Origin of the sequence: Halomonas sp. JS92-SW72 (assembly GCF_003547075.1) — a bacterium.
Classification (GTDB): Bacteria; Pseudomonadota; Gammaproteobacteria; order Pseudomonadales; family Halomonadaceae; genus Halomonas; species Halomonas alkalicola.
Genome location: NZ_CP032147.1, coordinates 616,011 through 672,512, shown reverse-complemented (window position 1 = coordinate 672,512; position 56,502 = coordinate 616,011). Strand labels below are relative to the sequence as shown.

Below are 56,502 nucleotides of genomic sequence, written 5' to 3'. Positions count from 1 at the left end.
TGATCGTCTCGAGGCCCACGCCGTCGTAGAGGTTGGTGAAGACGAAGGGGCGCTCGCCGCGCATCGTCTTCGAGTCGCGCTCCATCACCTCGAGGGACGCATGCACCTGCTCGGCGATATCGATCTTGTTGATGATCAACAGGTCCGACTTGGTGATGCCGGGGCCGCCCTTGCGGGGGATCTTGTCGCCAGCGGAGACGTCGATCACGTAGAGGGTGAGGTCGGAGAGTTCGGGGCTGAACGTGGCCGAGAGGTTGTCGCCGCCGGACTCCACCAGCACCAGCTCGAGGCCCGGGTGGCGCGCCTGGAGCTCCTCGATGGCGGCGAGGTTCATGGAGGCATCCTCGCGGATGGCGGTATGCGGACAGCCGCCGGTCTCCACGCCGAGGATGCGATCGGCGTCGAGGGCCTCGTGGCGCAGCAGGAAGTCGGCGTCCTCCCGGGTGTAGATGTCGTTGGTGACCACGGCGATATCGTAGTGGTCGCGCAGGGCCAGGCAGAGCTGCTTGAGCAGCGCCGTCTTGCCGGAGCCCACCGGGCCGCCGACACCAACGCGTAAACAATGGGTCATGGTCGTCTCTCCTGGTTGTGCTTCGTCAGCTTCTGGTCACATCAGCTTCTGAACAGTCGCGAATACTGGGTCTCGTGCAGGGCGCTGGCCAGGGCCAGGCCGGGCAGCGCCGGGCCGAGTTCGTCATCGGGCAGCGCCAGGGCCTCGTCGACCGCGGCGACCAGGGCCGGACGCAGCCGTTCCACGATTCGCTGGGCGGCGGTGTGGCCCAGGGGCAGCGCCTTGCAGGCCACCGCCAGCTGGTTCTCCAGCCAGGCCCAGGCGAAGCCGAGCAGCGCCTGGCGCACCGGTATGCCGCGCACCCGGGCCGCCCAGGCAAACAGCGTCACATAGCCCGCTCCTTCCGGGAGCTCTGCCTCTTCCGGCAGCAGCGCCAGGCTGCCCAGCAGCCGCTTGAGCGAGGCCCCGAGCCGCGCATCCTCGGCGGCGAGCTCCGCGGTCTCGCGGTTGGCGGCAAGCCACCGGTCCCACTCGGCCACCGCCTCGCCGTCGCCTTCCGACCAGGCGGCATGCAGACGCGAAAGCGCCGGCAGCTCGCAGCGGGTCAGGCCATCCTCGAGCACCCCTTCGAGCCAGTCGCCGAGGCTCGCCTCCTCGGTCACCCAGCCCAGCTCGAAGGCGCTCTCCAGCCCCTGGGAGAAGGCGAAGGCGCCGATGGGCAGCGCCGGGCTGACCCACTGCAGCAGCCCGAGCAGGGCCAGGTCGTCGGGTTCAGTGCTCATGGGCATGCGCATGGGAGTGGCCATGGTCGTGGTCGTGCCCGTGCCCGTGCCCGTGCGAGTGAGAGTGGCTGTGTGAATGGCCATGCCCGCCCAGCTGCTGATAGGCGCCGGGCTCCGGGTCGAAGGGAGCCCGGTGGTACTCGAGCGTGGCGCCGAGCAGCACTGCCAGCTCCTCCAGCACATGGTCCGGCGGAAAGCGCACGTAGCCACCCTGCTCGTCCTCGCCCAGCGCCAGCTGCACGTGGCGATTGCCCAGGTGGTAGGCGAGCCGCGCCAGGGGCAGACCGGGGGCGATGCGGGCGGTGACCACCGGCTCGTCGGCGGCGCGGATGCGCACGATCTCGCCGCCCTCGGCGCGCAGCCCTTCGCCGTCGCGCAGCACCGGCCCGCGGTCGAGGAAGAGGCCGAGGTCGCGGCCGGCGTCGCTTTCCGCCTTGAGGCGGCCGCGGATACGCAGCTCATAGGGCAGCGTCAGGGTATCGGTGGCCTGGTCCACCGCGATGGGGCCTAGGCGTTCGGTCAGTTTCAGCATCTTGGGCTCCTAGAACAGGTGGTAGCGCTGGGCCAGCGGCAGCTCGGTGGCGGGCTCGCAGGTCAGAAGCTCCCCGTCGCAGCGCACCTCGTAGGTCTGGGGGTCGACGCTGAGCTCGGGGCAGGCGTCGTTGAGCTTCATGTCCCCCTTGCGCACACCCCGCACGTTCTGGCACGCCACCAGCCGGCTGGTGAGGCCCAGCCGCTCGCGGATGCCCGTGTCCAGAGCCGCCTGGCTCACGAAGCTGACCCGGGTCAGGCTTGCCGCCCGTCCCAGGGCCCCGAACATTGGCCTGTAGTGGACCGGCTGGGGCGTGGGGATCGAGGCGTTGGGGTCGCCCATGGGGGCCATGGCGATCATGCCCCCCTTGAGGATCAGCGCCGGCTTGACGCCGAAGAAGGCCGGGCTCCAGAGCACCAGGTCGGCCAGCTTGCCCACCTCGATGGAGCCCACCTCGTGGCCGATGCCGTGGGTGATCGCCGGGTTGATGGTGTACTTGGCGATGTAGCGCCGGGCGCGGAAGTTGTCGGCGCCGAGCGCCTCGTCCTCGGGCAACAGGCCCCGCTGCACCTTCATCTTGTGGGCGGTCTGCCAGGTGCGGCACACCACCTCCCCCACCCGGCCCATGGCCTGGGAGTCGGAGGAGATCATCGAGATCACGCCGAGATCCTGGAGGATGTCCTCGGCGGCGATGGTCTCGCGGCGGATGCGCGAGTCGGCGAAGGCCACGTCCTCGGGGATGTTGGGGTCCAGGTGGTGGCACACCATCAGCATGTCGAGATGCTCGTCGATGGTGTTGACCGTATAGGGCCGGGTCGGGTTGGTGGAGGACGGCAGCACGTAGGGCTTGGCGCAGGCGGTGAGGATGTCCGGCGCGTGGCCGCCCCCGGCCCCCTCGGTGTGGTAGGTGTGGATGCCGCGCTCCTTGAACGCCGCCAGGGTGTCCTCCACGAAGCCCGACTCGTTGAGGGTGTCGGTGTGGATGGCGATCTGCACGTCATACCGCTCGGCCACGCTGAGGCAATTGTCGATGGAGGCCGGGGTGGTGCCCCAGTCCTCGTGGAGCTTGAGCCCCATGGCGCCGGCCTCGAGCTGGGCCGCCAGCCCCTCGGGCAGGCTGGCGTTGCCCTTGCCCAGCAGGCCGATATTCATGGGCAGCTCATCCACCGCCTGGAGCATCCGGGCGATATGCCACTCGCCCGGGGTGCAGGTGGTGGCCTTGGAGCCGGTCGCAGGCCCGGTGCCGCCGCCCAGCATGGTGGTGATGCCGCTGGCCAACGCCTCCTCCACCTGCTGCGGGCAGATGAAGTGGATATGGGCGTCGATGCCGCCGGCGGTGAGGATCATGCCTTCGCCGGCGATCACCTCGGTGCCGGGGCCGATCACGATCTCCACACCCGGCTGGGTATCGGGGTTGCCCGCCTTGCCGATGGCACTGATCCGCCCGGACTGGATCCCGACGTCCGCCTTGACGATGCCCCACCAGTCGAGGATCAGGGCGTTGGTGATCACGGTGTCCATCACCGTGGCATCGGCACGCTGGCTCTGGCCCATGCCGTCGCGGATCACCTTGCCGCCGCCGAACTTCACCTCCTCGCCGTAGTGGGTGGCGTCGCGCTCTACCTCGATCCACAGCTCGGTGTCGCCCAGGCGCACCCGGTCGCCCACCGTGGGGCCGTACATATCCGCGTAGGCCTGTCTCGAGATCTTCATGATTTGCCTCCATGGCCGCCGGAGGTGGAACCGGACGGAGCCCGCGCGGATTCGGGCGCGGTAGATAGCAGCGCACCCATGACGTCGCCGCGGAAGCCATAGATATGGCGCGTGCCGGCGAAGGGAATCAGGGTCACCTCCCGGGTCTGGCCCGGCTCGAAGCGGATCGCGGTGCCGGCGGCCACGTCGAGGCGATGGCCGCGGGTCTTGTTGCGGTCGAAGACCAGCGCCGGGTTGGCCTCGGCGAAGTGGTAGTGGGAGCCGATCTGGATCGGCCGGTCGCCGGTATTGGCCACCTCGACGGTGATCCGCTCGCGCCCCTCGCAGAGCGTGATCTCGCCGTCCTGCAATCGATATTCACCGGGAATCATGTCGTTGCTCCCTCCTGCAGCCAGTGTCAGACAATGGGGGTGTGGACGGTGACCAACTTGGTGCCATCCGGGAACGTGGCCTCCACCTGCACCTCGTGGACCATCTCGGCCACCCCCTCCATGACGTCGTCGCGGCCGAGAATCTCACGGCCGGCGCTCATCAGGTCGGCCACGCTGCGGCCATCCCGGGCGCCCTCCATGATCTCGAAGCTGATCAGCGCCACCGCCTCGGGGTAGTTGAGCTTCAGGCCGCGGGCGCGGCGGCGCTCGGCCAGCTGAGCGGCCAGAAAGAGCATCAGCTTGTCCTTGTCGCGGGGAGTCAGTTCCATGGCGTCGTCTCGTCGGTGAAGGGAATCAGGTCAGCCAGATGCGCGGGATCTGGGCCTCGAGGCCCAGCAGCCGCGGGCGCAGCACCCGCCAGGCGGCCTCGCAGAGCACCCAGGCCTCGCGGCGCTCATCGCCCAGGTAGCGCAGCAGCAGCACGCCGTGGCGTACGGTCACCGCCCAGCGGGGCGAGGCGGGAAGCGCGTCGCGCAGCGCCTCGATGGCCTCGGGTTCGTCGTCGAGGCCCACCGCCCAGAGGGTTGCCTGGACGCTGGCGCCCCCCTGCCCCCAGCGCCCCGTGAAGCGCGGGTGGGTGGGGTCCAGCGGCTGGCGCTCCAGCCACAGGGGCCGGCCGTCGCGGGTGAGGCGAAAGCGCTGCTCGAGGCGCCCCGACCGATAGGGCAGCGCACTTGCCGGGCGCCCCAGGGCCAGCACCTCCCAGCCCAGGCAGCGGGCGGCGCCCGAGAGCGCGATCTGGGTGCTCTGCTCCCCCCGGGAGCCGTCGAAGGCGATGGTCTCCTGGGGCAGCCACTCCAGGGTGCCGCCATCGTCGACCTCCAGGTGGGTGGCCTGGCGCCAGGCCACCCCGTGGCTGTCGGCGCGATAGAGCTTGTTGGCCGCCGGGGTGGTGAGCAGCGCCTGGGCGCCCGCCTCGACCCGGGCCGAGAGGGTCAGGGCATCGCCGCTGACCAGCCCCCCCGGCGGGTGCAGCAGGTAGAGGTGGCAGACGCCCGCAGGCCCCTCCGGGTAGAAGGGGCGCTGCACCCGCAGCGGCCCGCAGTGGCGCGCCCGGGTCAGCCGCGTCGCCCCGTCCCGCGCGGCGAAACGCAGCGCAAGCGTCGCCTCCCAGCGCCGCTCGGCATCGAAGCGGTGGCCGGATGCCGGCGGAGGGGTGGCAAGGGAGGGCTCGAAGGCGGTCATGGGCGGCTCTTGCGGTGGCGTCTCTGACCAGTCTTCAGCAAGGGGCGTACCAGAATGGGGAGAGCGATATATTTCCCTTATCATTCAGAAAGTTGAAATGATTGCCGGGACCAGGAAGACGGCCCCTCGCCCCCTCCCGGTGCATCAACGGAGGCCGCCGCGCACCTTGCGGGTGCACGCGCACAGGCGGGCAGGCCAGAAAGGTGCAAGACTCTCTCGATTTCGACAGTCGGGCTGCCGCAGTGACGCATAACGAGGGGCGCTGGGGGCAAGCCGAAGAGGAGGTCCTATGCCAGGGGTGAGGAGCACTGCTCCGAACGGGCTGGCCAAGGATGGCCAGCACCGGCCCTGCAAGCGGCGCAGGATGCGAGAGCGCCGCAGGGCATCGGTAGCGTACAGGCATGTATTCAGAGCGCCTCCGGAAGGCCGGCCCCGCTCGAAGGCTTGCCGACAGGTCAGCCCCGAGTGATGTAAGCCAGCTGTGACCGCCCGTCGTCGCTTCCGACCCTAGACGGTGAGGTGCTCCCTGATCAGCGCATCGGAGAGCTCGCCGATGGCCCCCTTGGCCACCGGCCGGCCGCGGTCCATGATCACAAAGCGGTCGGCGTACTTGCGGGCGAAGGGCAGCTTTTGCTCCACCAGCAGCACGGTGAGGCCGTCTTCCGCGATCAGCCGGCGGATCACCTCGCCGATAAGGGTGACGATATTGGGCTGGATGCCCTCCCCCGGCTCGTCGAGGATCAGCAGCCGCGGCTCGAGCACCAGCGCCCGGCCGATGGCCAGCTGCTGCTGCTGGCCCCCGGAGAGATCGCCGCCGCGGCGGTGCTTCATCTCCCGAAGCACCGGGAAGAGCTCGTAGATGCGCTCGGGAATCGTCCTGCGGCCGTCGCCCCGGGCGGCGAGCCCGGTGCGCAGGTTCTCCTCCACGCTGAGCAGCGGGAAGATCTGGCGGCCCTGGGGCACATAGCCGATGCCGAGGCGCGAGCGCTCCTCGACGCGCCGCTTGGTCAGCTCCACGTCGTCGGCGTAGCGGAGGCTGCCGGAGGCCACCCTCACCTCGCCCATGATCGCCTTCATCAGGGTGGTCTTGCCCACCCCGTTGCGGCCCATCACGCAGGTGCACTCCCCCGCCGGCACCGCGAGGTCGAGATCCCAGAGGGTGTGGCTCTCGCCGTAATACTGGTTGAGCTTGTCGATTTTCAGCATCACGCCATCTCCTCGTCGGCCTCGGCCCCCAGGTAGACCTCGATCACCCTGGGGTCGCTGGCCACCTGGTCCATGGTCCCCTCGGCCAGCACGCTGCCCTGGTGGAGCACCGTCACCTGGCGGGCGATGGAGCGCACGAAGCCCATATCGTGCTCCACCACCACCACCGACTGCTTGCCGGCAAGGCCGGTCAGCAGCTCCGCGGTGCGCTCCATCTCCTGCTCGGTCATGCCGGCCACCGGCTCGTCCACCAGCAGCAGGCGCGGCCGCTGCATCAGCAGCATGCCGATCTCCAGCCACTGCTTCTGGCCGTGGGAGAGGATGCCCGCCGGCCGGTCGCGCAGCGCGGTGAGACCGATGGTGGCGAGCCCCTCCTCGATGCGATCGCGCACCTCGCCGCTCATGCGGGCGGTCAGAGTCGGCAGGATGCGCTTGTCGGCGGCCATGGCAAGCTCCAGGTTCTCGAACACGCTGAGCGCCTCGAAGACCGTAGGCTTCTGGAACTTGCGGCCGATGCCGAGACTGGCGATCTCCGGCTCGTTCATCGTCAGCAGATCGTGGCGGCTGCCGAACCACACCGAGCCGGTGTCGGGACGGGTCTTGCCGGTGATGATGTCCATCATGGTGGTCTTGCCGGCGCCGTTGGGGCCGATGATGCAGCGCAGTTCACCATCGTCGATGGTCAGGTTGAGGTTGTCGATGGCCTTGAAGCCGTCGAAGCTCACCGTGACATCTTCCAGGTAGAGGATCGGGCCGTGGCGCACGTCCACGGGCGAGGCGGCGGGCACCAGGAAGTCGAAGACGCGATCGCGGTCGGCCAGGGATCTCAGGAAACTCATGGGGTCACCTCCGAGCCGGTGGCTCCGTCTTGATTGGCGGACGCGCCGGCGTCATCGTCCCGTCGGCGACGCTTCAGGCGATAGGCGAGGAGCCCCGCCACGCCCTTGGGCAGGAAGACCGTGACCAGCACGAAGAGCCCGCCGAGGGCGAAGAGCCAGGCGTCGGGCATGGCGCCGGTGAAATAGGTCTTGGCGTAGTTGACCAGTATCGCCCCGATCACCGCCCCGTAGAGGGTCGCCCGGCCGCCCAGCGCCACCCAGAGCACGATCTCGATGGAGAAGAGCGGCGAGAACTCGCTGGGGTTGATGATCCCCACCTGGGGCACGTAGAGGGCGCCGGCAAGCCCCGCCAGCATCGCCGAGACCACGAAGACGAAGAGCTGGAAGCGCTCCACCCGGTAGCCGAGAAAGCGCGTGCGCGCCTCGGCGTCACGGGTGGCCACGCAGACCCGGCCGAGCTTGCTTCCCACGATGGCCCGGCACACGACGTAGCCCAGGGCGAGGGCCACGCCGCTGGCCAGGAAGAGCCCCAGCCGCGTCTCGTTGCTTCTCAGGTTGAAGCCCAGAATCTCGCGGAAGTCGGTCAGGCCGTCGCTGCCGCCGAAGCCCATCTCGTTGCGGAAGAAGGCCAGCATCAGGGCGAAGGTGAGCGCCTGGGTGATGATGGAGAGATAGACCCCGGTGACCCGGGAGCGGAAGGCCAGGAAGCCGAACACCAGCGCCAGGGCGCCGGGCACCAGCAGCACCATCAGGAAGGCGAGCCAGGCCATGTCGAAGCCGAGCCAGTACCAGGGCAGGTTCTCCCAGCTCAGAAACACCATGAAGTCCGGCAGCACGGGATCACCATACACCCCGCGGTCGCCGATCTGGCGCATCAGGTACATGCCCATGGCGTAGCCGCCCAGCGCGAAGAAGGCGCCGTGGCCGAGGCTCAGGATGCCCAGATAGCCCCACACCAGGTCCACCGCCACCGCCAGCAGCGCATAGCTCAGGTACTTGCCGAAGAGGTTGACGGTATAGGCGTTGACGTAAAGCGGATGGCCCTGGGGCACGGCCAGGTGCAGCAGCGTCACCAGGGTCATGGCCGCCAGCAGCACGGCCAGGAAGAGCTGCGTCGAGCGCTCGCCGAAGGGGCGCGTCAGCCAGAAATGTGTGGAATGCATCGGTTAGCCCTCCGCCGCCCGGCCCTTCTGCGGGAAGAGTCCGCGGGGGCGCTTCTGAATGAACAGGATGATGAAGACGAGCACGATGATCTTGGCCAGCACGGCGCCCGCCCAGGGCTCCAGTACCTGGTTGATCACCCCCAGCGACAGGCCCGCCACCAGGGTGCCCCAGAGGTTCCCGACGCCGCCGAACACCACCACCATGAAGGAATCGATGATGTAGCTCTGGCCCAGGTTGGGCCCCACGTTGGTGAGCTGGGAGAGCGCCACCCCGGCGAGCCCCGCCACCCCGGAGCCCAGGGCGAAGGTGAGGATATCGACCCGGGTGGCGCGGATGCCCATGGAGCGCGCCATGGCGCGGTTCTGGGTCACCGCCCGCACCTCGAGCCCGAGCCGGGTGCGGCGCATGATCAGCACCAGGGCGGCGAACACCGCCAGAGCGAAGGCGATCACCACCATGCGGTTCAGGGTCAACGAGAGGGCGTCGTTGATGGCGATGGAGCCGCTCATCCACTCCGGGGAGACCACGGTGCGGTTCTGGGGCGAGATCAGGGTACGCACCAGCTGCTGCAGGATCAGGCTGATGCCGAAGGTGGCCAGCAGGGTCTCCAGGGGCCGCCCCTTGAGGAACTGGATCACCCCGCGCTCGATGGCGATGCCGGCCAGCGCCGCTACCAGGAAGCCGGCGGGAATCGACAGCACCAGCGCGAGCCCCGGCTGGCCGGGCAGCAGCTGCTGCATCATCCAGGTGGTGTAGGCGCCGAGCATGATCAACTCCCCGTGGGCCATGTTGATCACCCCCATCACCCCGAAAGTGATGGCGAGACCAATGGCCGCCAGCACCAGCACCGAGCCCAGGGAGAGTCCGAAGTAGAGGGTCTCGGCGGCGCGGTTGACCTTGAGCATCTGCTCGATCTGGTTCAAGGCGTTGCGGGCGGCATCGGCCAGCACCGGGTCGTCGCCATTGGCAGCGCCGTTGAGGGCGACGCGCACCCGGGAGTGCAGGCTGCCCTCGAGGTCGGCCACGGCGGCCACCTCGCCCTGCTCCAGGCGGTAGATGGCGAGCGCCTGGGTCAGGCGGCGGCGCACCCGGGCGTCCTCCTCGCCCTCGATCACCTCGGCAAGGGGGCCGGCCAGGTCGGCGTCCACCTCGCCGAGCAGCCGCTCGGCGGAGGCGCGGCGCAGCGCAAGGTCCGCCGAGTAGAGGTCCACCACGGCGATGGCGCTGCGCAGCTGGTTGCGCAGGGCGTTGTTGATGCCGATGCGGTCGAGATCGCGGCGGGACATCTCGCCCAGCGCCTCGCCGGTCAGGGCATCCTCCACCGGCCAGTCGCGGCCGCGGTTGTCCAGCACCACCACGAAGCGGCCGTCATCGGCGCGCTGCAGGCGGCCGTCGAGCAGGGCCTGGAGCCAGTGCCGGGCGCGCTCGTCGTCGCTTGCCACGATGGCCTCGATGGCGCGGCTCTTGGCGGGGAAGCTGTCGACGTCGAGGGCGTCGAGCAACTCGATGGCGGCGGCATCGTCGGCCGCGGGCTGGGCCTGGGCGCCCAGCGGCACGGCCAGCAGCACCAGCAGCCAGAGAAAAAGGAGACGCCTCATGGGTTCATCCTTTGGATTAGGGAGTCACTAAGGGGGTAAAGCGGGCGTGCGCCCCGCGAAATCACAGCAGGCAGCATCATTCAAGGCTGTTCCGGCGACAGGCCCCGGAGCGCAGGACCGTCGAGGGGGCGCTGTAAACCCATCCCTGGGCGCTACCGATGCCATCCCTGGCATAGGACCCCCTCTTCGACCTGTCCCCGGCGCCTTGCGCTTGATGCGACGCCGGAAGCGGGCATTACTCGGCGAGGGCGGCCTCGGCCTCCTCGGCGGCGGTGCTGCCGCCGCAGCGGCCGGTGGCCACGTTGAAGTTGCCGCAGCGCATGGGCGCCTGCCAGTCGGCCATCAGGTCACGGGAGCCGGGCAGGAAGTCGGACCAGGCGTCGCCGACCACGGTGGAGGGGGTCTGCCAGACAATATCGAACTGGCCGTTGTCCTGGACCTCGCCGATCAGCACTGGCTTGGTGATGTGGTGGTTAGGCATCATCGCCGCGTAGCTGCCGGAGAGGTTCGGCACCACCACGCCGATGATGGCGTCCTTGATGGCGTCGGGGTCGGTGGTGCCGGCCTTGCGCACCGCCTCGGCCCACATGTTGAAGCCGATATAGTGGGCCTCCATGGGGTCGTTGGTGACCGCCTCCTCGTCGCCGGTCCACTCGATCCAGGCGTCGATGAAGTCGTAGTTGGCGTCGGTGTCGACGCTCATGAAGTAGTTCCAGGCGGCCAGGTGGCCCACCAGGGGGGCGGTGTCGATGCCGGTGAGCTCCTGCTCGCCCACCGAGAAGGCGATGACCGGAATGTCGCCCGCGTCCACCCCCTGGTTGCCCAGCTCGCGGTAGAAGGGCACGTTGGCATCGCCATTGATGGTGGAGACCACCGCGGTGGGCTTGCCCTCGCTGCCGAAGCGGCGCACCTCGGCGACGATGTTCTGCCAGTCGCTGTGCCCGAAAGGGGTGTAGTTGACCATGACGTCCTCGTCGGCGATGCCGTGCTCCTCCTTGAGGAAGGCTTCGAGGATGCGGTTGGTGGTGCGCGGATAGACGTAGTCGGTGCCGAGCAGCGCGAAGCGCTCGATGCCCATCTCGTTGATCAGGTACTCCACCGCGGGGATCGCCTGCTGGTTGGGCGCGGCGCCGGTGTAGAAGACGTTCTCGGAGGACTCCTCCCCCTCGTACTGCACCGGATAGAAGAGCAGGCCGTTGAGCTCCTCGAACACCGGCAGCACCGCCTTGCGCGACACCGAGGTCCAGTTGCCGAAGACCACGTCCACCTCATGCTGGGCGAGCAGCTCCCGGGCGCGCTCGGCGAACAGCGGCCAGTTGGAGGCCGGGTCCACCACGACCGCCTCTAGCTGGCGGCCGAGGAGCCCCCCCTGCTCGTTCTGCTTGGCGATCAGCATCTCCACGGTGTCCTTGAGCACCGTCTCGCTGATCGCCATGGTGCCGGAGAGCGAATGCAGGATGCCCACCTTGATGGGATCGTCATCGGCCAGGGCCTGGCCGCCGGCCCCCAGCAGGGAGGCGGTCAGCAGCGCGGCGGTCAGGGGACGAAGCGGCAGCGACTTGCGATGGGAAGGGGTCACGAGAATCTCCTTGCTCCCCGAAGGGGGTCGTTGTTGTGGGACAAGGAGACAGTGCAAGGGGTGCGCCACAGCGGGCCATTCACGATAAAGACGTCCCAAGACAATCAGTTGGCACCAGTTGATGCGGCGCAGCAGCGTGCTTGACGCACCGCCTCGGTGCAACCGAGGACGCCGCCATGCACCGTTCGGTGCGTCGTGCCCGCCCCCTTGCGCCAGGTCAGTGCGCGGCGGACGTGCCGCGCGCCGAGAGCCCGGGTACAACGACGCGGGGGCGCCGGCATGGCCGGCACCCCCGCGAACGACGGCCGGGCGCGGGGGTCAGCGGGCCCTGAATTTGCGCAGCAGCGGCAGGGTCAGGGAGAGCGCGGCCACCACCAGCAGCGCCAGGGAGATCGGCTTGTCGATAAAGATCGACCAGTCGCCCCCGGAGATCTGCAGCGCCCGGCGCATGGACTCCTCCATGATGCTGCCGAGGATCAGCGCCAGGATCAGCGGCGCGGCCGGGAAGCCGAACAGGCGCATGCCCAGCCCCAGCAGGCCGAAGCCGAGCAGCAGCAACAGGTCGAAGATGCTGAAGCTCATGCCGTAGACCCCGACCATGCAGAAGATCAGGATCAGCGCCAGCAGCAGCGGCCGCGGCAGGTCGAGGATCTTGGCGATCAGCGGGATCAGCGGCAGGTTGAGCACCAGCAGCATGATGTTGCCGATGTACATGCTGGCCACCACGCCCCAGAAGACGTCGGGGCGGTCCACCAGCATCGCAGGCCCGGGGGAGACCCCCATCACCAGCAGGGCGCCGAGCAGCACCGCGGTGGAGCCGGAGCCGGGCACACCGAGGGTCAACAGCGGCACGAAGGAGCCGGTGCAGGCGGCGTTGTTGGCCGATTCCGGCGCCGCAACCCCCTTGATGTTGCCCTTGCCGAAGGTGTCGCCGTCCTTGGCCAGGCGCTTCTCCATGCTGTAGCCGAGGAAGGAGCCGATGGTGGCGCCTGCCCCGGGCAGCACCCCGGTGAAGAAGCCGAGCACGGAGCTGCGGCCGATGGGCGGGGCGATCTGCCTGACCTCCTGCTTCGAGAGCCTGAGCGAACCGATGGCGTTCCGCGGCTGCGCCTTGCCGCCGCCGCCCCTGAGCAGCATGTAGAAGACCTCGGCCAGGGCGAAGATCCCCAGCGCCACCACCAGAAAGTCGATGCCGTCGAGCAGGTGGGCGGTGCCGAAAGTGAAGCGCTCGGTGCCGGTCTGCAGGTCGATGCCCATGATGGAGATCATCACCCCCACCACGGCGGCGATCAGCCCCTTGACCAGCGACTTGTCGGAGAGCGAGACCACCGCAGTGAGACCCAGCACCATCAGCGAGAAGTACTCGGCAGGCCCGAAGCTGACCGCCACCCGGCCAAGCAGCGGCGCCACCATCATCAGGAAGATGATGGAGACGGTGCCGCCGATGAAGGAGGCGTAGGCGGCGATGGCCAGGGCCTTACCGGCCTGGCCCTGCTTGGCCATGGGGTAGCCGTCGAAGGAGGTGGCCACGGTGCCCGCCACGCCCGGGGCGTTGAGCAGGATAGAGGAGGTGGAGCCGCCGAAGATGGCGCCGTAGTAGACCCCGGCCATCAGGATCAGCCCCGAGGAGGGCTCCATGCCGAAGGTGAGCGGGATCATCAGCGCCAGCGCGCTGATCGGCCCGAGCCCTGGCAGCATGCCGATCACCGTGCCGGCGAAGACCCCGGCGAAGACGTAGAAGAGGTTGATCGGGTCCAGCGCGATGCTGAAGCCGTAGATCAGGTTATTGAAGGCGTCCATGGAATCACTCTCTCGCCGGTCAGAACGGCAGCAGGCCGGTGGGCAGGTAGACGCCCATCACCCGGGTCAGGGTCAGGTAGAGGGTCAGCACCACGCCCAGTGAGGTCGCCAGGTTGACGGCGTGTCGGCGATAGCCGTAGTAACCGCCGAGGCCGAAGCAGAGTGCCGTGGAGGCCAGCACGAAGCCCACCGGCACCAGCAGCAGCGCATAGGCGGCAAGGGCGATGGCGGTCACCACCACCCGCGACCAGGGGCGCAGCAGCAGCGGCTCCCTGGGCTCGTCCGTATCGCCGTCGGGCTGGGGCTCGCCGGCGGCGGGCGCCTCGAGGAAGAGCAGCACGGCCAGGCCCAGCAGGGTGAAGCCCAGCACCTTGGGAAAGAGGTCGGAGTCGATGGGGCGCGGCAGGGGGAAAGCCGGGATCTGCCAGGCCATGGCCAGGTAGCCCACCGAGAGCAGCGCCAGCAGCAGGGCGATGATCTGGTTGGAGTTGAGTCGTGTCATGGAAACCTGCCCGACGGCACCGCAGTGCCGACACATGGGGACGGGCCCGCCCGGGAGCCAGGCTCCCGGGCAAGCGGTGAGACAGAGGGATGGAGGGGTCAGCCGCCGAGCAGGCCGAGGTCACCGAGGATGGTACTGAATTGCTCCTTCTGCTCGTCCAGGAAGGCGCCGAACTCCTCGCTGTTCTGGTAGGCATCGATCCAGCCAAGCTGGTCGCGGGCCGCTTCCCAGCCGTCGGTCTCGAGCATCTCGGCGAACAATGCCTCGTAGTAGGCCACCGCCTCCTCGGGCATGTCCGGGGTGCCCATCACGCCGCGCCAGATGTCGAAGGTGTAGTCGATCCCCTGCTCCTGGTAGGTGGGGATGTCCGCCAGCACGCCGCCCAGCCGCTCGGGGGAAGAGACACCGAGGGGACGCAGGCCACTGCCCTCGCCCAGCTGACCGGAGGCCTCGCCCGCGCCGGTGATCACCGCCGCCACGTGACCGCCCATCAGGTTGGTCATCGCCTCGCCGCCGCCGGAGAAGGGAATGTAGTTGATGCTGGCGGCATCCAGGCCGGCCGCGGCGGCCACCCCGGCCATGGAGATATGGTCCATGGAGCCCGGTGCGCTGCCGCCGCCGATGCTCAGGCTGGGGTTCTCGGCGATCGCCTCGAAGAGCTCGTTGAGGTCCTCGTAGGGCGAGTCGGCCTTGACCAGGATGATGGAGTAGTCGGTGATCAGCCGCGCGACGGGAGTGAAGTCGGTGTGGTCATAGCGCGAGGTGCCGGCCAGGGGCACCAGGATGATCGGCGGGCTGGTGGCAAAGAGCTTGTGGGGGTTGCCGGTGTCGCGGGCGATCTGCGCCCAGGCCACGGCGCCGCCGCCGCCCGGCACGTTGATGGCGCCGAAGCTGCGCTCGGCCAGGCCCTCCTCCTGGATCACCCGCGAGACGGTGCGCACCAGGGTGTCCCAGCCGCCGCCAGGGTTGGCCGGGGCGATGAACTCGATGTTGCGGGTCGGGGTCCAGTCGTCGGCCTGGGCGGCCGCGCTCAGGCCGGTCAGGGCGGCCAGCGGCAGGACGATGGCGGTGAGCTTCCTAGCGGTGAACTTGGCAGTCATGGCGATTTCCTCAAGGCGGGTTCGTTGTTATGAAACTACGCAGCGAACGTTAGAGGAGCAGCGCCAGGGATCACAACCTTGTGAACATAATGAAGAAAAAGTGCGTTGTGCGCATTGTGTCCATTCTGCTCACGGCGGCGAGCCCCTCACCCCTCCTCGCACCAGGGCGCGGCATCCCCCACCAGGCGATAGCGACGCTCCGGCCTGCCCACATCACCATAGCCCAGCTCGGCCTCCATCACCTGCACCGAGACCAGGAACTCCAGGTAGCGCCTCGCCGTGGAGCGGCTCGCGCCCATCGCCCTGGCCACCTGCATGGCCGCCAGCGGCGCACTCGCCTCCTCCAGGGCGGCCACCACCGCGCGCAGGGTCAGCCGGTCGATGCCCTTGGGCAGCTGCCGCCGCGACCCGCCCGCCTCGGGCTGCACCCGCGCCAGCACCCGGTCGAGCTCCTCCTGGCTCATCTCGCCACGGGCCGCCAGGGCCGCCCGCTCACGGCGAAAACGCGCCAGCATCTGGGCCATGCGCGAGGCCTCGGCGGGCTTGATCAGGTAGTCGAAGACGCCGCCGCGCAGCGCCTCGCCGATGGTCTCCACCTCCCGGGCGGCGGTGACCATCACCACGTCGACATGGCGGTGGTCGCGGCGCAGCAGCCACAGCAGCTCGAGCCCCTCGACATCGGGCAGGTAGGCGTCGAGCAGCACCAGATCGACCGCCTCCCCGACGTCGGTGAGCAGGGTGCGGGCCTCCGCCCCGGAGCGCGCCATGCCCACCACCCGGAAGCCCTCGCTCTGCTCGATGAAGGCGCGGTGGATCTCGGCGATGCGAAAGTCGTCCTCGATGATCAGGACGCCATGGCCCTGATGATCGAGGTCCTGGCCCTGGACCGACTGGGGGTCGTTCGACATCTCTCCTCCTCTGACGGTGGTGGCGGTTGGGAGCCGGGGCTCGCTCAGGCCGTGGCCGGGTCGCGGCACAGCGAACGGTCCAGCACCACCGTGAAGCAGGCGCCGCCCAGCTCGCTCTCCTCCAGGGTGATGGCACCGCCGTGCTCGGCGCACAGGCGAGCGACCAGCGCCAGGCCGATGCCGCGGTGGCGGCCGGGCTTGGTGGAGTAGCCCTCCTCGAAGATACGCGCCACCTGCTCCGAAGGCACACCGGGACCGTTGTCCTCCACCTCGATCAGCAGCTGCTCGCCCAGGTCGGTGAAGAAGAGCCTGACCCGCGGGAGCTCGTCACGGGCCCCATCGCCATCCGGGCCCGCGCCCTGCCGGGCGGCATCGCAGGCGTTGTCGATGAGATTGCCCAGCACCGTCATCAGCACCTCCTGGCCGGCGGCGGTCATCGGCAGCGAGAAGGAGCTCTGGTCGTCGATCTCCAGCACCACGCCGATCTCGCGGGCCCGGGTCAGCTTGCCGAGCAGGGTACCGCTGATTACCGGGTCGGCCACATGGCCCATCAGGAAGCTCATCTGCGCCTGGGCCCGCTCGCTCTCCTGGTGGATCAGCGCCAGGGCCTCCTGAATGCGATCGAGCTGCAGCAGCCCGGAGAGGGTATAGAGCTTGTTGGAGAACTCGTGGGCCTGGGCGCGCAGCATGTCCACGTCGCGGCTGGCGGCGGTCAGCGCCTCGGAGAGCTCGACGATTTCACGGCGGCTGCGGAAGGTGGCCACGGCCCCCTCGATCTCGCCGGCGTGGCGCACCGGCACGCGGTTGACCACCACCGGGTGGTCGCCGAGCCACATCTGCTGGTCGAACTGCCGCTCGCCGCGCTCGAGCACCTCCAGCAGCCGCGAGTTGGGCACCAGCTCCTGGATCGGCCGCCCCAGCACCTCCCGGGCCTCGGGCAGCCCCAGGAAGCGCCGCGCCTGCTGGTTGACCAGGGTGATCTCGCCCTCTCGGTTGACGGCCAGGATCCCCTCGTGGATCGACTGCAGGATCGCCTCCTTCTCCATGGCGAGGCGGGCGATCTCGTGGGGCTCGAGGCCCAGGATCACCCGCTTGAGATGGTGGGAGAGTCCGTAGGCGCCGGCGAAGCCCAGGGCAATCATGGCCGCCACCAGCCACCAGCCGAGGCTGGTATGTCGCCCCACGTCCAGGGCCACCCGATCGAGCATGAAGCCCACCGAGACGATGCCGATGATGTCGCCCTCGGCGTCGAACACCGGCGTCTTGCCGCGCATCGCCTCGCCCAGGGAGCCCTCGGCCTCGGAGACATAGGACTCGCCGCCGATCAGCGCCCGGTCGTTGTCGCCGCCGACCATGGGCAGGCCGATGCGGTCCGGCAGCGGGTGGGAGTAGCGGATGCCCTCGGCGTTGCCCACCACCACATAGCGCGCCCCGGTGTCGCGGCGGATACGCTCGGCGATGGGCTGGATGGTGACACTGGGGTCGGGCTCGTCGAAGGCCGCGACCAGCTCGGGAATGGTGGCCACGCTCCGGGCCACCGCCAGGGCACGCTGGCCCATCTGGTCGCTGATGATCTCGGCCTTGCGGTGGTTCAGGTAGGCGCCCTGGGCCAGCAGCATGGCGGCCAGCAGCACCCCCACCAGCAGCATCACCTGCAGGCGGAAGCTGCGCATCAGACGGTGGCGACGCGGGCGCTGGTGGCGCAGCCGTCTCACCTCGGTGAGGGCATCCTTGGAATGAGCCGTCATGATGGGCTCCCGACGATCGTGGGGCGCTCATTGTCGCACGCGATGACCAAGCCGTCGCCGGCAGCGCCCGGCCTCAGCCGCGGCTGCCGGTCTCCCAGCCGCCGGCCGCGGCATGGGCGGGATCGAACCAGGCCAGGGTGCCATGCAGCCCGACCACCCCACCGACGATGATCAAGGTGGGCGGCCGGGGCGACACCTGGGCCAGCTGCGCCGGCAGGTCGGCGAGGGTCGCGCGATGCACCCGCTGGCGCGCCGTGGTGCCCTGCTCGATCAGGGCCGCCGGGGTGGTCTCGGGGAGGCCATGGGCCACCAGCTGCCGGCAGATCTCGGGCAGACCATGCAGGCCCATGTAGAAGACCAGGGTCTGGCCGGGGCTGGCCAGGGCCGGCCAGTCCAGCTCGGCGCTGCCATTCTTCAGGTGGCCGGTGATGAAGCGCACCGACTGGGCATGGTCGCGGTGGGTCAGCGGGATGCCGGCATAGGCCGCACACCCCGAGGCAGCGGTGATGCCGGGGACGACCTCCACCGGGATGCCTGCCGCCGCCAGGGTCTCGAGCTCCTCGCCGCCGCGCCCGAAGATGAAGGGATCGCCGCCCTTCAATCGCAGGACACGTTTCCCCGCCCTCGCCCACTCCACCAGCGCCTGGTTGATGCCCTCCTGGGGGACGCTGTGGTTCGAGCGCGCCTTGCCCACGTAGAGGCGCTCGGCCTCCGGGTTGGCCAGGGCCAGGATCTCCCCCCCGACCAGCCGATCGTGCAGGATCACCTCGGCCTGCTGGAGGCGGCGCAGCGCCTTCAGCGTCAGCAGCTGCGGGTCGCCGGGGCCTGCCCCCACCAGGCAGACGCTGCCCGGCGCGAAGGCAGTGCCTGGGGGCTCGTGGGGAGACGGGCTCTGCTGCATATTCCATTACCTCGGACAATCTATTTGTTGATATTCCGGAAGGTAATGATTTTGCCGCGCGCCTGCCACTCTCCATCCGCACCGAGCTTATAACCTTTCCACCGCCCGAAACGGCATCGCCCCCGACGAGGCGGGGGCAATGGGCGGGTGGCGAGAGGGGCTCAGCCCTGGAAGGTGCGACGCAGTCTGGGGCAGGCCAGCTCACCGATCAGGGTGATCACGACCAGCGTCGCCAGCAGCCAGGGCCAGTGCAGGCCGAACTCGATGCGGGCCACGCCCAGGGCGTCGGCGAAGATCACCAGGATGCCCAGCGGGGCCAGGTAGCGCACGGCGAAGAGCCACAGCGCATGGGACCGCGGCGAGAGCCCGAGCTCGTCGCGCAGGATCTCACTCTTGAGCACGAAGCCGGCCAGCAGCACCAGGCCGAGCCCGCCCAGCGGCATCATCCAGCGCGCGGTCAGGTAGTCGAGCCAATCGAAGACGTTGCGCCCGGCCAGGGTCCAGTCGGCCCCCAGGTTGAAGGAGAGCATCGCCAGGGTGCTCACCACCCACAGCACGATGCCGGTGCCCCAGGCCGCGGCGCGGCGCGAGATCCCCTTGTTGTCGGTCAGCCAGGAGACGGTGGCCTCGACCATAGAGATCGACGAGGTAAGCGCCGCCATGGAGAGCATCACGAAGAAGAGGATGCCGAACAGGGTGCCCAGCGGCATCGCCTGGAAGGCCAGCGGCAGGCTCATGAAGATCAGCCCCGGCCCTTCTGCCGGGCTCATGCCGTTGGCGAAGATGATCGGGAAGATCGCCAGCCCGGCCATCAGCGCCACCAGGGTATCGGCGGCGGCCACGGTCAGGGTGGTGCGGGCGATGGAGGCCCGGGCCGGCAGGTAGCTGCCGTAGGTGAGGATGGCACCGGAGGCCAGCGACAGGGTGAAGAAGGCATGGCCCAGGGCCGCCAGCATCCCCTCGCTCGACAGGCTGCCGGCGTTGAAGGCGAACAGGAAGCGCCACGCCTCGCCGAAGCCCCCGGAGAACACGCCGTAGCCGATCAGGATCGCCAGCATCACCACCATGCCGGGCATCATCCAGCTGACGCTGCGCTCGATGCCGGCCTGCACCCCCTTGCCGACGATCAGCATGGTGGCCACCACCACCAGGGTGCTCCAGAAGCCGAGGTTCAGCGGGTTCTCGTTGTTGGCGACGAAGATGCCCACCATGTCGTCGGCGCCGGCCCCGGCGAAGACACCGGTCAGCATCTTCCAGAGGTAGGCGAAGGACCAGCCCGCCACCACCGCATAGAAGGAGAGGATCATGAAGCCGCAGAGCATCGCCATCCAGCCCAGCAGCGACCAGGCGGAGGTGCGACCGGACTCGTTGACGACCCGCCGCACGGCATCGATGGGGCTGCCGCGGCCACGACGCCCGAAGGCGATCTCGGTCATCATCACCGGGATGCCCACCGCCAGGATGCAGGCCAGGTAGACCAGCACGAAGGCGCCGCCGCCGTACTCGCCGGTGATGTAGGGGAATTTCCAGATGTTGCCGAGCCCCACCGCGGAACCGGTGGCCGCCAGCACGAAGCCCCAGCGGCCGAGCCACTGGGCACGAGGTTGTGCGTTCGTTGTCATGTTACACCAGGGGAATCACGTTGCTTTTATGGTTGGACACCACAATACCAGGCCGTTCTGGCCCGGCATTGTGATGGATATTGCCGTGATTTGGCAGCCTGCCATGGCGTTATTCTTCTTCGCGGGCAGGAGACGCCGCGACTCACTCGGCCTTGAGCACGCCGCGACGGATCTGGTCTTCCTCGATGGATTCGAAGAGCGCCTTGAAGTTGCCCTCGCCGAAGCCGTCGTTGCCCTTGCGCTGGATGATCTCGAAGAAGATCGGGCCGATCACCGTGTCGGTGAAGATCTGCAGCAGCACGCCCTCGTCCGGGCCGCCGTCCACCAGCAGGCTGAGCTCGCGCAGGGCCGCCAGGTCCTCCTGGTGGTTGGGCACCCGGGCGTCGAGCTTCTCGTAGTAGGTGTCCGGCGTGGTCAGGAAGGTCACCCCGTTGGCCTTGAGCGCACGCACCGTGGCGTAGATGTCATCGGTGGCCATGGCCAGGTGCTGGATGCCCTCGCCGTTGTACTCGCGCAGGAATTCGGCGATCTGGGAAGTGTCGTCCGCGGACTCGTTGATCGGGATGTGCATCTTGCCGCAGGGGGCGGTCATGGCCCGGGAGTGCAGCCCGGTCATCTTGCCCTCGATGTCGAAGTAGCGGATCTCGCGGAAGTTGGCGATGCGAGTATAGAAGTCGGCCCAGACGTCCATCTGGCCACGCGCGACGTTATGGGTCAGGTGGTCGAGCACCTTGAGGCCCACGCTGCGGTCGGAGGCGCTGCGCCCGGGGATCGGCTCGAAGTCGATGTCATAGATGGTGCGCCCCGCCTCGTCGACGCGGTGGTCGACGAAATAGAGCAGCGAGCCTCCGATGCCTCTGACGGCCGGGATGCCGACCTCACCCGGGCCAACCGGGTTCTCCACCGCCTCGGCGCCGTTGGCCAGGGCATGCTCGAAGGCCTGGCGGGCATCGGCGACCCGCCAGGCCATGGCGCAGGCGCTGGGGCCGTGTAGGCGCGCGAACTCGGCGGCATGGCTCGTAGGCTCGGCGTTGAGCACGAAGTTGACGCCCTCCTGCTGGAACAGGAAGACCTGCTTGGAACGGTGGCGACGGGTCTCGGTGAAGCCCAGCTGGCCGAAGAGCTGGCGCAGCGCCTCAATGCCGGAAGCGTCGGGGGCCGTGAATTCGACGAACTCGAAGCCGTCGGTGCCGATGGGGTTGCCCTTGGCGGTGGGCGTCAGGGGCTCTCGGGCGGGTGCGTTCATGGCGGGTCTCCAGGGGTGTTGTTGTCAGACGCCCGGCCGTGCCGGGTCGCCTCGGTTGTCGAGACCCAGCCTAGAGGGGGCCGAGGCGCCGCGACATGCCCCCGCCGGGCTCGATCGGCCCCCTGTCACCCGTCTCGCGGCCCCCGTCCGTAAGGATTTCGTTACAGCCGCACCTGCCAGCACCGTTCGGCCCCTCGGGCGGCAGAAATTCCTGACAGGGCGTCACGGAATCTTGACACCCACGACGGAACCCACCGGGTCACGGCGACTGGGCTATGCTCATTTTCAAGAGTTTGCGCCGCTCCGCACCTGGGTGCGCCAGCCCGGGAACAACCACTCGGCTGGACCAGGAGGACTCCATGACCAGTGATTCCCCGATCGGCCCCATCGCCCTCCCCGAGACCCGTGCCAGGCGGGTCATCGAGCAGCTGTTGGAGGGCTCCGGGGTGGCCCTCAACGGCCAGGCCCCCCAGGACCTGCGGGTCCATCACCCCGACTTCTTCTCGCGGGTGCTGCGCCAGGGCACCCTGGGGCTCGGCGAGGCATACATGGACGGCTGGTGGGACTGCGACCGCATCGACGAGATGGCCTGCCGGCTGCTGCGTCACGGCCTGGGCGAGCGCGCCCACACCCCCTCCGAACGGCTGATGTACCGGCTGCAGTCGGGCCTGTTCAATCTGCAGAGCAAGGCCCGCGCCTATATTGTGGGCGAGGCCCACTACGACCTCGGCAACGACCTCTTCGAGCGCATGCTCGACCCGACGATGTGCTACTCCTGCGGCTACTGGAAGGAGGCACGCACCCTCCACGAGGCGCAGCTGGCCAAGCTGGAACTGGCATGCCGCAAGCTCGAGCTCGCACCCGGCATGCGCGTGCTGGACATCGGCTGCGGCTGGGGCAGCTTCGCCGAACACGCCGCCCGTCACCACGGCGTGGAGGTCACCGGCATCACCATCTCGCGGGAACAGGCCGAGCTGGCCCGCGAACGCTGTCGGGGCCTGCCGGTGTCCATCGAGCTCATGGACTATCGGGACCTGAGCGGCCGCTATGACCGCATCGTCTCCATCGGCATGTTCGAACACGTTGGCCACCGCAACTACCCGACCTACTTCCGCACCGTGTCGGAGCACCTGACCCCGGAGGGCCTCTTCCTGCTGCACACCATCGGCTCGAACAGCTCGGAGATCACCGCCGACCCCTGGGTCAACAAGTACATCTTCCCCAACGGGGTGCTGCCGTCGGCCATGCATATCGCCAGGGCTAGCGAACCCCACCTGCTGCTGGAGGACTGGCAGAACTTCGGGCCCGACTACGACCCGACCCTGATGGCCTGGCTGGCCAACTTCGACGCCCGCTGGCACGAGGTAGCGGCACGTTACAACGAACGCACCCGGCGCATGTTCCGGTATTACCTCTCCGTCTGCGCCGGCGCCTTCCGCGCCCGCGACCTGCAGCTCTGGCAGATGGTCTTCTCCCGCCAGCGCCGCGGTCGCTACGACGCCCCGCGCTGAATCCCCCCTCCCGACGGCCATCGCCTACCCACTCGGGTGGATAGGAGCCGGTGGCGATTGCGCGTATCATGACGCGGCCGCGCGGGGGGCCTGCCCTCTCCGCCCCGGGGCTTGCGCCCCGGCCGGCAGACAACCACAACAGCCGCTGTACTCAGCTGGAAACACGAGGAGACCCGCATGACATCGACGACTGTCATGCCGGGCGGGGAAAGCCCCATGGCCGACCCGGGCATGACCGAGCGGCTGCCCGGCGTCATCTTCCGGTTGCACCGGGCCCGGGACGGCAGGCTGCATTTTCCCTATCTGGCGGGCAGCGGACTGCGCCTCATCGGTGCCTCCGTCGAACAGCTCGCCCGGGATGCACGCCCCGCCCTGGAACACCTCGGCGAGGAGGAGTACCCGCGCCTGATGACGGCCATCGAGCGCTCGGTCAGCGACATGACCCCCATCGCCACTAAGTTTCGACTCCCGCTCAAGGGACGCGGCGTGCGCTGGATCGCCCTGCGCGCCCAGCCATCGGCCGAGCAGGACGGGACCCTCTGGCACGGCATGATGATCGACATCACCGAGCAGGTGGCCGAGGAGGCTCGGCTGCGCCGGCTCTCGGACACCGACGACCTCACCGGCTGCGCCAACCGGCGCCGCCTGATGCACCGCCTGGACGAGGAGATCTCGCGCAGCAACCGCCATGCCACCCCGCTCTCTCTGATGATTCTCGATATCGATCACTTCAAGCAGGTCAACGACGGCTGGGGCCACCTGCAGGGTGACAGGGTCCTGAGGGCGCTGGCGGCGCTGTGTCGCGACAGCCTGCGCGAGGAGGATCTGGTGGCGCGCCTGGGCGGCGAGGAGTTCGCCCTGCTGCTGCCGCTGACGCCCGAGAGCCGCGGCCAGCACCTGGCCGAGCGGCTGGTCGAGCGCATCGCCGCACACGACTTCGGCCTCCCCGGACGCACGGTGACCGTCAGCATCGGCATCGCGGAGCATCGCATCGGCGAGGACCGTGACAGCCTGCTGAACCGCGCCGACCGCCGCCTCTATGCCGCCAAGCATGCCGGACGCAACCGGGTGGTCACCAGCCCCTGACGCCCGCCGATGGACTACACTGTATGCCCATACATACGAAGGCTGACAAGGGAATGGCGACATGATCGAGCAGACACTCCGACAGGTATTCGGCCATGACGACTTTCGCCCAGGGCAGCGCCCGGTGGTCGAGGCCGTGGTGGCCGGCCGCTCGGCGGCGGCGATCTTCCCCACCGGCTCCGGCAAGTCGCTCTGCTACCAGCTGCCCGCCCTCCACCTGCCGCACCTGACGCTTGTGATCTCGCCGCTGCTGGCGCTGATGCAGGACCAGCTCGCCTTCCTGCGGCGCCACGGCATCGCCGCCGCCAGCATCGACTCCGGCCAGAGCCGCGACGAGGCCGCCGCGGTGATGGGCGGGGTCGAGCGTGGCGAAATCCGCATCCTGATGATCTCGGTGGAGCGCCTGAAGAACGAGCGCTTCCGCGCCTTCATCCGCCGCGTGCCGATCTCGCTGATGGTGGTGGACGAGGCCCACTGCATCTCCGAATGGGGCCACAATTTCCGCCCCGACTACCTGAAGCTCCCCGACTACCAGCGCGAGTTCGCGATTCCCCAGGTGCTGCTGCTCACCGCGACCGCCACCCCGCGGGTCATCGAGGACATGCGCCGGCGCTTCGGCATCGCCGAGGCCGACGTCACCCTCACCGGCTTCTACCGGCCCAACCTGGACCTGACGGTGGCGCCGGTGGCCGCCGACTCCCGCCCGCGTGCCCTAGCGACCTGGCTCAAGGCACACCAGGGCGGTGACGTGGGCTTCCCCACCATCGTCTACGTGACCCTGCAGCAGACCGCCGAACGCCTGGCCGCCTATCTGGACAAGGCTGGCGTCAAGGCCATCGCCTATCACGCCGGACTGGAGAGCGAGCGGCGCGAGGCGATCCAGCGCGACTTCATGGCCGGGAAGACCTCCTGCATCGTCGCCACCATCGCCTTCGGCATGGGCATCGACAAGGCCGACATCCGCGCCGTGGTCCACTTCGACCTGCCCAAGTCCATCGAGAACTACAGCCAGGAGATCGGCCGCGCGGGCCGTGATGGCCAGCCATCGGAGTGCCTGATGCTGGCGGGGCGCGACACCCTCGGCGTGCTGGAGACCTTCGTCTACGGCGATACCCCGGAGCGCCAGGGCATCGACCGGGTGATCGATGCCCTGGTCGACGCCGCCGAGCACCACGGCGGCGACTGGGAGCTCACCCTGAACGCCCTCTCCCGGGACAGCGATATCCGTCCATTGCCGCTCAAGACGCTGCTGGTGCAGCTGGAGCTGCGCGGCATCATCGCCCCTCGCCACAGCTACTTCGCCGACTACCGCTTCCGCCTGCAGGAGGAGCCCGAAGCCCTGGTCGAGCGCTTTGCGGGCGAGCGCCGCGCCTTCGTCCAGGCCCTCCTCGATGCCGCCCCCCGGGCGCGCACCTGGCACGCCCTGGACTTCGCGGCCCTGGAGCGGCTGGGCGCGGAGCGCGGGCTGGAGGTCCCGCGCGGCCGGGTGCTCACCGCTCTGGAGTATTTCGTCGAGAAGGGGTGGATGGTGCTCGAGAGCAAGCAGCTCACCGAGGTCTACCGGGTGCTCGCGCCCCCCCGGGACCCCGGCGCCCTCGGCGCCGAGCTCCACGCCTACTTCCGCGACAGGGAACAGGCCGAGATCGCCCGCCTGCACGCCATGCTGGCGCTGTTCGAGTCCGATGACTGCCTCAGTCGACGGCTCGCCGAGTGGTTCGGCGACACCCAGGCCCCGGTGCACTGCGGCCACTGCTCCGCCTGCCGGGGCCAGCCCGCGCGGCTGCCGGCCCCGCCGCCCCTGGCCCCGCTGGAGGAGCGGGAGCTCGCCGCATACCTCGTGGCGCTGGGCCCTCGGCTCGCCGAGGATGCCGCCGGCGGGCCCGCCACGGCAGACCTGCTGGCGCGCTTCCTGTGCGGCATCACCACGCCCCGCCTCACCCGGCTCAAGGCGCGCGGCCTGCCCGGCTTCGGGGCGCTCGAGGCCTACCCCTACGCCGAGGTGCGCGAGGCAGTGCACAGGAGCACCGCGGCCCCGACAGGGGCCTGAACGGCGCCGCTTCAGCCCGCGCCGGGGAGGCGACCACGCCGCTGCAGCCAGCGCGTCGCCAGGTGTACCGGCAGGTAGATCAGCAGCGGCCACAGCGCCATCAGCCCCGCCAGGTAGACCAGCGGCGGCAGCCACTCCTGATGGGTGCCGAAGGGGCCGTGCACCCAGTTGATGTTGCGCTCGGCCTCGGTGAGCAGGTAGCTCGCCGGCACCACCAGCCAGGTCAGCACGGACTGCCAGGCCAGCGCCCGCGGCGCATAGCCGAGCCGCCAGATGGCCAGCCCCGCCACCACCGGCAGCACCAGGTGGTAGAGCGACATCAGCCGGGTCAGCAGCGGCTGGTCGTCATCGAACATGTACTCGGTGCCACCGATGGGATGCACCCCAGTCAGCCAGGCCGTGCCCACGTCCAGTGCCCACAGGGTGCCCACCAGGGCCACTGCCAGCCACTGCATGGAGAGCAGGAGCCGGCTCTCCCGCCACAGGCCGACCAGGATCAGGAAGCTCGCCAGGTTGCACAGCCAGAAGTAGTTCTGCGGCCCGAGCAGCACCCAGTAGGTGGGCGCCCAGCCGATGATCCAGGCGGTGAAGGCGAGCTTCAGCCACAGCGGCAGCTGACCCGGTGCAGCGTTGTTCGACATGACGCCCTCCTGTTCGGCCGGCTCCATCAGGCATCGCCCTCCTCCCCGCCGATGCCGTGGCGCCGGAGCTTGTTGGCGATGGTAGTGTGGGAGACCCCGAGCCGCCTGGCCAGCTGCCGGCTGGAGGGAAAGCGGGGATAGAGGGCGGCCAGCACCCGCTGCTCCACCGCGCCCATGATCTCGGCCAGGCTTCCCGACAAATCCAGGCCGGCCAGCAGGGGGCCCTCCCCCACCTCGGGCAGGCGCAGGTGAAGGGGATCGATGCGGGCCCCGTCACACAGCGAGACCGCCTGGAAAAGCACGTTCTCCAGCTGGCGCACGTTGCCGGGCCAGGGGTAGGCCGCAAGGCGAGCCAGGGCCGCGGCCGAGAGCGCCGGCAGCGGGCAGCCGATCTGGCGGGCGGCACGGTCGATGAAATGCTCCGCCAGGGCGGGGATGCCGTCGCGACAGTCGCGCAGCGGCGGCACCGAAAGCGACAGCACGTTGAGGCGATGGAAGAGGTCGTGGCGGAAGCGCCCCTCGGCGCACAGCCGCGGCAGGTCCTGCTGGGTAGCACAGATCACCCGGACGTCGAGCCAGGTCTCCTCGTCGCTGCCCACCCGCCGGAAGCCGCCGTCCTGGAGGAACCGCAGCAGCTTGGCCTGCAGGCGCGGGCTCATCTCCCCCACCTCGTCCAGGAAGATGGTGCCGCCGGCGGTGAGCTCGAGCAGGCCGAGCTTGCCCTCCGGCCGGGCCCCCTCGAAGGCGCCGGGGGCATAGCCGAAGAGCTCGGTCTCGGCCATGGACTCCGGCAGACCCGCGCAGTTGAGCGCCATGAAGGGGGCCTGGCCGCGGGGACTCGCCAGGTGGCAGGCCCGCGCCAGCAGCTCCTTGCCGGTGCCGGTCTCGCCCTGGATCAGCAGCGGCGCATCCAGCGGTGCCATGCGCCGGGCCTCCCGGGTCAGCGCCTCCAGACGCGGGCTGGCCTGGAAGATCGCCTCGAAGCCCCGCAGCTCCTGGCGCTGCACCTGATAGATGCGCTCGCCGATGCGCTCGGCACGGTGCAGGGTCACCACGGCGCCGGCCAGTGACGCCACGTCATCGAGATGCTCCCGGTGCAGCGGCGCGATGTCGGCCAGGAAGGTGGTATCACGCAGGGTGACGCGCAGGCCGTTGACCCGGGCGTTGTTGCGCCGGACCAGCTCGGGCAGGTCCAGGTCGGGCAGGTAGCGGTCCAGGGAGAGGCCCGGCACCTCGTCGATGCGCACGCCGAGCAGCTGGCCGGCGGCGCGATTGGCGGCCACCACCTGCCCCTCCATGTCGATGGACATCACCGGGTCGGTGAGCGAGGAGAGCAGCGCATCGAGCTCCAGGTGGCGCCGCTCGCTGGGCATCAGGCCAACCCGGCGCACCGCGAAGACCCCGGGCACCGCCTCCAGCTCGGGCTTGAGGGTCACCAACTGGGCATTGAGCAGGTGGGGCACATGCAGGTAGATGGCATTGCCCTGCTCGCCCCCCACCTCGCCACGGGCCACGTTGAGGCCATAGTCGGCAAAGTGGGCCACGATATCGCGCAGGATGCCCACCCGATTCTGGCAGTGAAACCTCAGACGCATGGTGGCAACGCTCCTCAGGGGGATCAGAGAGGCCAGGCCGGCAACGGGGTGTCACGCCGGCATGACGGAGTGTCAAGATAACGTGACACCCCCGGCGGCTCAATCCCGCCGCCACCGCCGCGGGTGCTTGACGCCCGGGGCCGGCTGCACGACCTTGACAGGGTCATGCCATCACCCCGGGAGCCACACCATGAGCCAGCTGTCCCAGCAGCCCTGCGAGGCCTGCCGCAAGGGCGCCCCCACCGTCAGCGAAGCCGAGATCGCGCTGTTCAAGCCGGAGATCCCCCAGTGGAAGATCGTCGAGCGCGATGGCATCATGCAGCTGGAGCGGGCCTTCACCTTCCCCGACTTTAAGCAGGCGCTGGCCTTCACCAACCGCGTCGGCGAGATCGCCGAGGCGGCGGGTCACCACCCGGCCCTGCTGACCGAATGGGGCAAGGTCACCGTGACCTGGTGGTCACACAAGATACGGGGCCTGCACAGGAACGACTTCATTCTTGCCGCCAGAACCGACGAGGTAGCGAATTAAATGTTCGAACACATTGAGCGGGTTCCCGGGGACGCCATCCTCGGTCTCATCGAGGCCTTCAAGAAGGACACCAACCCCCAGAAGGTCGACCTCGGCGTCGGCGTCTACAAGGATGCCCAGGGCAACACCCCGGTGATGCGCGCGGTCAAGGAAGCCGAGGCCCTGCTGCTCAAGAACGAGACCACCAAGACCTACATCGGCTCCCACGGGGCGCCCGCGTACGGTGAGGTGGTGCTGCCGATGGTGCTGGGCGAGGGCTCTCCGGTCCTCGCGGCGAACCGCGCCAGCGCCACCCAGTCACCCGGCGGCACCGGCGCCCTGCGCCTGGCGGCCGACTTCATCGCCAAGGAGCTGCCCGGCAAGGGGATCTGGGTCTCCGACCCCACCTGGCCGAACCACCACGGCATCTTCACCGCCGCCGGCATCGCGCTGCACAAGTACCCCTATGTGGACGCCGACAACCGCCTCGACTTCGACGGCATGCTCGCCGCCCTGAAGCAGATTCCCGAGGGCGACGTGGTGGTGCTGCACGCCTGCTGCCACAACCCCACCGGCTTCGACCTCTCCCGGGAGCAGTGGCAGACCGTGCTCGAGGTGCTGCGCGAGCGTAACCTGCTGCCGCTGGTCGACTTCGCCTACCAGGGCTTCGGCGAGGGCCTGGAGGAGGACGCCTTCGCCGTGCGCCTGCTGGCCGAGCACCTCGACGAGGTGATCATCACCAGCTCCTGCTCCAAGAACTTCGGCATCTACTGCGAGCGTACCGGCGCCTTGATCATGGTGGCGAAGAACGCCGAGCAGATGGAGAACGTCCGCTCGCAGATCGCCATCGTGGCCCGTGAGAACTACTCCAACCCGCCGGCCCACGGCGGCGCCATCGTCAGCGAGATCCTGCACTCCGCGGAGCTCGCCGCCATCTGGCGCGAGGAGCTCACCGAGATGCGCGACCGCATCAACACCCTGCGTCGCGACTTCGTCGAGGCCCTGAAGCCCTACGGCCTGGACCAGAAGTATGCCCACATCGCCGAGCAGCGCGGCATGTTCAGCTACACCGGCCTGACGCCTGAGCAGGTCGATCGCCTGCGCGACGAGTTCGGCATCTACATGGTGCGCTCCGGCCGCGCCAACGTGGCGGGCTTCTCCCACGAGAACCTGCCCTACCTGGCCAAGGCCGTCGCCGCGGTCAACTGATCGCCGCACCGCCAGCCATGCCGACGCCCGGGCCCTGCCCGGGCGTTTTCGTTTCGGGTAGACTCCCCCCTGTTTTTCGCTGCGCCGGGGACCAGGGCGGCCTCGGGGCGCCCAGGGCAGCACCAGTCTTGACCAATCAGTCAGGTCGCATACAGACTGACGCCTGCCTTGTACACAACCACCCCAACAGCAAGAGGCTCCCCATGGCGGCTACCCCCGGCAGCTCCCCCGTGCACTATCCCTGGTACAAGAAGGAGGACACCGACGCCTTCTTCGCCCTGTTCCAGAACAACATCGCCAACTTCGTGATCATCGCCATCACCATGCTCGGCATGGGCTTCCCGGCGTCGATCGTCTTCGGCCAAGTGCTGCCCGGCGCCGCGGTGGCCGTGATGGTGGGCAACTTCTACTACGCCTGGAGCGCCGCGCGCCTGGCCAGGAAGGAGAACCGCACCGACGTCACCGCCCTCTCCTACGGCATCTCCACCCCGGTGATGTTCGTCTTCCTGTTCGGGGTGCTGCTGCCCGCCAAGCAGCTCACCGGCGATGTCGAACTGGCCTGGAAGGTCGCGGTGGCCGCCTGCTTCATCAGCGGCGCCATCGAGGCACTGATCAGCCTGATCGGCCGCTGGGTCCAGTATCACCTGCCCCGGGCGGCGATGCTCGGCGCCGTGGCCGGGGTGGCGCTGACCTTCATCGCCGGCGAGATGCTGTTCAAGACCCTGGAGATGCCGGTGATCGGCCTGCTGGTGCTGGCGATCATCATCGTCGGCCTGGTGGCCCGGGTCGCCATGCCCTTCCGGCTGCCCACCTCGCTCTTCGCCATTGTGGTGGGGACCGCCATGGCCTACCTGATCGGGGATGCCGGCGGCGAGCGCTTCAGCGATGCCTTCACCCACCTGGGCTTCTACCCGCTGCTGCCCAACCTGGCCTGGCTCGAGGGGCTGGGACTGCTCTTCACCGGCATGCTGGCGGTGCTCACCGTGGTGCTGCCGATCACCCTCTACAACGCCATCGAGACCATGAACAACGTCGAGGCCATGGAGGCCGCCGGTGACAGGTACGACGTGCGCGAGTGCCAGGCCGTGGACGGCGCCGGTACCATGATCGGCGCCCTGTTCGGCGGGGTCTTCCCCACCACCGTCTACATCGCCACCGTGGGCGCCAAGTGGATGGGCGCCGGGCGCGGCTACAGCCTGCTCAACGGTGCGGTCTACGGTCTGGCCACCATGTTCGGCCTGATCGCGGCACTGGCTGCCATCATTCCGGTCTCGGTGGTGGCGCCGATCCTGGTCTTCGTGGGCATGTCGATGATCGCCACCGCCTTCCAGAGCAACGACACCCGCTACTACCCCGCGGTGGCACTGGCCATGCTGCCCTACTTCGCCAACTACGTGATGACCCGTTTCGGGCGTGCCGCCGAGGAGACGGTGACCGGCATCTCCACCGGGATCGTGCCCCTGGGCCAGGGCGCCATGTTCATGGCGATCCTGATCGGCGCCATGACGGTCTCGGTGATCGACCATCAGTTCCGCCGTGCCGCCGCCTTCGCCGCGGTCGCCGCGGGCTTCTCCTTCCTGGGCCTGATGCATGCCCCGGCCCTCGCCCTCAACGCCGCCCCGGACTATGTGGTGGGCTACCTGGTGATGGGGGGCCTGTTCCTCTACTTCGCCTGGCAGCAGCAGCGCCTGGCTGCGGGCCGGGGCTGACCACACGCAGGCGCCGGGGCATCCTGCCCCGGCGCGCTTGAAGTTGAGTCTCCGGGCCTCCTGCCCGGCGATGGGTGCATCAGGCCTCAGTTGACCTCGTCGGTGTCGTCGTCACCGCCGACCATCCCCCGCAGCCGATCCCTCACGGCCTCAAGGCGACCCTTGGCCGGGGGAGCGGCGTTCTCCACGGCACGGTCCAGGCCCGGGGCCTTGGTCCTGGCATCCGCCTCGACGTCGGCTTCGACATCCACGTCTGCCTCGGTGTCAACTTCGGTGTCGCCCTCAAGGCCGGTCTCGGTATCGGCTTCGGTGTCGCCCTCGACGTCCAGGCCGGTCTCGGTGTCGGCGTCCAGACCGGTCTCGGTGTCGGTATCGGCGTCCAGGCCGGTCTCGGTGCCGCCCTCTACGCCGCCGTCGATACCAGCGTCGGCATCGCCCTCGACGCCACCGTCGAGGCCACCGTCGGCATCACTGCCATCGGCATCACCGTCGGCACCACCATCGGCACCGCCGTCGGCACCACCGTCGGCACCGCCGTCGGCGGCCGCCAGCAGGAGGGTGTCACTGGAGTGGGTCATGGTGGCCGTTGAAGAAAACTCTGTGGACAGCATCTCATCCTCCAGGCTCATGGCGTGAGCCTGGACGGTCATACCGGAAAAGATCAGCGCCATACTGGCGGCTAGGGTCTTGAGTTTCATGATGCGCCTCCTTGTGCCCCGCCAGGGGCGGGCTTCCATCTTCAAGGGTGACTCGTCCGTGAGTCGCACGACCACTCGGGCCGGGTTCCTGCCAAGACACTGCGAACCTCATGCCAGAAAGAAACTAAACTCAATATATTCAATGCATTAATAAATCAACCACTCTCGGAGCCATCGCCATCATCGCGCCATCGGCCGTAGAACTGTCGTCTCGGGCCGACAGAATTCGACCTCCCGGCGTCCCTGCCCCTGTTCATAGACATCCGTCGAGTCTCCACCGGACGACAGAAGCCCGTCCCCACTGTCGGTGCCGACACGCCACGACGGGCCAGACCCCAGACACAGTGCGCCCCGCCATGGGGCGGGGCGCAACCTGACTACAGCGACGGACGTCGCCGACGGCTACTTCCAGAAATCGCGGATCGAGGCGATGCCCTGGGCACCCACGGCGCGGGCATGGTTGGCATCGAAGCGGGTCATGCCACCCAGGGCGAAGACCGGCATGGCGGCACGCTCCACCAGCTGCTGGAAGTCATGCCAGCCCATGGGGGGCACCTCGGGGTGGGAGGGGGTAGTGCGCAGCGGCGAGAGGGTCACGAAGTCGCAGCCCAGCTTGCCGGCCTGTACCAGCTGCTCGCGATCGTGGGTAGAGGCCGCCAGCCACTTCCCCTCGGCGATGGGGCGACGCTCGAGGCGCATCAGCCGTTCGCTGGTGAGGTGGATACCGTCGGCATCGACCCGCTCGAGGAGCTCGGGCTCGGCGTTGAGCAGCAGGCGAGCCCCATGCTGGCGACACAGCGCCAGGGTGACCTCGGCGCGGGCCAGGTAGGCGGTCTCGTCGAGCTGCTTGGCGCGCAGCTGCACCAGGCGGGCGCGATCCTCCACCAGGGCACGCTCGAGGCGCTGCAGGTAGAGAGCCTCGTCCTCCTCCTCGGCGGTGATGAGGTACTCGGTCGGCAGCGCGACGGCACGCAGGATCGGCAGGTTGGCCGCCGGGAAGGGGTAGTTGACCAGCTCCTCCATGGGCACCCAGCGCACCGCCTGCCCCTCGCGGCCGAAGGGCTCGCCGGAGAACTCGTGCACCTGCCAGACGTCGAGCAGGATGTGCTTGTCGGGATACTCGTGGTGGATGCGGATCAGCGGCTGCGCGCGCTGGATCTCCACCCCGAGCTCCTCATGGAGTTCGCGCTTGAGCCCGCCGAGGCCCGTCTCGTACGGCGCCAGCTTGCCTCCCGGAAACTCCCACAGCCCGCCATGGTCGACGTTGCTGGGCCGGCGGGCGATCAGGACCTGCCCGCCGTCGGCACTGATGATGGCGGCGGCCGCCACATGCACCCTTCTCTTCACCATTGCGTTCATTCACCTTTCCAACTGGCCCGCCCTCGGGGGCGGGATGCTCTGTCCGGCGGCTGACCGATCGCTCAGCTGCGATAGTCGGCGTTGATGGTTACATACTCATGGGAGAGGTCGGTGGTCCATACCGTGGCGCTCTCCTCCCCGCGTCCCAGGTCGATGCGAATGGGGATCTCCTCCCTGGCCATCACCGCACTGCCGGCCTCTTCCGTGTAGCAGGGCGCCCGGCCACCGGCCTCCACCAAGCGAACCTCGCCCAGGTCGATGGCCACCCGGGAGACATCGAAGTCCTCGACCGGCGCACGGCCGACCGCCGCCAGTATCCGACCCCAGTTGGCATCCGAGGCAAAGAGCGCGGTCTTGACCAGCGGCGAGTTGGCCACGGTGAAGGCCACGTCGAGAGCCTCCTGACGGCTCGCGGCCCCGTTCACCTGCAGGGTCACGAACTTGGTGGCTCCCTCGCCGTCGCGGATGATCGCCTGGGCCAGCTCAGTCATGACCCGCTGCAGACCGTTGCGGAAGATGGCGATGGCCTCCTCCCCCTCGACCCGCGGTCCCTGCTGAGTACTGATCAGCATGCAGGCGTCGTTGGTGGAGGTGTCGCCGTCCACGGTGATGCAGTTGAAGGAGCGATCCACCGTCTCGCGCAGCATCTCCTCGAGCAGCGCCTGGTCGAGGGTGGCGTCGGTGGCCACGAAGGCCAGCATGGTCGCCATGTTGGGCTGGATCATGCCCGAGCCCTTGGCGATGCCGTTGATGGTGACCGTGGCCTCCCCCAGCGCCAGGGTCACGCTGGCACCCTTGGCGCGGGTGTCGGTGGTGAGGATGCCCTCGGCGGCCTGGTGCCAGGAGTCCCCCTCCTCCGCCAGGTTCGCCAGCGCCACGGGCAGGCCCGCCAGCACCCGCTCCATGGGCAGCGGCTCGCCGATCACCCCGGTGGAGAACGGCAGCACGGCTTCGCCGGGCACCCCGGCCAGGCGCCCCAGCTCGGCGCAGGTGGCGCGGGCATCGGCAAGCCCTACCTCACCGGTACCGGCATTGGCGTTGCCGGTATTGATCACCAGGTAGCGGGCCGGCTGGCCGGAGGCCAGGTGCTCGCGGGCCACGGTGACCGGCGCCGCGCAGAAGGCGTTGCGGGTAAAGGTCCCCGCCACGCGGGCACCGGCGGGCGCCTCGATCACCACCAGGTCACGGCGGTTGGCCTTCTTGATGCCCGCCATGGCGGTGCCCAGGCGCACGCCGGGGATCGCCGGCATCTCGGGAAAGCTTGCATTACCCACTGCCATCGTCTCGTCTCCTGTCTGGTGGGCGGCGGCTCAGTCCAGCTTGCCGCAGCACTGCTTGTACTTCTTGCCCGACCCGCAGGGGCAGGGATCGTTGCGGCCCACCTTGGGCCCCTCGCGGCGCACCGGGCGTCCATCCGCTCCCGGCAGCGGCGCCCCCGACTCCTCGGGGCGGTCGAGCGCATCGGGATCCTCGTGACGGCTGTCCGCCATGGCCTTCTCGCGCTCCAGCGCCTCGCGACGCTTCTGCTCGAGCTCCTCGACCTCCTCCGGACGCCGCACCTGCACATGGCTGAGGATGCGCGTCACATCGGCCTTGATATTGGCCAGCAGGTTCTGGAACAGCTCGAAGGATTCGCGCTTGTACTCCTGCTTGGGGTTCTTCTGGGCGTAGCCGCGCAGGTGGATGCCCCGGCGCAGATGGTCCATGGACTGCAGGTGCTCCTTCCAGCGGGTGTCGAGCACCTGCAGCATCACCTGCTTCTCGAAGCGGCGCATCAGGGCCTCGCCGGCCTCGGCCACCTTGGCCTCGTAGGTCTCGCGATGCAGGGTCTGCAGCCGCTCGCGCAGCTGCTCCTCGTGGAAGCGGTCGTCCTCCTCGGCCCACTGCACCACCGGGACGTCCAGGTTGAACTCGGCCTTGAGGTGGTCCTGAAGCCCGGGGAGATCCCACTGCTCGGCGAGGCTCTGGGGCGGCACATAGTCGCTGATGGCCAGGTCCAGCACCTCCTGGCGAATGCCCGCCACGGCCTCGGAGACCTGTTCGGCGGCCAGGATCTCGTTGCGCTGCTCGTAGATCACACGGCGCTGGTCGTTGGCCACGTCATCATACTCGAGCAGCTGCTTGCGGATATCGAAGTTGCGGCTCTCGACCTTCTTCTGGGCGCGCTCCACGGCGTTGGAGACCATCTTGTGTTCGATCGCCTCGCCGCGCTCCAGGCCCAGGGCCTTCATCATGCGCTGCACCCGGTCGGAGCCGAACAGCCGCATCAGGCTGTCCTCCAGCGACAGGAAGAAACGGGTCGAGCCCGGGTCCCCCTGGCGACCGGCACGGCCACGAAGCTGGTTGTCGATGCGCCGCGATTCGTGGCGCTCGGAGCCGATCACGTGCAGGCCGCCGGCGGCCAGCACCGCATCGTGGCGCTCCTGCCAGGCGGCCTTGAGCGCCTCGAGCTGCTCGGGACTCGGGTTGTCGAGCTTGGCCGCCTCGGCTTCCCAGTTGCCGCCCAGCATGATGTCGGTGCCGCGGCCGGCCATGTTGGTGGCGATGGTGATGGCGCCGGCGCGGCCCGCCTGGGCGATGATCTCCGCCTCGCTCTGGTGCTGCTTGGCGTTGAGCACGCTGAAGGCGAGGCCGGCCTGCTTCATCAGCCCGGCCAGGTACTCCGAGGTCTCGATGGAGGCGGTCCCCACCAGCACCGGGCGTCCGGCCTCGGTCTCGGCCTGGACGTCCTTGATGATCGCCTCGAACTTCTCCTCGGCGGTCAGGTAGACCAGGTCGTTGAGGTCGCGGCGCACCAGCGGTTTGTTGGTGGGAATCACCACCACGTCGAGGCCGTAGATCTGGCGGAACTCGAAGGCCTCGGTGTCGGCGGTACCGGTCATGCCGGCCAGCTTGTCGTAGAGGCGGAAGTAGTTCTGGAAGGTGGTCGAGGCGAGCGTCTGGCTCTCGCGCTGCACTGCCACGCCCTCCTTGGCCTCGACCGCCTGATGCAGGCCCTCGGACCAGCGGCGGCCCGGCATGGTGCGCCCGGTGTGCTCGTCGACGATCACCACCTGGCCTTCGGCGACGATATAGTCCACGTCACGATGGTAGAGGTGACGGGCGCGCAGCGCCGAATGCATGTGGTGCAGCAGGTTGAGGTTCTGGGCCGCGTAGAGGGAGTCCTCCTCGCCCAGCAGCCCCTCCGCCCGCATCAGCTCCTCGACCTTGTTGTGGCCGGTCTCGGTGATCTCCACCTGCTTGTGCTTCTCGTCGAGCAGGAAGTCGCCGCTGGCCGGCTCCTCGGGATCCTCGCAGGCCACTAGGTGGGTCGCCAGGCGGTCCACAACCTTGTAGAGCTCGGTATTCTCGTCCACGGCGCCGGAGATGATCAGCGGCGTCCTCGCCTCGTCGATCAGGATCGAGTCCACCTCGTCGACGATGGCGAAGTTGAGCCCGCGCTGGACCTTGTCCTCCAGCGAGAAGGCCATGTTGTCGCGCAGATAGTCGAAGCCGAACTCGTTGTTGGTGCCGTAGGTGATGTCGCAGGCGTAGGCCGCGCGCTTCTCCTCGCTGGTCTGACCGGCATGGATGATGCCGACGGTGAGGCCGAGGAACTCATAGAGCGGACGCATCCACTCGGCGTCACGGCGCGCCAGGTAGTCGTTCACCGTGACCACGTGCACGCCCTTGCCGGGCAGGGCATTGAGGTAGACGGCCAGGGTCGCCACCAGGGTCTTGCCCTCACCGGTCTTCATCTCGGCGATGCGGCCGCTGTTGAGGGTCATGCCGCCGATCATCTGAACATCGAAGTGGCGCATGCCCATCACCCGCTTGCCCGCCTCGCGCACGGTGGCGAAGGCCTCGACGAGCAGGTCATCGAGTGCCTCGCCGGCGTCGAGACGGCCACGGAAGGCTTCGGTGCGCGCCTGCAGAGAGGCGTCGTCCAGCGCCTGCAGCTCCGGCTCGAGGAGGGTGATGCGGTCGGTCTGGCGGCTCATGCGCTTCACTTCACGATCGTTCTTGGAGCCGACGACCTTGCGTAACAGGGAATTGATCATTGGGGGGTCCAGTCTTTGCGTGTGGCAACGTGCCAGCCGCCCGAGGCAGCCGGCCAGGATCAGGGGTTCAGCGTGCCAACGCAGGGCGGACCCCGACGGGTCAGGACATCATGGGCCGCGGTCGCCGGACGGCGGCAGGGGGATGGCGGCAGGGGACGTCGCCCGCGGGCGCCGAGGCGGCCGAGGACGCGCAGCGGCCAGGCACGCCGCGCGCGGCGGCGGGCCTGCAGCCGGGAGCTGGCCCGGATCAGCGCCGGTGCCAGGATGCACACCTGCACCAGGCGCTCGGCCTGCCGCAGCGGCTCCCCCTGGGCCAGACCGGCCGGCAGCAGGCACCCCACCAGCAGCCCGGCCAGCCACCAGCGCGCCGGGCGCCGCCGGCTCATGGCGGCAGGCGCCTTGGCATCGTCATGCTGGGTGCGGGCGGGCATGCTGTCGATGGACTCCCGAGCGTGCTAGGCTGGCGGGCATCAGCGCCCGGCACAGTGAAGAGTGAGTGTGGCTTTCCTGTCCGGCGACCGGAACAAGGCCCCGAGAAACAAGCCCATGAGTATAAAGGCTAAGCGCTTCCGCGCCCAGCCCATGACCCGCCTGCTCGATGGCCACGGCGAACTCGGCTCGCTGATGCGCATGGCGCGACTGATCGAGCGCGCTCAACAGCACCTGCGTGACCAGCTCCCCCCGGAAGTGGCCGAGCACCTGCACGTGGGCGGCTTTCGCGACGGTCGCCTGACGCTGATCACCGACCGTGCCGCCTGGCTCACCCGGCTGCGCTATGAGCAGCCGCGACTGCTCGAACGGCTTCACCAGCTGCCCGGCTTCGAGGCGGTGACCGGCTTCACCCTTAAGGTCCGACCGATACGACCGGTGAAGGCGCCGCTGCGCCAGGTGCGCCACCTGCCGGCCCGAGCCGCCGACGAGCTCGCGAGCTGCGCCGAGGACGTGGTCGACCCGCGGCTAAAGGCGGCGCTCCAGCGACTGGCCGCCCATGCTGCGCGCAAGCCATGAAAGCAGCGCCCTGCCCCCTATAGCGAGAAAGGCCCGCCAGATGCTGGCGGGCCTTCTCGATGTCACGGGCGGGGGATGGGATGTCGTCAGGCCATGGCCGGGGCCGCGTAGGAGATGGGCGCGGCGGCGGCCTCCTCCTCGAAGGTGACGATCTCGTAGGAGTCGGGCTGGGCCAGCAGGGCGCGGCAAAGCTGGTTGTTGAGCGCATGGCCCGACTTCACCCCGCGGAACTCGCCGATCAGGCTGTGGCCGAGCTGGTAGAGGTCGCCGATGGCATCCAGCACCTTGTGCTTGACGAACTCGTCGTCATAGCGAAGGCCGCCCTCGTTCACGATGCGGTAGTCGTCCACCACGATGGCGTTGTCGAGGCTGCCACCGAGCGCCAGGTTGTTGGAACGCAGGTACTCCAGGTCACGCATGAAGCCGAAGGTGCGGGCCCGCGACACCTCCTTGACGAAGGAGGTGGTAGAGAAGTCCACCATAGCCGTCTGGGTCTGCTCTTCGAACACCGGATGGTCGAAGTCGATGGAGAAGGCGACCTTGAAGCCCTGATGAGGGCGAAAGGTGGCTTCCTTGTCGCCTTCGGTCACCGTGATCTCGCGCCTGATACGGATGAACTTCTTGGGCGCATTCTGCTCGCTGATGCCGGCGGACTGGATCAGGAACACGAAGGGGCCAGCACTGCCGTCCATGATCGGCACCTCGGGGGCGCTGAGGTCGACATAGGCGTTATCGATGCCGAGTCCGGCCAGGGCCGACATCAGGTGCTCCACCGTGGCCACCTTGGCGCCGCCCGAGGAGAGCGCGGTGCACAGGGTGGTGTCGGTGACGTTGTGGGCCTTCGCCGGAATCTGCACCTCGGGATCCAGATCGGTGCGCACGAAGACGATGCCGGTATCCACGGGCGCCGGGCGAAGGGTCATGTAGACCTTCTTTCCGGAGTGCAGGCCGACGCCTGTGGCGCGGATGACGTTCTTCAGGGTGCGTTGTCTGATCATGAGAGGTGGCCAGGCTGTTGTCGGGTTATCAAACACTGTTCACTATAACACCGAACGGGCGTTTCGACAAAGAAACCTCGCCCGGCACGCTCTATGGACTCGATAGCGCCCCTCAATCCGCCTGGCGGCGCAGGAAGGCCGGGATATCGAGATAGTCATCGAGCTCCTGGGAGCGTCGCTTCTCGGCACGCGGCTTGGCGGCTTCCTCCGGCTCGGCGGCGGCGCGGGCGGCCTGCTGGCGCATGGCTGGCTGCGCCTGACGCTGACGATAGTCGCTGCCTGCCTCGACACGCTTGGCCGGCTCGCGGGTCGCGGCCTTGGCCTGCTGACGGCCGTCGAGCCCGGCGGCCACCACGGTGACACGCAGCTCGTCGGACATCTCCATGTCGATGGAGGTGCCCACCACGATGGTGGCGTCCTGGGAGGCGAACTCCTGAACGGTGGCGCCCACGTCGTTGAACTCGCCGATGGAGAGATCCGGGCCGGCGGTGATGTTGACCAGGATGCCACGGGCACCGTGGAGGTCGACGTCCTCGAGCAGCGGGCTGCGAATGGCCTTCTCGGCGGCTTCCCGGGCGCGGTTCTCGCCGATGGCGCTGCCGGAACCCATCATCGCCATGCCCATCTCGGACATCACGGTGCGCACGTCGGCGAAGTCGACGTTGATGATGCCCGGGCTTGTGATCAGCTCGGCGATGCCCTGAACGGCGCCCAGCAGCACATCGTTGGCGGCGCTGAAGGCAGTCAGCAGGCTGGCGCTCTTGCCCAGCACCGAGAGCAGCTTCTCGTTGGGAATGGTGATCAGCGAGTCGACGTGCTCGGAGAGCTCACGCATCCCCTCCTCGGCGGCGCGCATGCGCTTGGGACCCTCGAAGGGGAAGGGACGCGTCACCACCGCCACGGTGAGGATACCCAGCTCCTTGGCCACCTGAGCCACCACCGGGGCACCGCCGGTGCCGGTACCACCGCCCATCCCGGCAGTGATGAAGACCATGTCGGCACCGTTGAGCAGCTCGGCGATCCGCTCGCGGTCTTCCATGGCCGCCTGGCGCCCCACCTCGGGGTTGGCGCCGGCGCCGAGCCCCTTGGTGATCTCGGTACCCAGCTGGAGTACGGTCTTGGCGGAGACCCGCTTGAGCGCCTGGGCATCGGTGTTGGCGCAGATGAACTCCACGCCCTCGATGTTGCTCTCGACCATGTGATTGACGGCGTTGCCGCCGCCGCCGCCGACACCGATCACCTTGATGACCGCGCTGCTTGAGGGTGCGCTATCTACCAGTTCAAACATTAGCCCCGTCTCCTGGGTCGCCATGGCGACCCTGTCAGAAATTTCCTTTCAACCAGCCCTTGAACCTTGCCAGCGCCGGTATGCTTTCCCTGAAGCCGCGACGGCCGGCGTCCTCACGCCGCGCCTGAACCGGCACCAAGCTGCCCTGTGTCTGTCGACCATGCCCCTGCCGATTTTCCTGCAGAGCGTAATGTAGCAAACCGACTCCGGTCGAATAAATCGGGTTGCGGACCACATCGGCCAGGCCGCGCACGTTCTGCGGGCAGGCGATGCGCACCGGCATGTGGAAGATCTCCTCGGCGAGCTCCACCACCCCTTCCATGCGCGCGGTGCCACCGGTCAGCACCACCCCGGCGGCCACCAGATCCTCGTAGCCGCTGCGGCGCAGCTCGTCGCGCACCAGGGTGAAGAGCTCCTCGTAGCGCGGCTCCACCACCTCGGCCAGCGCCTGGCGGGAGAGGTCCCTGGCCGGGCGGTCGCCGACGCTGGGCACCTTGATCAGCTCGTCGCTGGCGGCCAGCTGGGTCAGCGCGCAGGCGTACTTGACCTTGATCTCCTCGGCGTGCTGGGTCGGGGTGCGCAGGGCCATGGCGATGTCGTTGGTGACCTGGTCCCCGGCGATGGGGATCACCGCGGTATGGCGAATCGCCCCCTCGGTGAACACGGCGATATCGGTAGTGCCGCCGCCGATGTCCACCATGCAGACGCCCAGTTCCCGCTCGTCCTCGGTGAGCACCGCCATGCTCGAGGCGAGCTGCTCGAGGATGATGGCATCGACCTCGAGGCCGCAGCGGCGCACGCACTTCTCGATGTTCTGCACGGCGTTCAGCGCCGCCGTGACCAGGTGTACCCGGGCTTCCAGGCGCACCCCGGACATGCCCAGTGGCTCGCGGATGCCGCCCTGGGTGTCGATGGAGAACTCCTGGGGCAACACATGGAGGACCCGCTGGCCCTCGGAGATGGCCCGGGCCCGGGCGGAGTCGATGACGCGATCGATATCGGAGGGGGTGACCTCGCGCTCCTTGATCGCCACCACGCCGTCGGAATTCATGGAGCTGATATGGCTGCCGGCGACGCCGACATAGACCGAGTGGATATCACAGCCGGCCATCAGCTCGGCCTCCTCCACGGCGCGTTGGATGGAGAGCACCGTGGATTCGATGTTGATCACCACCCCTTTCTTCATGCCGCGGGAGGGGTGCGAGCCGATACCGGCGATCTCGATGCCGCCATCGTCTGTGGGCTGACCCACGATCGCCACGACCTTGGACGTTCCGATATCCAGCCCGACTACCATATTGGACGCATTGGAAGGACCTGCCATGAGTCGGGAACTCTCCTAGAACCTGGCCCGCTTCGGAGCCTGCAACACGGAAAATGAACCTGGGGGCAATTATAGGAACAACTCGGGTTGATCCTCCACCCCACAGAAAAATTCATCTTTCACGATACGGTGATTTTGCCCCAAAAGAAACAGGCGCAGTCCCTCGAACATGCGCCTTTGCGGAGAAAATGGTCTCAGCCCTCGACCGACTCATCATCCTCGGCGGGGTCGGATTCGCCGTGCCAGGCAACGGCCACGCCGTTGGGGTATCGAAGGTCGATGTAGCGGATATGCGACGCCTGGGAGCCGAGCTGCCGCTGCCAGGCCGCGGAGAGCCTGCCCAGCCGCGCCTCGCGGTCGTTGCGACCGAGCATCACCCAGACCCCATCGTCCAGTTGGAAGCGCCAGGCGCCACGGGGCTCCAGGCGTAGCTGGGAGAGCTCGAGGCCCATGGCGCCGAAGCGAGTGGCCAGCCGTTCGTGGTAGGCCAGCACCTCCGCCCCGCTGCCGGCGGGGCCGGCGAGATCCGGCAGGTCGCCGGGCGGCGACACCGGACCGAAGGCGAAGGGCTCGCCCTCGGGATTGAGCAGGTAGTCGTCGTTCCAGCGCGCCACCGGAATCTGCTCGACCAGCTCGAAGGTCAGCGCATTGGGCCACTCACGGGTGACCCGCACCTCGACAAGCCAGTCGATGGCCAGCGCCTCCTCGCGCAGCTCGGCCACGTTGACCGACAGCCAGGTGCGGCCGCGGATCAGCGGTGCCAGCTGGTCGCGCAGGTAATCGGCGCTGACGTGGGTGAACTCGCCGGCGATGGAGACCCGCTCGATGGGCCGGTCGAGCCACAGCCACAGTGCCCGACCGCCGGCGCCGAACAGCACCAGCAGCAGCACCACCCCGAGCAGGCCACCGCGACGCGTCATGCCCGCTTCGCCTCCAGGGTGGTGGCCAGGATGCGCAGCACCAGGGCCTCGAAATCGATGCCGGCGTGGGCCGCGGCCTGGGGCACCAGGCTGTGGTCGGTCATGCCCGGCGAGGTGTTGATCTCGATCAGCCAGAAGCGCCCCTCGGCATCGCGCATCACATCCACCCGCCCCCAGCCCTCGGCGCCGACCGCCTCGAAGGCGCGACGGCAGAGCTCGCCGAGCTCGGCCTCCTCGGCATCGCCGAGCCCGCAGGGCAGGTGGTAGCGCGTCTCGTCGGAGAGGTACTTGGCCTCGTAGTCGTAGAAGCCCCCGGGCACCTCGACACGGATCGCCGGCAGCACCTCGTCGCCGAGCAGCGACACCGTATACTCGTCGCCCTTGATGAAGCGCTCGGCCATCACCCGGGCGTCGAAGCGGGCCGCCTCGTGGTAGGCCGTCGCCAGGGCCTCGGCGCTCTCGACGATGCTGATGCCCAGCGTCGAGCCCTCGTGCACCGGCTTGACGATCAGCGGCAGGCCGAGGCGCGCCACCACCGCCGACCAGTCGGCGTCGGCCTCCAGCATCACCGACTCCGGCGTGGGCAGGCCGAGGGCCTGCCACACCAGCTTGGTGCGCTGCTTGTCCATGCCTAGGGCCGAGGCGAGCACGCCGCTGCCGGTGTAGGGAATGCCGAGCAGCTCCAGCGCCCCCTGCAGGGTGCCATCCTCGCCGCCGCGGCCGTGCAGGGCGATGAAGACGCGGTCAGGGGCCAGGGCCTCGAGCCCCACCAGCCCGCCGTCGGCGGGGTCGTAGCCGATGGCATCCACGCCGGCGCGGGTGAGCGCCGCCAGCACCGCCGCCCCGCTCTTCAGCGAGACCTCCCGCTCGGCGGAGCTGCCGCCGTAGATCACGGCCACGCGGCCCAGGTCGTTCACCAGGCTCATAGGGTCACCTCGTCGAGCTCAAGGGCCGCCTCGGCCAGGGCCAGGGAGATGCCGCCCACGTCGCCGGCGCCCTGGGTAATCAGGATGTCGTCCGGGCGCAACACCCGGGCCAGCAGGCCCGGCAGCTCGCTCTTCTCCTGGACGAAGATCGGGTCCACCTCGCCGCGCTGGCGGATGGAACCGGCCAGGGTGCGCCCCTCGGCGCCGGGAATCGGCGCCTCGCCGGCGCTGTAGACGTCCAGCAGCAGCAGGGTGTCGACACCGGAGAGCACCCGCACGAAGTCTTCAAAGAGATCCCGGGTGCGCGAGTAGCGATGGGGCTGGTAGAGCATCACCAGGCGGCGCTCGGGCCAGCCGGCGCGCACCGCCCGGATCACCATCTCCACCTCGCGGGGGTGGTGACCGTAGTCGTCCACCAGCATCACCTCGCCCTCGCCGCCCGGCGCCGGGAAGTGCCCCTGCACCTGGAAGCGACGCCCCACCCCCTGGAAGCCGGCCAGGCCCCGCAGGATGGCGTCGTCGTCGACCCCGGCATCGGTGGCCACGGCGATAGCCGCCAGGGCGTTCAGGGCGTTGTGGCGGCCGGGCATGGCCAGCCGGACGGCGAGCGGCGCCAGCCCGCCGGGGCGATGGGCGGTGAAGCGGATCTCGCCGGCCTGCTGGACGAAGTCGGCGATGCGGTAATCGGCGTCCTCGCTGAAGCCGTAGGTGATGAACTGGCGATGCACCCGGTCGAGCAGGCCGCGCACGTTGTCATCATCGATGCACAGGATCGCCAGGCCATAGAACGGCAGGTTGTGCAGGAACTCGAGGAAGGTGGTCTTGAGCTTCTCGAAGTCGCCGCCATAGGTGGCCATGTGGTCGGCATCGATGTTGGTGACGATGGAGACCATGGGCTGCAGGTGCAGGAAGGAGGCGTCGGACTCGTCCGCCTCGGCCACCAGGTAGTCGCCCTCCCCCAGCCGGGCATTGGTGCCGGCGCTGGTCAGCCGACCGCCGATCACGAAGGTGGGGTCGAGCCCCCCCTCGCCGAGCAGGGTCGCGGTGAGACTCGTCGTGGTGGTCTTGCCGTGGGTCCCGGCCACGGCGATGCCGTGGCGGAAACGCATCAGCTCGGCGAGCATCTCGGCGCGGCGCACCACCGGCACCCGGTGCTCCCGGGCCCAGACGATCTCGGGGTTGGCCTCGTCCACCGCGGTGGAGACCACCACGACATCGGCGCCGACCACGTGGTGGGCATCGTGGCCGATGGCCACCGTGATGCCGCACTGGCGCAGCCGCGCCACTACCGTCGACGCCTTCAGGTCGCTGCCGCTGACCGTATAGCCCTGGTTGGCCAGGACCTCGGCGATGCCGCACATGCCGGCGCCGCCGATGCCCACGAAATGGATGTGCCGGATCCGGCGCATGCCCAGGCCCCGCTCGGGGGGGACGGACTGGCCGGGAACCGGCCGTGACGTGCTATCGCTCAAAACCTGTCTCCATGCAGCCGGCCACCAGGCGCTCGTCGGCGTCGAGGTGCGCGCAGGCCCTCGCTCGCGCGGCCATGGTGGCAAGGGTATCGGGATCGAGCAGCGCCGCCAGCCGATCGGCCAGCGTCGCCGCCGTGAGGTCGGACTGGGGCAGCAGCTCGGCGGCCCCCTCCTCCACCAGCGCTCGGGCGTTGGCGGTCTGATGATCGTCCACCGCGAAGGGAAAAGGCACGAAGAGCGCCGGCCTGGCCGCGGCGGCCAGCTCCGCCACCGTCAGGGCGCCGGCCCGGCAGACCACCAGGTCGGCCCAGCCGTAGGCCTCGGCCATGTCATCGATGAAGGGCGTCACCTCCGCACTCACGCCCTCGCGGGCGTAGGCCTCGCGGGTGGCGGCGTCCTTATCGCGTCCCGCCTGGTGGCGCACCTCGGGTCGCTCGCCCTCGGGCAGGCGAGCCAGGGCCTCGGGGAGACGCTCGTTGAGCGTCTGGGCCCCCAGGGAGCCGCCCACCACCAGCAGGCGCAGGCGCCGGCCACGCATCGCCGCGGCCGGGCGTGGCGACTCGCCCAGGGCGGCGATCTCCTCGCGCACCGGGTTGCCGATCACCTCGCCGCGGGCACCGAAGGCCTGGGGAAAGGCGGCATAGACGCGCCGGGCCAGCCGTGACAGCGCGCGGTTGGTGAGCCCCGCCACGGCGTTCTGTTCGTGGATCACCAGGGGGCGACGCGCCAGCCAGGCGGCCAGGCCGCCGGGGCCGCTGGCGAAGCCGCCGAGGCCCACCACCAGCTGGGGGTCGAAGGCGCGGATCACCCGCCACGCCTGCCAGACGGCGCGGGTCAGGTTGAACGGCGCCAGCAACCAGCCGGCCGCACCGTTGCCGCGCAGCCCCGACACCGCGATGCGATGCAGGGGAATGCCGGCCTCTGGCACCAGGCGGTTCTCGATGCCGCGGGGGCTGCCCAGCCAGGCCACCTCCACCCCCTCCTCGGCCAGGCCCCGGGCCAGGGAGAGAGCGGGGATGACGTGGCCGCCGGTGCCTCCGGCCATGATCAGGACGCGGTGTCCCGGTCGCTTGCTCACTTGGCGACTCCTTGTCGTTGAGAGAGTGGCGAGGAAGCGGGACCCGGCGGTGCCAGGGAGGGCTCCCGGCGTCCATCGCTCCTGGGCGCCGCGGGGCTCGCCCGCCGCTGGGCCTGGCGGGTCTCGATGTCGGCCCGCAACAGCAGCGCCATCATCACCGCGCTGACCAACAGGCTCGACCCGCCGTAGCTGAGCAGCGGCAGGGTCAGTCCCTTGGTGGGCAGCATGCCGCTGCTCACGGCGATATTGATGAAGGCCTGGGCGCCGACCACCAGGGCGATGCCGTAGCTGAGGTAGGCCGCGAAGGGCAGCTGGGCCAGCTCGGCACGGCGGCCCACCGCCATGGCCCGCCAGATCAGCAGCGCGAAGAGCCCCACCACCCCCACGGCGCCGAACAGGCCGAGCTCCTCGGCGAGCACCGCAAAGACGAAGTCGGTGTGGGCCTCGGGCAGGTAGAAGAGCTTCTGGACGCTGTTGCCGAGCCCCATGCCCAGCCAGCTGCCGCGGCCGAAGGCGATCAGCGCCTGGGTCAGCTGGTAGCCGCTGGCGAACTGGTCCGCCCAGGGGTCGGCGAAGCTGGCAAGGCGCGCCAGGCGGTAGGGCTCGGCGATGGCGAGCAGGGCCCCGCCGGCGGCGACCAGCAGCGCCAGCAGCAGGAAGCGCCCCCAGGGGGCCCCCGCCATCAGCAGCATGCCCATCACGCAGCCGGTCATCACCACCACGGCGCCGTAGTCCGGCTCGAGGATCAGCAGCAGGCCGATGATGGCAAGGATCAGCAGCGGGCGCAGGAAGGCGCCCCACTGCCGGCGCACCTGGGGCAGGAAGCGCTCCAGGTAGCCGGCCATGTAGGCGATCAGACAGAGCTTGGCGACCTCGGAGGCCTGCAGGTTGAAGGGCACCCCGGGGATCGAGATCCAGCGCTTGCTGCCGTTGATCTCGCGCCCCACCAGCAGCACCAGCACCAGCAGGGCGATGCCCACCAGCAGCAGCAGCGGGCCGTTGACCTTCCACCACCCCAGGGGGATGCGCAGCACGCAGGCGGCCGCGGCCAGCGCCATCACCAGGAAGAGGCCGTGACGGATGCTGAAGTACCAGGGATTGCCGGTCAGGCTCGCCGCCACCTCCGATGACGCCGAGGTGACCATCACCCAGCCGATCAGCATCAGCGACAGGGTCGCGATCAGAAGCCAGCCATCGAAGGGCTGGTCGCGGGTGGAGAGCCGCTCGCGAAGCCGGGAGAGCCGGGAGAACCGGGACGCGCGCTTCATGCCTGCTCCTCGGCCAGGTGGCGGCGCACCCAGCGCCGGAACACCTCGCCGCGCTCCTGGTAGTTGGCGAACTGGTCGAGGCTCGCACAGGCCGGCGAGAGCAGCACGCAGTCGCCGGGCTCGGCGATCGCCGCGGCCCGGGCCATGGCCGCGGTCAGGTCCTCCACCTCGGTCAGCGGCAGCCGCTCGCGCAGGGCACGCGCCAGGCGCTCGGCATCGAGGCCGAATAGGATCGCCTCGCGGCCGTAGCGGGCCAGGGGCTCGGCCAGGGGGGCGAAATCGGCCCCCTTGCCGACGCCGCCGGCCAGCAGGATCAGGCGGCCCGCCAGGGTCGGGCCGAGCCCGGCGATGGCGGCGAGCGTCGCCCCCACGTTGGTGCCCTTGGAGTCGTTGATCCAGCGCACGCCGCCCACCTCGGCCACCACCTCGCCGCGATGGGGCAGCCCCGGAAAGCGCCGCAGCACCCGGCACATCGGCTCCATGGGCAAGCCCAGCCGGCGCCCCATGGCGAGCGCGGCCAGGGCATTGGCCTGGTTGTGGCGACCGGCCAGGCGCACCTCGGCGGCGGGCATCAGCGGCGTGTCGCCGTGCATCAGCCAGTCGGCATCCCGGTGGCGGCCGATGCCCCACTCGCCGGCCTCGGGCGGGCGGGTGGTGAAGCTGTCCTGAAAGGGCAGCCGCTGCTCCGGCCAGGTGTTGGGGTCCTCGGCGTTGACCACCCCGTGACGCGCCCCGCGGAAGATGCCGAGCTTGGCGGCCCGATAGCCGGCCATGTCGCCGTGGCGGTCCAGGTGGTCCTCGGAGAGGTTGAGAAAGGCCGCGCTCTCGGCGCCGAGCCTGGGCGTGGTCTCGAGCTGGAAGCTCGAGAGCTCGAGCACGTAGAAGTCGGCATCGGGCTCGTCGGCGAGCAGGTCCAGGGCCGGGGTGCCCAGGTTGCCCCCCACCGCCACGCGACGACCGGCCTCGACGGCCATCTCCCCCACCAGGGTGGTCACGGTGGACTTGGCGTTGGAGCCGGTGATGGCCGCGATGGGCGCCCGGGCGGCGCGCACGAAGAGGGCGATCTCGCCGACCACCAGCGGCTCGCCGGTGGCCTCGCGGAGGCGCCCGTCCAGGACGTCGAGGCCCGGGGTGCGAGGGTCGATGCCGGGGCTCACCACCACCTCCTCCACCTCGGAGAGGTCGAGGGCGGTCAGCGGGCCGCAGTGGATGGCCACGCCGGGGTGGGCGGCATGGAAGTCGTCGATGCCCGGCGGCACGGCACGGGTATCGGCCACCATGTAGGGCACCCGCTGGCGCTCCAGATGGCGACAGATGGCGCGCCCCGAGATCCCGAGCCCGACCACCAGGGTGACGCCTGTCGGCACCTTGACCATATCCTGCTCCTTGCCCGCGTGGAGGGCCTCGCTCAGCGCACCTTGAGGGTGGCCAGGCCGATGAGCACCAGCACCACGGTGATGATCCAGAAACGCACGATGACCCGCGGCTCGGGCCAGCCCTTGAGCTCATAATGATGGTGCAGCGGGGCCATGCGGAAGATGCGCCGACCGGTGAGCTTGTAGGAGCCCACCTGCAGGATCACCGAGATGGTCTCCATCACGAAGATGCCACCCATGATGAAGAGCACGATCTCCTGGCGCACGATCACCGCCACCACGCCCAGCGCCGCCCCCAGCGCCAGGGCCCCCACGTCGCCCATGAAGACCTGGGCGGGATAGGTGTTGAACCACAGGAAGCCGAGCCCCGCGCCGGCGATGGTGGCGCAGAAGACGGCCAGCTCACCGGCCCCGGGAATGAAGGGGATCTGCAGGTAGTTGGCGAACACCGCATTGCCGGTGGCGTAGGCGAACACCGCCAGCCCCATGGCCACCAGCACGGTGGGCATGATCGCCAGGCCGTCGAGGCCGTCGGTGAGGTTCACCGCGTTGGAGCTGCCGACGATCACGAAGTAGGTCAGCACGATGAAGAACACCCCCATCGGCACCACCACGTCCTTGAACAGCGGCACAATCAGGCTGGTCTCCACCGGCGAGGCCGCGGTGGCGTAGAGCAGCACCGCGGCGGCCAGGCCGACCACCGACTGCCACAGGTACTTCCAGCGCGCGGGCAGGCCGCGGGGGTTCTTCTCCACCACCTTGCGATAGTCGTCGACCCAGCCGATGGCCCCGAAGCCCAGGGTCACCCCCAGCACGATCCAGACGTAGTGGTTGCCGAGATCGCCCCACAGCAGGGTGCTGACGGCGATGGCCATCAGGATCATGGCCCCGCCCATGGTGGGCGTGCCGGCCTTGGAGAGGTGTGACTGGGGGCCGTCGTCGCGCACCGCCTGCCCGATCTGGCGCTCGACCAGGCGGCGGATCATCACCGGCCCCAGCCACAGGCAGAGCCCGAGGGCGGTGATGGTGCCCAGGATCATGCGCAGGGTCAGGTAGTTGAAGACGTTGAAGGCGCTGAAGTAGTGCGCCAGGAACTCAGCCAGATAGAGCAGCATGTATCGCGTTCACCTTGATCGATCCTGGCGCAGTGCCGTCACCACCTGCTCCATGGCGGCACTGCGCGATCCCTTGACCAGCACGCTGGCGCCGGGAGGAAGATGGTGGAGGGCGTGACGCACCAGCGCCTCGCGCTCCTGGAAGTGGCGCCCGCCTGGGCCGAAGGCCCGGGAGGCGGCGCTGGCCGCCTCGCCGCAGGTACCGAGGAAGTCGATTCCCAGTTTCCGTGCGTAGTCTCCGATCTCGGCATGCAGCCGTTCGGACGCCTCCCCCAGTTCCCCCATGGCGCCCAGCAGGCACCAGTGGGGGCCGGGCAGCGTGACCAGCAGGTCGAGCGCCGCCCTCACCGCGCCGGGGTTGGCATTATAGGTATCATCCAGCAGGCGTGAGCCGTTGATGCCCGGCACGACGGAGAGCCTTCCTGGCATCGGCACCGCCTCGGCAAGGCCTGCCACCACCTCGTCGGGGGCCAGGCCCATGGCCAGCGCCGCCGCCGCCGCCGCCAGGGCATTGGCCACGTTGTGGCGCCCCAGCAGGCCGAGCCGCACGCGCCCCAGCTCGACGCCGTCGGCGACAAGCGTGAAAGCATAGCGCCCCAGGGCATCGCAGGCCAGCGCCCGGGCGGTGACCCGGGCGCGGGGATCGAGGCCAAAATCGCGCACCTCCCGCGGCGCGGCGAGGCGCGCCCAGGTGGCGAAGTAGGCGTCGTCGCGGTTGAGCACCGCCACCCCGTCGGCCGGCAGACCGGCGAGGATCTCCCCCTTGGCCTGGGCGATGCGCCCCATGCCGCCGAACTCGCCGACGTGGGCACCGGTGACGTTGGTGATCACCGCCACCCCGGGCTCGGCCAGCACGCTGGTCCAGGCGATCTCGCCGAGGTGGTTGGCGCCGAGCTCCACCACCGCCTGGCGGTGCTCGGGACCGAGCTCGAGCAGGGTCAGCGGCGCACCGAAGTCGTTGTTGAGGTTGCCCCGGGTGGCCAGGGTCGCCCCCCGCCGCGCCAGGATGACGGCCAGCATCTCCTTGACGGTGGTCTTGCCGCTGTTGCCGGTCACCGCCACCAGGGGGCCGCCCCAGGCGCGGCGCCGGGCGCGGCCGAGCAGCCCCAGGGCCAGGCGGGTATCGGCCACCTCGAGCAGCGCCAGGTTCTCCGGGCGTGCCCTGTCGGCCATGGTGCCGGCCTCGACCAGCGCCGCCGCGGCGCCGGCCTCCCGGGCCTTGTCGAGGAAGTCGTGGGCATCGAAGCGCTCGCCGCGCAGGGCGACGAACAGGCTGCCCGGGCTCAGCCGACGGGTATCGGTGACGATAGCGTCGATGGGCAGCTCCGCCGCCGGTGCCTCGAGGCCCAGCGCCTCGGCCACCTCGGCCAGGGTGGTCAATCCGCAGCGGCTCATGGCGTCGCCTCCCCGCCGGCAGGCGCCCGGGCGGCCAGGCCACGCTCGGCCTCGACCAGGTCCGAGAAGGGATGCCGCACGCCGGCGATCTCCTGATAGGTCTCGTGGCCCTTGCCGGCGATCAGCACCAGGTCCTCGGCGTCGGCATCAACCAGCACCCGGGAGATCGCCGCGCCGCGCCCGGCGATCTCCAGCGCCTGCCGGCGCGCCTCGGCGGAGAGCCCGGCCAGCACCGCCGCGCGGATCGCGGCCGGGTCCTCCCCGCGGGGATTGTCGTCGGTGACCACCAGGCGATCGGCGTGGCGCTCGGCGGCGGCCGCCATCAGCGCCCGCTTGCCCGGGTCGCGGTCGCCGCCGCAGCCGAACAGGCACCACAGCCGGCCATCCGCCGGCCGGTGGGCGCGCAGGGCGGCCAGGGCGTTGTCCAGGGCATCGGGAGTGTGGGCATAGTCGATCACCACGGTGGGGGCGCCGGGGCGCACCAGCGCCTCCATGCGCCCGGGCACCGGGGCGAGGCCCGCGGCGGCCTCAATGAGCTCGCCGGTGCCATGCCCGAGCCCGTAGAGGGTGGCGATGGCCAGCAGCACGTTGTCCAGATTGAAGCGGCCGAGCAGCGAGGTCTCCAGCACCCGCTCCCCCTCGGGGGTCGCCACCAGCGCCCGCTGGCCGGCGCCGTGGGGGTGCCAGTCGATGACCCGGAAGGTCACCGCCTCGCCCTGCCCGGTGGCCAGCACCCGCACCCGCCCCTCCTGACCACCGGGGAGCCCGGCCAGCATCAGCCGGGCCAGGGGATCGTCGGCGTTGACCACGGCAAGGCGCAGCTCCTCGCGGCGGAAGAGCCTCGCCTTGGCCGCGGCGTAGGCGGCCATGCTGCCGTGGTAGTCGAGGTGGTCGCGGGTCAGGTTGGTGAATACCGCCGCGGAGAGTCGGCAGCCGTCGAGGCGCCCCTGCTCCAGGGCGTGGGAGGAGACCTCCATGGCCACCCGGCGAACGCCCGCGCCGGCCAGCTCGGCCAGCGCCGCCTGCAGCGCCAGCGGCCCCGGCGTGGTCAGGCCGCCGTCGTGCAGGGCGCCGGGGCGCCCATGGCCGAGGGTGCCGACCAGGCCCGCCTCGATCCCGAGTGCCTGGCTCAGCTCGGCGATATAGTGGGTCACCGAGCTCTTGCCATTGGTACCGGTGACGCCAATCAGCTCCAGGGTGCCCGGCACGGCGAAGAGCTCGCGCCCCAGCTCGCCCAGCCGCTCGCGCAGGCCGGGCAACGGCAGCACGCGGGGATCGTCGGGGCAGGCGCGCCCATCGCCCGAGTGGCAGAGCACCGCACAGGCCCCGGCGGCCAGCGCCGCCGCGATGAAGTCGCGGCCGTCGGCGGCCACCCCGGGCACCGCCACGAACAGCGTGCCCGGCCCGACCCGGCGGCTGTCGGTTGAGAGCCCGAGGGTCGCCACGGCGAGTTCAGGCAAGGGGCGCACCTCGGGCCAGAGGCGCTGGAGGGTCGCCGTCAGGCGAGAGGGGGTCACCTGCATGGGTCGCCTCGCAGCTGTCGGATCGGGTGTGGGCTCAGGGTCATGGGGGCCTCAGCGGCTGCGCTGGTCGGGCGGCACGTCGAGCAGGCGCAGGGCGCTGCCGACGACGCGGGAGAAGACCGGCGCCGCCACGGCGCCGCCGAAATAGCTGTCACCACGAGGGTGGTCGATCATCACCACGGTGACGATGCGCGGGTCGGAAACCGGCGCGATACCGGCGAAGAGGCTGCGGTAGGCGTTCTGCACATAGCCGCCGGTACCGGTCTTGCGCACCGTGCCGGACTTCCCGGCCACCCGGTAGCCCGGCACCATGGCGCGCCGCGCCCCGGTGGTCGGCTGCACGGACTCCTCCATGATGCGCAGCAGGTCGTGAGCCACGGCGCGGTCGATGACCGGCTCCCCCGGCGGCGGCTCGGGGAGCTTGAGCAGCGACGGCGGCAGGCGTTCGCCGTGGTTGGCGATGGCGGTGTAGGCGCTGGCCAGCTGCAGCGCGGAGGTCGACAGGCCGTAGCCGTAGGAGAGCGCGGCCCACTGGCTGCGCGACCAGCGCACCGGCGCCGGCAGGGTACCGGTGGACTCGCCGGGGAAGCCGGTCTCGGGACTCTGGCCGAGGCCGAGCCGGCGGTAGAGGTCCGGCACCAGGGGGTCGTCGAGCTCCAGAACCAACTTCGACATGCCGATGTTGGAGGACTTCTCGAGGATGCCCGCGAGGTCGAGCCGGCCGTAGTTGCGGATATCGCGGATGGTGAAGCGGTCGATGCGCATCCAGCCCGGCGAGGTATCCACCACCACATCGCGGGGGAACTGGCCGCTCTCCATGATCGCCGCCATGGCCAGCGGCTTCATCACCGAGCCGGGCTCGAAGACGTCGACGATGGCCTGGTTGCGCAGGCCGCGGGGATCGAGGCCGGCGCGATTGTTCGGGTTGTAGGAGGGCTGGTTGGCCATGGCCAGCACCTCGCCGGTGCGGGCGTCCATCATCACCACCACGCCGCCGTCGGCATCATGCTCGGCCACCGCCGCCTTGAGCTCGCGGTAGGCCATGTACTGCAGGCGCTGGTCGATGGAAAGCGTCAGCTCGCCGCCGGGGCGGGCCTCGCGCAGCACCTCCAGGTCGCGCACCAGACGTCCGCGACGGTCCTTCAGCACGCGGCGCTGCCCCGGCTCCCCGGCCAGGTAGAACTGGTAGGCGAGCTCGAGGCCCTCCTGGCCCACGTCGTCGACGTTGGTGACGCCGAGCAGCTGCGCGGTCACCTCCCCCGCCGGGTAGTAGCGCTTGTACTCGTCCTGGCGATAGACCCCAGGAATGCGCAGGTCCAGCACCCGCTGGGCCGCTTCCGGGGTCAGCTGGCGGCGCAGGAACATGAACTCCCGGGAGGCGAAGCGCTCCAGGCGCGCGTCGAGGTCGTCGAGCTCCATGCCCAGCGCCCTGGCCAGCTGCAGGCGCTGAATGGGATCCTCCGGGACGTCCTGGGGATTGGCCCACAGGGTCACCACCGGCGTGGAGATGGCCAGGGGTTCGCCGTTGCGGTCGCTGATCATGCCGCGATGGGCGGGAATCGGGTCGGTACGCAGGGTGCGGGCGTCCCCCTGCCCCTGCAGGAAAGGGCGGTCCACCACGTGGAGGATGACAATACGCCCCACCAGCAAGCCCAGTGCCAACAGCACGATCCCCAGCATCAGGCCATAGCGCAGCCCCCCCATGGGTGCCATGGGGGGAGGGCGACGGGGCGAGACGCCGCTGCGGACCTCGGTGCTCATGGTCGGATCACCTCGACCTCGTACACATCGGGCAGGCGCATCTCCAGGCGCTCCATGGCCAGGCGCTCGATGCGCGCCGGCGACGACCAGGTGCTCTCCTCAAGCAGCAGCTGCCCCCACTCGGTCTGCAGCTGGTTCTGCTCGCGCTCGAGCTGCTGCAGGCGACCATACTGTTCACGGGTCAGGTGGCTGGTGGTGATCACCGCCAGGGCGCTGACCAGGCTGGCCACCAGCAGGGCGGCCACCACCAGCAGGGAGGGGCTGGGCCGCAGGACCAGCGGCCAGCCGAATCCGGATCTCGACGTTCGTCCCTGTGTCATATCGCCTCCCTCAGTAACGCTTGCGAGCCGCCCGCATCACCGCACTGCGTGCCCGGGGGTTCTCCTCGACCTCCTCGGGGCCAGCCCGCTGCGCCTTGCCCAGCGCCTCGAGGCGCCGCTCGAGCTCCGTATCGGCAATCGGCATGCCCCGCGGCAGGTGGGAATCGCCGCGCACGTGGTGGCGAATGAAGCGCTTGACCCGGCGATCCTCCAGGGAGTGGAAGCTGATGACCACCAGGTGGCCACCGGGAGCCAGGGCCTCCAGGGCCGCCTCCAGGGCCGCATCGAGCTGCTCGAGCTCACCGTTGACATGGATGCGCAGCGCCTGGAAGACCCGCGTCGCGGGATGCTTGTGCTTCTCCCAGGCGGGGTGAGCGACCTTGACCACCTCGGCCAGGTCCGCGGTGCGCAGAAAGGGCTGCTCGCCGCGACGGGCGACGATGGCTTTGGCCAGCCGGCGGGCGTAGCGCTCCTCGCCATACTCCTTGAACACCCGCGCCAGCTCGGCTTCGCTGGCGCGCGCGATGAAGGCAGCGGCGCTCTCCCCCTGGGTGGGGTCCATGCGCATGTCCAGGGGGCCGTCGCGAAGGAAGCTGAAGCCGCGCTCGGGGTCGTCAAGCTGCGGCGAGGAGACGCCCACGTCGAGCAGGATGCCGGCCAGCTGGCCGTGCACGCCGTGCTGCCCGGCGATCTCGCCCAGGCGGGCGAACTCCGCGCGCTCGATGGTGAAGCGGGTATCGTCGATGGCCGCGGCCTCGGCGATGGCCTCGGGGTCGCGGTCGATGGCGATCAGGCGCCCGGCCGGCGAGAGCCGGGCGAGGATGGCGCGGGAGTGGCCCCCGCGGCCGAAGGTGCCGTCCAGGTAGACCCCGTCGGTGTCGTGCACCAGGGCCTCCACGGCGCCGTCGAGCAGGACGCTGGCATGACGGAAGCCGCGCGAGGCAGTATCAGGTGCGGATG

Annotated in this window: 49 protein-coding genes (2 of these 49 running past the window's edge); 7 read left to right on the top strand and 42 right to left on the bottom strand. The window is 69.4% G+C overall.

All coding sequences use genetic code 11. The features are described 5' to 3' along the window. The 20 genes from ureG to hppD form a co-directional block, all read right to left on the bottom strand. A protein-coding gene (ureG, locus tag D1793_RS03190; RefSeq protein ID WP_119020855.1) for an urease accessory protein UreG crosses the window boundary here: on the bottom strand, positions 1-571 show its 5' portion. It extends 86 nt beyond the left edge of the window; the window shows 571 of its 657 coding nt (coding positions 1-571); the start codon lies at positions 569-571; its stop codon lies beyond the left edge, outside the window. A gap of 41 nt (positions 572-612) precedes the next feature. Continuing rightward, positions 613-1,293, bottom strand: a complete 681-nt coding sequence (locus tag D1793_RS03185) for an urease accessory protein UreF (protein WP_205527619.1) — start codon at positions 1,291-1,293, stop codon at positions 613-615. After that, complete coding sequence (ureE, locus tag D1793_RS03180) at positions 1,283-1,825, bottom strand: urease accessory protein UreE (protein ID WP_119020854.1); 543 nt, start codon at positions 1,823-1,825, stop codon at positions 1,283-1,285. Before ureE ends, D1793_RS03185 begins: the two co-directional genes overlap by 11 nt. 9 nt (positions 1,826-1,834) lie before the next feature. Then, positions 1,835-3,538, bottom strand: a complete 1,704-nt coding sequence (ureC, locus tag D1793_RS03175; protein ID WP_119020853.1) for an urease subunit alpha — start codon at positions 3,536-3,538, stop codon at positions 1,835-1,837. After that, complete coding sequence (locus D1793_RS03170) at positions 3,535-3,909, bottom strand: urease subunit beta (protein ID WP_119020852.1); 375 nt, start codon at positions 3,907-3,909, stop codon at positions 3,535-3,537. The genes ureC and D1793_RS03170 overlap by 4 nt, the downstream gene beginning before the upstream one ends. A 26-nt stretch (positions 3,910-3,935) precedes the next feature. Further along, positions 3,936-4,238, bottom strand: coding sequence for an urease subunit gamma (locus D1793_RS03165; RefSeq protein ID WP_110068086.1), 303 nt, complete (start codon positions 4,236-4,238; stop codon positions 3,936-3,938). Between the two features lie 25 nt (positions 4,239-4,263). After that, positions 4,264-5,154: an urease accessory protein UreD gene (locus D1793_RS03160; protein ID WP_119020851.1), complete on the bottom strand. Its 891-nt coding sequence runs from the start codon at positions 5,152-5,154 to the stop codon at positions 4,264-4,266. Between the two features lie 507 nt (positions 5,155-5,661). Continuing rightward, on the bottom strand, positions 5,662-6,360 hold the full coding sequence (gene urtE / locus D1793_RS03155; protein WP_119020850.1) for an urea ABC transporter ATP-binding subunit UrtE: 699 nt from the start codon (positions 6,358-6,360) through the stop codon (positions 5,662-5,664). Continuing rightward, a complete protein-coding gene (gene urtD / locus D1793_RS03150) occupies positions 6,360-7,199 on the bottom strand; it encodes an urea ABC transporter ATP-binding protein UrtD (protein ID WP_119020849.1) in 840 nt (279 codons plus the stop codon). The genes urtE and urtD overlap by 1 nt, the downstream gene beginning before the upstream one ends. Next, complete coding sequence (gene urtC, locus D1793_RS03145) at positions 7,196-8,362, bottom strand: urea ABC transporter permease subunit UrtC (protein WP_119020848.1); 1,167 nt, start codon at positions 8,360-8,362, stop codon at positions 7,196-7,198. The genes urtD and urtC overlap by 4 nt, the downstream gene beginning before the upstream one ends. Positions 8,363-8,365: 3 nt before the next feature. Beyond that, complete coding sequence (gene urtB, locus D1793_RS03140; RefSeq protein WP_119020847.1) at positions 8,366-9,961, bottom strand: urea ABC transporter permease subunit UrtB; 1,596 nt, start codon at positions 9,959-9,961, stop codon at positions 8,366-8,368. Between the two features lie 235 nt (positions 9,962-10,196). Beyond that, positions 10,197-11,489: an urea ABC transporter substrate-binding protein gene (urtA, locus tag D1793_RS03135; protein ID WP_240407813.1), complete on the bottom strand. Its 1,293-nt coding sequence runs from the start codon at positions 11,487-11,489 to the stop codon at positions 10,197-10,199. 369 nt (positions 11,490-11,858) lie between these two features. Next, entirely contained in the window at positions 11,859-13,340 is a 1,482-nt protein-coding gene (locus tag D1793_RS03130; RefSeq protein ID WP_119020846.1) for a tripartite tricarboxylate transporter permease, read from the bottom strand. Positions 13,341-13,359: 19 nt separating this feature from the next. Continuing rightward, on the bottom strand, positions 13,360-13,842 hold the full coding sequence (locus D1793_RS03125) for a tripartite tricarboxylate transporter TctB family protein (protein ID WP_119020845.1): 483 nt from the start codon (positions 13,840-13,842) through the stop codon (positions 13,360-13,362). 98 nt (positions 13,843-13,940) lie between these two features. Continuing rightward, complete coding sequence (locus D1793_RS03120; RefSeq protein ID WP_119020844.1) at positions 13,941-14,942, bottom strand: tripartite tricarboxylate transporter substrate-binding protein; 1,002 nt, start codon at positions 14,940-14,942, stop codon at positions 13,941-13,943. Positions 14,943-15,088: 146 nt separating this feature from the next. Beyond that, positions 15,089-15,850, bottom strand: coding sequence for a response regulator (locus D1793_RS03115; RefSeq protein ID WP_119020843.1), 762 nt, complete (start codon positions 15,848-15,850; stop codon positions 15,089-15,091). Positions 15,851-15,894: 44 nt separating this feature from the next. Beyond that, positions 15,895-17,598: a sensor histidine kinase gene (locus tag D1793_RS03110; protein WP_119020842.1), complete on the bottom strand. Its 1,704-nt coding sequence runs from the start codon at positions 17,596-17,598 to the stop codon at positions 15,895-15,897. Positions 17,599-17,671: 73 nt separating this feature from the next. Next, positions 17,672-18,499: a uroporphyrinogen-III C-methyltransferase gene (gene cobA / locus D1793_RS03105; RefSeq protein ID WP_119020841.1), complete on the bottom strand. Its 828-nt coding sequence runs from the start codon at positions 18,497-18,499 to the stop codon at positions 17,672-17,674. 161 nt (positions 18,500-18,660) lie between these two features. Then, entirely contained in the window at positions 18,661-20,121 is a 1,461-nt protein-coding gene (locus tag D1793_RS03100; RefSeq protein ID WP_119020840.1) for a sodium-dependent transporter, read from the bottom strand. 142 nt (positions 20,122-20,263) lie between these two features. Continuing rightward, positions 20,264-21,367 (bottom strand): 4-hydroxyphenylpyruvate dioxygenase, encoded by a 1,104-nt coding sequence (gene hppD, locus D1793_RS03095; RefSeq protein WP_119020839.1) that lies wholly within the window; start codon positions 21,365-21,367, stop codon positions 20,264-20,266. 359 nt (positions 21,368-21,726) lie between these two features. On the opposite strand from hppD, the gene cfa reads away from it, so the two are divergent. The 3 genes from cfa (at position 21,727) to D1793_RS03080 (ending at position 26,011) form a co-directional block, all read left to right on the top strand. Beyond that, a complete protein-coding gene (gene cfa, locus D1793_RS03090; protein ID WP_119020838.1) occupies positions 21,727-22,878 on the top strand; it encodes a cyclopropane fatty acyl phospholipid synthase in 1,152 nt (383 codons plus the stop codon). Positions 22,879-23,055: 177 nt separating this feature from the next. Beyond that, a complete protein-coding gene (locus D1793_RS03085; RefSeq protein WP_240407759.1) occupies positions 23,056-23,964 on the top strand; it encodes a sensor domain-containing diguanylate cyclase in 909 nt (302 codons plus the stop codon). Positions 23,965-24,025: 61 nt separating this feature from the next. Continuing rightward, complete coding sequence (locus D1793_RS03080; protein WP_119020836.1) at positions 24,026-26,011, top strand: ATP-dependent DNA helicase RecQ; 1,986 nt, start codon at positions 24,026-24,028, stop codon at positions 26,009-26,011. Positions 26,012-26,022: 11 nt separating this feature from the next. Here D1793_RS03080 and D1793_RS03075 read toward each other — a convergent pair whose 3' ends face one another. Both D1793_RS03075 and D1793_RS03070 read right to left on the bottom strand, forming a co-directional pair. Beyond that, positions 26,023-26,652 carry a hypothetical protein gene (locus D1793_RS03075; RefSeq protein WP_119023548.1) on the bottom strand — a complete coding sequence of 210 codons (630 nt, stop codon included), beginning with the start codon at positions 26,650-26,652 and terminating at the stop codon, positions 26,023-26,025. A gap of 26 nt (positions 26,653-26,678) precedes the next feature. Continuing rightward, positions 26,679-28,247: a sigma-54-dependent transcriptional regulator gene (locus D1793_RS03070; protein WP_119020835.1), complete on the bottom strand. Its 1,569-nt coding sequence runs from the start codon at positions 28,245-28,247 to the stop codon at positions 26,679-26,681. 190 nt (positions 28,248-28,437) lie between these two features. On the opposite strand from D1793_RS03070, the gene D1793_RS03065 reads away from it, so the two are divergent. The 3 genes from D1793_RS03065 to D1793_RS03055 all read left to right on the top strand — a co-directional run bounded on the left by D1793_RS03065 (position 28,438) and on the right by D1793_RS03055 (position 31,673). Continuing rightward, positions 28,438-28,776, top strand: coding sequence for a 4a-hydroxytetrahydrobiopterin dehydratase (locus tag D1793_RS03065; RefSeq protein WP_119020834.1), 339 nt, complete (start codon positions 28,438-28,440; stop codon positions 28,774-28,776). Next, the gene (locus D1793_RS03060) at positions 28,777-29,964 is read left to right on the top strand and encodes an amino acid aminotransferase (protein WP_119020833.1); all 1,188 of its coding nucleotides are present in this window, start codon (positions 28,777-28,779) and stop codon (positions 29,962-29,964) included. 203 nt (positions 29,965-30,167) lie between these two features. Next, positions 30,168-31,673, top strand: a complete 1,506-nt coding sequence (locus D1793_RS03055; protein WP_119020832.1) for an NCS2 family permease — start codon at positions 30,168-30,170, stop codon at positions 31,671-31,673. 86 nt (positions 31,674-31,759) lie between these two features. Here the strand turns inward: D1793_RS03055 and D1793_RS03050 are convergent, their stop codons facing one another. The 5 genes from D1793_RS03050 to D1793_RS03030 all read right to left on the bottom strand — a co-directional run bounded on the left by D1793_RS03050 (position 31,760) and on the right by D1793_RS03030 (position 38,201). Further along, complete coding sequence (locus D1793_RS03050; protein ID WP_119020831.1) at positions 31,760-32,371, bottom strand: hypothetical protein; 612 nt, start codon at positions 32,369-32,371, stop codon at positions 31,760-31,762. Between the two features lie 402 nt (positions 32,372-32,773). Further along, positions 32,774-33,721: a Nudix family hydrolase gene (locus D1793_RS03045; protein WP_119020830.1), complete on the bottom strand. Its 948-nt coding sequence runs from the start codon at positions 33,719-33,721 to the stop codon at positions 32,774-32,776. A 71-nt stretch (positions 33,722-33,792) separates the two neighbouring features. After that, positions 33,793-35,010, bottom strand: a complete 1,218-nt coding sequence (gene argJ / locus D1793_RS03040) for a bifunctional glutamate N-acetyltransferase/amino-acid acetyltransferase ArgJ (RefSeq protein WP_119020829.1) — start codon at positions 35,008-35,010, stop codon at positions 33,793-33,795. A gap of 30 nt (positions 35,011-35,040) precedes the next feature. Continuing rightward, positions 35,041-37,770, bottom strand: coding sequence for a preprotein translocase subunit SecA (secA, locus tag D1793_RS03035; protein ID WP_119020828.1), 2,730 nt, complete (start codon positions 37,768-37,770; stop codon positions 35,041-35,043). Positions 37,771-37,829: 59 nt separating this feature from the next. Next, on the bottom strand, positions 37,830-38,201 hold the full coding sequence (locus tag D1793_RS03030) for a hypothetical protein (RefSeq protein WP_240407758.1): 372 nt from the start codon (positions 38,199-38,201) through the stop codon (positions 37,830-37,832). Between the two features lie 115 nt (positions 38,202-38,316). Here D1793_RS03030 and D1793_RS03025 point away from each other — a divergent pair, with 115 nt between their 5' ends. Further along, entirely contained in the window at positions 38,317-38,778 is a 462-nt protein-coding gene (locus D1793_RS03025; protein ID WP_162899897.1) for a DciA family protein, read from the top strand. A gap of 86 nt (positions 38,779-38,864) precedes the next feature. On the opposite strand, the gene lpxC is transcribed toward D1793_RS03025, so the two are convergent. The 15 genes from lpxC to rsmH all read right to left on the bottom strand — a co-directional run. Continuing rightward, entirely contained in the window at positions 38,865-39,776 is a 912-nt protein-coding gene (lpxC, locus tag D1793_RS03020) for a UDP-3-O-acyl-N-acetylglucosamine deacetylase (RefSeq protein ID WP_119020826.1), read from the bottom strand. Between the two features lie 112 nt (positions 39,777-39,888). Next, positions 39,889-41,064 (bottom strand): cell division protein FtsZ, encoded by a 1,176-nt coding sequence (gene ftsZ / locus D1793_RS03015; RefSeq protein WP_119020825.1) that lies wholly within the window; start codon positions 41,062-41,064, stop codon positions 39,889-39,891. Positions 41,065-41,098: 34 nt separating this feature from the next. Next, the gene (gene ftsA, locus D1793_RS03010) at positions 41,099-42,388 is read right to left on the bottom strand and encodes a cell division protein FtsA (RefSeq protein WP_119020824.1); all 1,290 of its coding nucleotides are present in this window, start codon (positions 42,386-42,388) and stop codon (positions 41,099-41,101) included. Positions 42,389-42,582: 194 nt separating this feature from the next. After that, positions 42,583-43,308 (bottom strand): cell division protein FtsQ/DivIB, encoded by a 726-nt coding sequence (locus tag D1793_RS03005; protein ID WP_119020823.1) that lies wholly within the window; start codon positions 43,306-43,308, stop codon positions 42,583-42,585. Further along, entirely contained in the window at positions 43,305-44,234 is a 930-nt protein-coding gene (locus D1793_RS03000) for a D-alanine--D-alanine ligase (protein ID WP_119020822.1), read from the bottom strand. Before D1793_RS03000 ends, D1793_RS03005 begins: the two co-directional genes overlap by 4 nt. Further along, positions 44,231-45,643: a UDP-N-acetylmuramate--L-alanine ligase gene (gene murC / locus D1793_RS02995; protein ID WP_119020821.1), complete on the bottom strand. Its 1,413-nt coding sequence runs from the start codon at positions 45,641-45,643 to the stop codon at positions 44,231-44,233. Before murC ends, D1793_RS03000 begins: the two co-directional genes overlap by 4 nt. 52 nt (positions 45,644-45,695) lie before the next feature. Further along, complete coding sequence (gene murG / locus D1793_RS02990) at positions 45,696-46,751, bottom strand: undecaprenyldiphospho-muramoylpentapeptide beta-N-acetylglucosaminyltransferase (RefSeq protein ID WP_119023546.1); 1,056 nt, start codon at positions 46,749-46,751, stop codon at positions 45,696-45,698. A gap of 29 nt (positions 46,752-46,780) precedes the next feature. Beyond that, the gene (ftsW, locus tag D1793_RS02985; RefSeq protein WP_119020820.1) at positions 46,781-48,052 is read right to left on the bottom strand and encodes a putative lipid II flippase FtsW; all 1,272 of its coding nucleotides are present in this window, start codon (positions 48,050-48,052) and stop codon (positions 46,781-46,783) included. Next, positions 48,049-49,428: a UDP-N-acetylmuramoyl-L-alanine--D-glutamate ligase gene (gene murD / locus D1793_RS02980; protein WP_119020819.1), complete on the bottom strand. Its 1,380-nt coding sequence runs from the start codon at positions 49,426-49,428 to the stop codon at positions 48,049-48,051. Before murD ends, ftsW begins: the two co-directional genes overlap by 4 nt. Positions 49,429-49,460: 32 nt before the next feature. Next, positions 49,461-50,543, bottom strand: a complete 1,083-nt coding sequence (gene mraY / locus D1793_RS02975) for a phospho-N-acetylmuramoyl-pentapeptide-transferase (RefSeq protein ID WP_119020818.1) — start codon at positions 50,541-50,543, stop codon at positions 49,461-49,463. 9 nt (positions 50,544-50,552) lie between these two features. Next, complete coding sequence (gene murF, locus D1793_RS02970; protein ID WP_119020817.1) at positions 50,553-51,938, bottom strand: UDP-N-acetylmuramoyl-tripeptide--D-alanyl-D-alanine ligase; 1,386 nt, start codon at positions 51,936-51,938, stop codon at positions 50,553-50,555. Beyond that, positions 51,935-53,461: a UDP-N-acetylmuramoyl-L-alanyl-D-glutamate--2,6-diaminopimelate ligase gene (locus tag D1793_RS02965; protein ID WP_119020816.1), complete on the bottom strand. Its 1,527-nt coding sequence runs from the start codon at positions 53,459-53,461 to the stop codon at positions 51,935-51,937. Before D1793_RS02965 ends, murF begins: the two co-directional genes overlap by 4 nt. 51 nt (positions 53,462-53,512) lie before the next feature. Beyond that, positions 53,513-55,222: a penicillin-binding transpeptidase domain-containing protein gene (locus D1793_RS02960; protein WP_119020815.1), complete on the bottom strand. Its 1,710-nt coding sequence runs from the start codon at positions 55,220-55,222 to the stop codon at positions 53,513-53,515. Then, positions 55,219-55,542 carry a cell division protein FtsL gene (ftsL, locus tag D1793_RS02955; protein ID WP_119020814.1) on the bottom strand — a complete coding sequence of 108 codons (324 nt, stop codon included), beginning with the start codon at positions 55,540-55,542 and terminating at the stop codon, positions 55,219-55,221. The genes D1793_RS02960 and ftsL overlap by 4 nt, the downstream gene beginning before the upstream one ends. A 10-nt stretch (positions 55,543-55,552) precedes the next feature. After that, on the bottom strand, positions 55,553-56,502 hold the 3' portion of the coding sequence (rsmH, locus tag D1793_RS02950) for a 16S rRNA (cytosine(1402)-N(4))-methyltransferase RsmH (RefSeq protein ID WP_119020813.1). 7 nt of this gene lie beyond the right edge of the window; 950 of the gene's 957 nt are visible here — the last part of the coding sequence; its start codon lies off the right edge, out of view; the stop codon is at positions 55,553-55,555.

Excerpts from the sequence above, each read along its gene's own strand:
- D1793_RS03185 (WP_205527619.1), bottom strand. The coding sequence starts at position 1,293 with ATGAGCACTGAACCCGACGACCTGGCCCTGCTCGGGCTGCTGCAGTGG.
- ureE (WP_119020854.1), bottom strand. The coding sequence starts at position 1,825 with ATGCTGAAACTGACCGAACGCCTAGGCCCCATCGCGGTGGACCAGGCC.
- ureC (WP_119020853.1), bottom strand. The coding sequence starts at position 3,538 with ATGAAGATCTCGAGACAGGCCTACGCGGATATGTACGGCCCCACGGTG.
- D1793_RS03170 (WP_119020852.1), bottom strand. The coding sequence starts at position 3,909 with ATGATTCCCGGTGAATATCGATTGCAGGACGGCGAGATCACGCTCTGC.
- D1793_RS03165 (WP_110068086.1), bottom strand. The coding sequence starts at position 4,238 with ATGGAACTGACTCCCCGCGACAAGGACAAGCTGATGCTCTTTCTGGCC.
- D1793_RS03160 (WP_119020851.1), bottom strand. The coding sequence starts at position 5,154 with ATGACCGCCTTCGAGCCCTCCCTTGCCACCCCTCCGCCGGCATCCGGC.
- urtE (WP_119020850.1), bottom strand. The coding sequence starts at position 6,360 with ATGCTGAAAATCGACAAGCTCAACCAGTATTACGGCGAGAGCCACACC.
- urtD (WP_119020849.1), bottom strand. The coding sequence starts at position 7,199 with ATGAGTTTCCTGAGATCCCTGGCCGACCGCGATCGCGTCTTCGACTTC.
- urtC (WP_119020848.1), bottom strand. The coding sequence starts at position 8,362 with ATGCATTCCACACATTTCTGGCTGACGCGCCCCTTCGGCGAGCGCTCG.
- urtB (WP_119020847.1), bottom strand. The coding sequence starts at position 9,961 with ATGAGGCGTCTCCTTTTTCTCTGGCTGCTGGTGCTGCTGGCCGTGCCG.
- D1793_RS03130 (WP_119020846.1), bottom strand. The coding sequence starts at position 13,340 with ATGGACGCCTTCAATAACCTGATCTACGGCTTCAGCATCGCGCTGGAC.
- D1793_RS03125 (WP_119020845.1), bottom strand. The coding sequence starts at position 13,842 with ATGACACGACTCAACTCCAACCAGATCATCGCCCTGCTGCTGGCGCTG.
- D1793_RS03120 (WP_119020844.1), bottom strand. The coding sequence starts at position 14,942 with ATGACTGCCAAGTTCACCGCTAGGAAGCTCACCGCCATCGTCCTGCCG.
- D1793_RS03115 (WP_119020843.1), bottom strand. The coding sequence starts at position 15,850 with ATGTCGAACGACCCCCAGTCGGTCCAGGGCCAGGACCTCGATCATCAG.
- D1793_RS03110 (WP_119020842.1), bottom strand. The coding sequence starts at position 17,598 with ATGACGGCTCATTCCAAGGATGCCCTCACCGAGGTGAGACGGCTGCGC.
- cobA (WP_119020841.1), bottom strand. The coding sequence starts at position 18,499 with ATGCAGCAGAGCCCGTCTCCCCACGAGCCCCCAGGCACTGCCTTCGCG.
- D1793_RS03100 (WP_119020840.1), bottom strand. The coding sequence starts at position 20,121 with ATGACAACGAACGCACAACCTCGTGCCCAGTGGCTCGGCCGCTGGGGC.
- hppD (WP_119020839.1), bottom strand. The coding sequence starts at position 21,367 with ATGAACGCACCCGCCCGAGAGCCCCTGACGCCCACCGCCAAGGGCAAC.
- cfa (WP_119020838.1), top strand. The coding sequence starts at position 21,727 with ATGACCAGTGATTCCCCGATCGGCCCCATCGCCCTCCCCGAGACCCGT.
- D1793_RS03085 (WP_240407759.1), top strand. The coding sequence starts at position 23,056 with ATGACATCGACGACTGTCATGCCGGGCGGGGAAAGCCCCATGGCCGAC.
- D1793_RS03080 (WP_119020836.1), top strand. The coding sequence starts at position 24,026 with ATGATCGAGCAGACACTCCGACAGGTATTCGGCCATGACGACTTTCGC.
- D1793_RS03075 (WP_119023548.1), bottom strand. The coding sequence starts at position 26,652 with ATGTCGAACAACGCTGCACCGGGTCAGCTGCCGCTGTGGCTGAAGCTC.
- D1793_RS03070 (WP_119020835.1), bottom strand. The coding sequence starts at position 28,247 with ATGCGTCTGAGGTTTCACTGCCAGAATCGGGTGGGCATCCTGCGCGAT.
- D1793_RS03065 (WP_119020834.1), top strand. The coding sequence starts at position 28,438 with ATGAGCCAGCTGTCCCAGCAGCCCTGCGAGGCCTGCCGCAAGGGCGCC.
- D1793_RS03060 (WP_119020833.1), top strand. The coding sequence starts at position 28,777 with ATGTTCGAACACATTGAGCGGGTTCCCGGGGACGCCATCCTCGGTCTC.
- D1793_RS03055 (WP_119020832.1), top strand. The coding sequence starts at position 30,168 with ATGGCGGCTACCCCCGGCAGCTCCCCCGTGCACTATCCCTGGTACAAG.
- D1793_RS03050 (WP_119020831.1), bottom strand. The coding sequence starts at position 32,371 with ATGAAACTCAAGACCCTAGCCGCCAGTATGGCGCTGATCTTTTCCGGT.
- D1793_RS03045 (WP_119020830.1), bottom strand. The coding sequence starts at position 33,721 with ATGGTGAAGAGAAGGGTGCATGTGGCGGCCGCCGCCATCATCAGTGCC.
- argJ (WP_119020829.1), bottom strand. The coding sequence starts at position 35,010 with ATGGCAGTGGGTAATGCAAGCTTTCCCGAGATGCCGGCGATCCCCGGC.
- secA (WP_119020828.1), bottom strand. The coding sequence starts at position 37,770 with ATGATCAATTCCCTGTTACGCAAGGTCGTCGGCTCCAAGAACGATCGT.
- D1793_RS03030 (WP_240407758.1), bottom strand. The coding sequence starts at position 38,201 with ATGCCCGCCCGCACCCAGCATGACGATGCCAAGGCGCCTGCCGCCATG.
- D1793_RS03025 (WP_162899897.1), top strand. The coding sequence starts at position 38,317 with ATGAGTATAAAGGCTAAGCGCTTCCGCGCCCAGCCCATGACCCGCCTG.
- lpxC (WP_119020826.1), bottom strand. The coding sequence starts at position 39,776 with ATGATCAGACAACGCACCCTGAAGAACGTCATCCGCGCCACAGGCGTC.
- ftsZ (WP_119020825.1), bottom strand. The coding sequence starts at position 41,064 with ATGTTTGAACTGGTAGATAGCGCACCCTCAAGCAGCGCGGTCATCAAG.
- ftsA (WP_119020824.1), bottom strand. The coding sequence starts at position 42,388 with ATGGCAGGTCCTTCCAATGCGTCCAATATGGTAGTCGGGCTGGATATC.
- D1793_RS03005 (WP_119020823.1), bottom strand. The coding sequence starts at position 43,308 with ATGACGCGTCGCGGTGGCCTGCTCGGGGTGGTGCTGCTGCTGGTGCTG.
- D1793_RS03000 (WP_119020822.1), bottom strand. The coding sequence starts at position 44,234 with ATGAGCCTGGTGAACGACCTGGGCCGCGTGGCCGTGATCTACGGCGGC.
- murC (WP_119020821.1), bottom strand. The coding sequence starts at position 45,643 with ATGCGCCGGATCCGGCACATCCATTTCGTGGGCATCGGCGGCGCCGGC.
- murG (WP_119023546.1), bottom strand. The coding sequence starts at position 46,751 with ATGGCCGGAGGCACCGGCGGCCACGTCATCCCCGCTCTCTCCCTGGCC.
- ftsW (WP_119020820.1), bottom strand. The coding sequence starts at position 48,052 with ATGAAGCGCGCGTCCCGGTTCTCCCGGCTCTCCCGGCTTCGCGAGCGG.
- murD (WP_119020819.1), bottom strand. The coding sequence starts at position 49,428 with ATGGTCAAGGTGCCGACAGGCGTCACCCTGGTGGTCGGGCTCGGGATC.
- mraY (WP_119020818.1), bottom strand. The coding sequence starts at position 50,543 with ATGCTGCTCTATCTGGCTGAGTTCCTGGCGCACTACTTCAGCGCCTTC.
- murF (WP_119020817.1), bottom strand. The coding sequence starts at position 51,938 with ATGAGCCGCTGCGGATTGACCACCCTGGCCGAGGTGGCCGAGGCGCTG.
- D1793_RS02965 (WP_119020816.1), bottom strand. The coding sequence starts at position 53,461 with ATGCAGGTGACCCCCTCTCGCCTGACGGCGACCCTCCAGCGCCTCTGG.
- D1793_RS02960 (WP_119020815.1), bottom strand. The coding sequence starts at position 55,222 with ATGAGCACCGAGGTCCGCAGCGGCGTCTCGCCCCGTCGCCCTCCCCCC.
- ftsL (WP_119020814.1), bottom strand. The coding sequence starts at position 55,542 with ATGACACAGGGACGAACGTCGAGATCCGGATTCGGCTGGCCGCTGGTC.